This is a genomic window from Polyangiaceae bacterium, assembly GCA_015075635.1.
GTDB lineage: Bacteria > Myxococcota_A > Polyangia > Polyangiales > Polyangiaceae > JADJKB01.
This window is the reverse complement of record JABTUA010000001.1, coordinates 281657-339327: the sequence shown is the minus strand read 5'-3', so window position 1 is coordinate 339327 and position 57671 is coordinate 281657. Positions and strand designations below refer to the sequence as shown.

General features: G+C 70.9%; 49 protein-coding genes (2 of these 49 running past the window's edge). 25 read left to right on the top strand and 24 right to left on the bottom strand.

What is annotated here, in order from left to right; all coding sequences use genetic code 11:
• On the bottom strand, nt 1-972 hold the 5' portion of the coding sequence (locus HS104_01630) for a PQQ-binding-like beta-propeller repeat protein (protein ID MBE7478678.1). 846 nt of this gene lie to the left of the window's left edge; only the first 972 of its 1818 coding nucleotides appear in the window; the start codon lies at nt 970-972; its stop codon lies off the left edge, out of view.
• The gene (locus HS104_01625; protein ID MBE7478677.1) at nt 969-1826 is read right to left on the bottom strand and encodes a HEAT repeat domain-containing protein; all 858 of its coding nucleotides are present in this window, start codon (nt 1824-1826) and stop codon (nt 969-971) included. Before HS104_01625 ends, HS104_01630 begins: the two co-directional genes overlap by 4 nt.
• A gap of 67 nt (nt 1827-1893) precedes the next feature.
• Between HS104_01625 and HS104_01620 the strand changes: the two genes are divergently transcribed.
• The 4 genes from HS104_01620 to HS104_01605 all read left to right on the top strand — a co-directional run bounded on the left by HS104_01620 (nt 1894) and on the right by HS104_01605 (nt 5585).
• Nucleotides 1894-2562, top strand: a complete 669-nt coding sequence (locus tag HS104_01620) for an NUDIX domain-containing protein (protein ID MBE7478676.1) — start codon at nt 1894-1896, stop codon at nt 2560-2562.
• Entirely contained in the window at nt 2559-3467 is a 909-nt protein-coding gene (locus tag HS104_01615) for an NAD(+)/NADH kinase (protein ID MBE7478675.1), read from the top strand. The genes HS104_01620 and HS104_01615 overlap by 4 nt, the downstream gene beginning before the upstream one ends.
• Before the next feature lie 24 nt (nt 3468-3491).
• Nucleotides 3492-4199 (top strand): hypothetical protein, encoded by a 708-nt coding sequence (locus tag HS104_01610; GenBank protein MBE7478674.1) that lies wholly within the window; start codon nt 3492-3494, stop codon nt 4197-4199.
• A 108-nt stretch (nt 4200-4307) separates the two neighbouring features.
• On the top strand, nt 4308-5585 hold the full coding sequence (locus HS104_01605; GenBank protein ID MBE7478673.1) for a wax ester/triacylglycerol synthase family O-acyltransferase: 1278 nt from the start codon (nt 4308-4310) through the stop codon (nt 5583-5585).
• Here the strand turns inward: HS104_01605 and HS104_01600 are convergent.
• The 5 genes from HS104_01600 to HS104_01580 form a co-directional block, all read right to left on the bottom strand.
• Nucleotides 5566-6669 (bottom strand): dienelactone hydrolase family protein, encoded by a 1104-nt coding sequence (locus tag HS104_01600; GenBank protein MBE7478672.1) that lies wholly within the window; start codon nt 6667-6669, stop codon nt 5566-5568. The two genes, HS104_01605 and HS104_01600, sit on opposite strands and share 20 nt — an antisense overlap.
• A 61-nt stretch (nt 6670-6730) precedes the next feature.
• The gene (locus tag HS104_01595; GenBank protein ID MBE7478671.1) at nt 6731-7138 is read right to left on the bottom strand and encodes a hypothetical protein; all 408 of its coding nucleotides are present in this window, start codon (nt 7136-7138) and stop codon (nt 6731-6733) included.
• A complete protein-coding gene (gene eno / locus HS104_01590; GenBank protein ID MBE7478670.1) occupies nt 7135-8406 on the bottom strand; it encodes a phosphopyruvate hydratase in 1272 nt (423 codons plus the stop codon). Before eno ends, HS104_01595 begins: the two co-directional genes overlap by 4 nt.
• A gap of 37 nt (nt 8407-8443) precedes the next feature.
• A complete protein-coding gene (locus HS104_01585; GenBank protein ID MBE7478669.1) occupies nt 8444-9532 on the bottom strand; it encodes a hypothetical protein in 1089 nt (362 codons plus the stop codon).
• Nucleotides 9533-9536: 4 nt separating this feature from the next.
• Entirely contained in the window at nt 9537-12251 is a 2715-nt protein-coding gene (locus HS104_01580) for a hypothetical protein (protein MBE7478668.1), read from the bottom strand.
• A 347-nt stretch (nt 12252-12598) separates the two neighbouring features.
• Between HS104_01580 and HS104_01575 the strand changes: the two genes are divergently transcribed.
• The gene (locus HS104_01575) at nt 12599-14317 is read left to right on the top strand and encodes a hypothetical protein (protein MBE7478667.1); all 1719 of its coding nucleotides are present in this window, start codon (nt 12599-12601) and stop codon (nt 14315-14317) included.
• Between the two features lie 85 nt (nt 14318-14402).
• Here the strand turns inward: HS104_01575 and HS104_01570 are convergent, their stop codons facing one another.
• The gene (locus HS104_01570; protein ID MBE7478666.1) at nt 14403-16406 is read right to left on the bottom strand and encodes a GAF domain-containing protein; all 2004 of its coding nucleotides are present in this window, start codon (nt 16404-16406) and stop codon (nt 14403-14405) included.
• A 44-nt stretch (nt 16407-16450) separates the two neighbouring features.
• Nucleotides 16451-17686 carry a PhoH family protein gene (locus HS104_01565; protein ID MBE7478665.1) on the bottom strand — a complete coding sequence of 412 codons (1236 nt, stop codon included), beginning with the start codon at nt 17684-17686 and terminating at the stop codon, nt 16451-16453.
• On the opposite strand from HS104_01565, the gene HS104_01560 reads away from it, so the two are divergent.
• A complete protein-coding gene (locus HS104_01560) occupies nt 17685-18920 on the top strand; it encodes a penicillin-binding protein (protein ID MBE7478664.1) in 1236 nt (411 codons plus the stop codon). The genes HS104_01565 and HS104_01560 overlap by 2 nt on opposite strands.
• Nucleotides 18921-18977: 57 nt before the next feature.
• A complete protein-coding gene (locus tag HS104_01555; protein ID MBE7478663.1) occupies nt 18978-19229 on the top strand; it encodes a hypothetical protein in 252 nt (83 codons plus the stop codon).
• 332 nt (nt 19230-19561) lie between these two features.
• On the opposite strand, the gene HS104_01550 is transcribed toward HS104_01555, so the two are convergent.
• From HS104_01550 to HS104_01535, 4 genes are all read right to left on the bottom strand, one after another.
• Nucleotides 19562-20038: a hypothetical protein gene (locus tag HS104_01550; protein MBE7478662.1), complete on the bottom strand. Its 477-nt coding sequence runs from the start codon at nt 20036-20038 to the stop codon at nt 19562-19564.
• A gap of 156 nt (nt 20039-20194) precedes the next feature.
• Nucleotides 20195-23161 carry a PD40 domain-containing protein gene (locus HS104_01545; protein ID MBE7478661.1) on the bottom strand — a complete coding sequence of 989 codons (2967 nt, stop codon included), beginning with the start codon at nt 23159-23161 and terminating at the stop codon, nt 20195-20197.
• Nucleotides 23158-24258 (bottom strand): hypothetical protein, encoded by a 1101-nt coding sequence (locus tag HS104_01540; GenBank protein ID MBE7478660.1) that lies wholly within the window; start codon nt 24256-24258, stop codon nt 23158-23160. Before HS104_01540 ends, HS104_01545 begins: the two co-directional genes overlap by 4 nt.
• Nucleotides 24259-24346: 88 nt before the next feature.
• Complete coding sequence (locus tag HS104_01535; GenBank protein ID MBE7478659.1) at nt 24347-25252, bottom strand: hypothetical protein; 906 nt, start codon at nt 25250-25252, stop codon at nt 24347-24349.
• 72 nt (nt 25253-25324) lie between these two features.
• Between HS104_01535 and ftsE the strand changes: the two genes are divergently transcribed.
• The 11 genes from ftsE to HS104_01480 all read left to right on the top strand — a co-directional run bounded on the left by ftsE (nt 25325) and on the right by HS104_01480 (nt 35971).
• On the top strand, nt 25325-26113 hold the full coding sequence (ftsE, locus tag HS104_01530) for a cell division ATP-binding protein FtsE (protein ID MBE7478658.1): 789 nt from the start codon (nt 25325-25327) through the stop codon (nt 26111-26113).
• Nucleotides 26114-26117: 4 nt separating this feature from the next.
• Nucleotides 26118-26987: an ABC transporter permease gene (locus HS104_01525; protein MBE7478657.1), complete on the top strand. Its 870-nt coding sequence runs from the start codon at nt 26118-26120 to the stop codon at nt 26985-26987.
• A gap of 2 nt (nt 26988-26989) precedes the next feature.
• Nucleotides 26990-27970 carry a peptidoglycan DD-metalloendopeptidase family protein gene (locus tag HS104_01520; protein ID MBE7478656.1) on the top strand — a complete coding sequence of 327 codons (981 nt, stop codon included), beginning with the start codon at nt 26990-26992 and terminating at the stop codon, nt 27968-27970.
• Between the two features lie 12 nt (nt 27971-27982).
• The gene (locus HS104_01515; protein ID MBE7478655.1) at nt 27983-28693 is read left to right on the top strand and encodes a hypothetical protein; all 711 of its coding nucleotides are present in this window, start codon (nt 27983-27985) and stop codon (nt 28691-28693) included.
• A gap of 70 nt (nt 28694-28763) precedes the next feature.
• Nucleotides 28764-29216: a hypothetical protein gene (locus HS104_01510; protein MBE7478654.1), complete on the top strand. Its 453-nt coding sequence runs from the start codon at nt 28764-28766 to the stop codon at nt 29214-29216.
• An 11-nt stretch (nt 29217-29227) separates the two neighbouring features.
• Entirely contained in the window at nt 29228-29581 is a 354-nt protein-coding gene (locus tag HS104_01505; GenBank protein ID MBE7478653.1) for a hypothetical protein, read from the top strand.
• A 17-nt stretch (nt 29582-29598) separates the two neighbouring features.
• A complete protein-coding gene (locus tag HS104_01500; GenBank protein MBE7478652.1) occupies nt 29599-32172 on the top strand; it encodes a hypothetical protein in 2574 nt (857 codons plus the stop codon).
• The gene (locus HS104_01495; GenBank protein ID MBE7478651.1) at nt 32169-33062 is read left to right on the top strand and encodes an RluA family pseudouridine synthase; all 894 of its coding nucleotides are present in this window, start codon (nt 32169-32171) and stop codon (nt 33060-33062) included. Before HS104_01500 ends, HS104_01495 begins: the two co-directional genes overlap by 4 nt.
• Nucleotides 33063-33073: 11 nt before the next feature.
• Nucleotides 33074-33754 (top strand): hypothetical protein, encoded by a 681-nt coding sequence (locus HS104_01490; GenBank protein MBE7478650.1) that lies wholly within the window; start codon nt 33074-33076, stop codon nt 33752-33754.
• Between the two features lie 49 nt (nt 33755-33803).
• Nucleotides 33804-35534 (top strand): protein kinase, encoded by a 1731-nt coding sequence (locus tag HS104_01485; protein MBE7478649.1) that lies wholly within the window; start codon nt 33804-33806, stop codon nt 35532-35534.
• A 164-nt stretch (nt 35535-35698) separates the two neighbouring features.
• Nucleotides 35699-35971, top strand: coding sequence for a hypothetical protein (locus tag HS104_01480; GenBank protein ID MBE7478648.1), 273 nt, complete (start codon nt 35699-35701; stop codon nt 35969-35971).
• A 2-nt stretch (nt 35972-35973) separates the two neighbouring features.
• On the opposite strand, the gene HS104_01475 is transcribed toward HS104_01480, so the two are convergent.
• Both HS104_01475 and HS104_01470 read right to left on the bottom strand, forming a co-directional pair.
• A complete protein-coding gene (locus HS104_01475; protein MBE7478647.1) occupies nt 35974-37185 on the bottom strand; it encodes a hypothetical protein in 1212 nt (403 codons plus the stop codon).
• Nucleotides 37186-38223: a hypothetical protein gene (locus HS104_01470; GenBank protein MBE7478646.1), complete on the bottom strand. Its 1038-nt coding sequence runs from the start codon at nt 38221-38223 to the stop codon at nt 37186-37188.
• Between the two features lie 80 nt (nt 38224-38303).
• On the opposite strand from HS104_01470, the gene HS104_01465 reads away from it, so the two are divergent.
• Nucleotides 38304-39686 carry a prolipoprotein diacylglyceryl transferase gene (locus HS104_01465; GenBank protein ID MBE7478645.1) on the top strand — a complete coding sequence of 461 codons (1383 nt, stop codon included), beginning with the start codon at nt 38304-38306 and terminating at the stop codon, nt 39684-39686.
• Nucleotides 39687-39808: 122 nt separating this feature from the next.
• On the opposite strand, the gene HS104_01460 is transcribed toward HS104_01465, so the two are convergent.
• The gene (locus tag HS104_01460; protein ID MBE7478644.1) at nt 39809-40612 is read right to left on the bottom strand and encodes a metallophosphoesterase; all 804 of its coding nucleotides are present in this window, start codon (nt 40610-40612) and stop codon (nt 39809-39811) included.
• A 50-nt stretch (nt 40613-40662) separates the two neighbouring features.
• Here HS104_01460 and HS104_01455 point away from each other — a divergent pair, with 50 nt between their 5' ends.
• Both HS104_01455 and HS104_01450 read left to right on the top strand, forming a co-directional pair.
• Complete coding sequence (locus HS104_01455) at nt 40663-42996, top strand: hypothetical protein (GenBank protein ID MBE7478643.1); 2334 nt, start codon at nt 40663-40665, stop codon at nt 42994-42996.
• Between the two features lie 158 nt (nt 42997-43154).
• The gene (locus tag HS104_01450; protein ID MBE7478642.1) at nt 43155-43835 is read left to right on the top strand and encodes a hypothetical protein; all 681 of its coding nucleotides are present in this window, start codon (nt 43155-43157) and stop codon (nt 43833-43835) included.
• A gap of 94 nt (nt 43836-43929) precedes the next feature.
• On the opposite strand, the gene HS104_01445 is transcribed toward HS104_01450, so the two are convergent.
• Together HS104_01445 and HS104_01440 are read right to left on the bottom strand one after the other, a co-directional pair.
• The gene (locus HS104_01445) at nt 43930-44451 is read right to left on the bottom strand and encodes a hypothetical protein (protein ID MBE7478641.1); all 522 of its coding nucleotides are present in this window, start codon (nt 44449-44451) and stop codon (nt 43930-43932) included.
• A 185-nt stretch (nt 44452-44636) separates the two neighbouring features.
• Complete coding sequence (locus HS104_01440; GenBank protein MBE7478640.1) at nt 44637-45869, bottom strand: beta-lactamase family protein; 1233 nt, start codon at nt 45867-45869, stop codon at nt 44637-44639.
• A 96-nt stretch (nt 45870-45965) separates the two neighbouring features.
• Here HS104_01440 and HS104_01435 point away from each other — a divergent pair, with 96 nt between their 5' ends.
• Together HS104_01435 and HS104_01430 are read left to right on the top strand one after the other, a co-directional pair.
• Nucleotides 45966-46703: a hypothetical protein gene (locus HS104_01435; protein MBE7478639.1), complete on the top strand. Its 738-nt coding sequence runs from the start codon at nt 45966-45968 to the stop codon at nt 46701-46703.
• Nucleotides 46704-46740: 37 nt separating this feature from the next.
• The gene (locus tag HS104_01430; GenBank protein ID MBE7478638.1) at nt 46741-48192 is read left to right on the top strand and encodes a hypothetical protein; all 1452 of its coding nucleotides are present in this window, start codon (nt 46741-46743) and stop codon (nt 48190-48192) included.
• Nucleotides 48193-48282: 90 nt separating this feature from the next.
• Here HS104_01430 and HS104_01425 read toward each other — a convergent pair whose 3' ends face one another.
• The 5 genes from HS104_01425 to HS104_01405 form a co-directional block, all read right to left on the bottom strand.
• The gene (locus HS104_01425; protein MBE7478637.1) at nt 48283-48816 is read right to left on the bottom strand and encodes a hypothetical protein; all 534 of its coding nucleotides are present in this window, start codon (nt 48814-48816) and stop codon (nt 48283-48285) included.
• 117 nt (nt 48817-48933) lie between these two features.
• Nucleotides 48934-49932 (bottom strand): iron ABC transporter permease, encoded by a 999-nt coding sequence (locus HS104_01420; protein ID MBE7478636.1) that lies wholly within the window; start codon nt 49930-49932, stop codon nt 48934-48936.
• A 3-nt stretch (nt 49933-49935) separates the two neighbouring features.
• Nucleotides 49936-50733, bottom strand: coding sequence for a type III pantothenate kinase (locus HS104_01415; protein ID MBE7478635.1), 798 nt, complete (start codon nt 50731-50733; stop codon nt 49936-49938).
• A gap of 145 nt (nt 50734-50878) precedes the next feature.
• Complete coding sequence (locus HS104_01410) at nt 50879-53068, bottom strand: peptidylprolyl isomerase (GenBank protein ID MBE7478634.1); 2190 nt, start codon at nt 53066-53068, stop codon at nt 50879-50881.
• Nucleotides 53065-53547 (bottom strand): YdcF family protein, encoded by a 483-nt coding sequence (locus tag HS104_01405; protein ID MBE7478633.1) that lies wholly within the window; start codon nt 53545-53547, stop codon nt 53065-53067. The genes HS104_01410 and HS104_01405 overlap by 4 nt, the downstream gene beginning before the upstream one ends.
• A gap of 59 nt (nt 53548-53606) precedes the next feature.
• On the opposite strand from HS104_01405, the gene HS104_01400 reads away from it, so the two are divergent.
• Both HS104_01400 and pcnB read left to right on the top strand, forming a co-directional pair.
• The gene (locus HS104_01400; protein MBE7478632.1) at nt 53607-55508 is read left to right on the top strand and encodes a hypothetical protein; all 1902 of its coding nucleotides are present in this window, start codon (nt 53607-53609) and stop codon (nt 55506-55508) included.
• 219 nt (nt 55509-55727) lie between these two features.
• A complete protein-coding gene (gene pcnB, locus HS104_01395; GenBank protein ID MBE7478631.1) occupies nt 55728-56954 on the top strand; it encodes a polynucleotide adenylyltransferase PcnB in 1227 nt (408 codons plus the stop codon).
• A gap of 23 nt (nt 56955-56977) precedes the next feature.
• Here pcnB and HS104_01390 read toward each other — a convergent pair whose 3' ends face one another.
• Nucleotides 56978-57671 carry the 3' portion of an FHA domain-containing protein gene (locus HS104_01390; GenBank protein ID MBE7478630.1) on the bottom strand. The gene runs 389 nt beyond the window's last position, so 694 of the gene's 1083 nt are visible here — the last part of the coding sequence; its start codon lies off the right edge, out of view; it ends in the stop codon at nt 56978-56980.

Sequence of the window (57671 nt, the reverse complement as noted above, 5' to 3'; positions counted from 1 at the left end):
ACCGCCGAGCACGTCTTGCCCGTAGGTCCGGACCCAACGCAACGAGCCGTCCGCGGCGTCGAGGCCCATCACGACGCGGAAGTACGTGGCGGCGTAGCGACCGCCGGCGATGCCGAGCTTGCCCCCGGTGTCCGCGGGCCGCGCGTAGAGGCGGATCTTTTCCCGGGCCGCCGCTGCGGCCGGGGTCGTGTTTGCGCCGTTGGTGAACCACACGGGCTTGCCGGGGAGCTCGCGCTCCGGGAGCTTCACCGCGTTCGCGGCGCCGCTGGCGGAGCCGCCGATCTTGTCGTCGAATCGCACCAGGCCGCGCTCGCCGAAGTGCAGCTTGCCGCCGACGCTGAGCGCATGGCTCACCTGATCGCGCAGCAGGAGCCGGCCGATCTCGTTGCCCGACGAGAGATCGACGGCCGACACGTATTGGCTCGACCAGGGCACGAAGGCGACGTCGCCTTGTGCCCCTGGCACGCCGAGCTCGACCGACTGCGGCTCGATCTTGCGTCGCACGCTGCCGTCGCGGGATACCGCGAGGAGCAGGCTGCCGCCGCCGCCGGGAGCGCCGAGCGTCGCGACGGTGGTCGCGCCGTCGTCGCCCGCGCCGCGCAGCACGCGGCCCTCCGCCGGCACCGACCAGAGCTGCTTGCCGCTCTTGGCGTCGAGCCCGACGAGCTGGCCGCCGCTGGTGTAGGCGACGACGTCGCCGGCGATGGAGGGCTGGGTGTCGGGGCGGCCTGCGGCCTTCCACTTGCCCGAGCCGTCGAGCCCGACGCCGACCAAGCCGTCCCGAGTGACGCCGACGGCGACGGCCGTGCCTGCGGGCAGAGCAGCCCCGGAGACCTTGCCGTAGACCGCCTGGATCGACTTTCCGCCGTCGTTCTGCCAGTCCGGCGAGAACGCCGTGCTGCTGTTGGTGATCGCCGGCGAACAAGCCGGAATCGCCGCGAGCGCCAGCGCGGCAAACGCACGCGTCTTCATTCGTCGTCTCCTCCGCCGCTACCGCCGGTCGCCTTCACGGCGGCGTCGATGGCCTGCTTCACGCGCTTGCTCCAGCCCTCGGGCCAGCGCCCCTTCACGTCGGCCAGGTACTTGCCGGCCTCCTTGGTCCCGAGCTCGCGCAGGCGACCGACGACCTTGATCTTCTGCTCCTCCGGCATCTCTTTCTCGGCGCGGAACAGGATCTGGTCGAAGCCGCTCGACATGATGTCGAACTGGTGCTTGCCAGTGAGGTCGGCGAACTTGTCGCAGTCCTTCGGCTCGCAGAGCTGACCGATGGAGGCCGCGGCCTCCGGCACGCTGTGCGCGAGCGCCTTGAACAGATCGGGCAGCGCATCCTTGGCGCCGAGCGTGCCGAGGCCGGTGGCGGCGATACCGCGGACCTGCGCGTCGCGGTGGCGCAGCGCGTGCTTGAGCGCCTTGACCGCGTCCGGTCCCTTGGTCTTCGACAGCGCCTTGGCCGCGGCGCGTCGCACGTCCTCCGAGCGGTGCCGCACGTAGGGCGCTACGGCCGCGCTCGACGAGCTCTGCTTGAGCGCACCTGCAGCTTCGAGCGCCTTCACCGTCAGCTCCGCGCTCAGGCCCTTCTTGAGCAGCGCCTCCACCGCGGGGGCCGCCGCCGCGCCGGCGTCGCCGGCCTTTGCCAGTGCGTCCAGAGCCGCGCCGATGCGGTCCGCGTCGCCGCTCTCGAGCTCCGCCTTGAGCTTCTGCGCGTCGATCTTGGGTTTGGCCTCCGTCTTGGGCTTGGCCTTGCCTTGCGCCCCAGCCGGGAGCGGCGAAGAGACCAGCGCGCCCGCCACGAGCAGCACTCCGAACCAGATTCTCTGCCTGAGCATTTGGGATCCCTCTCCCCCTTTTGCCCGGCCGATGTAACCTGCGACGCGTTAGCCGGCAAGAGCCCGCATGACCGACATCGACCCGCTCCCGGAGATCGCGCTCGAGCTGGTCGAGGATCTGTCGCCCCCGGACCCCGGTGGATTCCTCAAGTTGGTGCGCCGCCGCTACCGCGCGCGCTACCCGGACGGGAGCGTGAGCGAGCCCTTCGTCTACGACGCGGTGGACCGGCGCGCCATCGACGCCGTGGTGATCGCCGCTCACTACGTGACCCGGGCAGAGCGCTGGGTCTACCTGCGGAGCGCCGTCCGCCCGCCGCTCGCCCTGCGCGATCCGAGCCACTCCCCGGTGCCGGAGCTCGACCGCGGCACCGGTCTCTGGGAGCTCCCCGCGGGGCTGGTCGAGCAGGACGAGCAGACGCCGGAGGGCCTGCGCGTGTGCGCTTCGCGCGAGCTCGCCGAGGAGCTCGGCTTCGAGCAGCCGCCGGATCTGATGCGCGAGCTCGGCCCGAGCACCTACCCGGCGCCGGGCATCATCGGCGAGCGGCACTTCTACTTCGAGGTCGAGGTCGATCCGAAGACGCGCGCCGAGCCCAGGCACGACGGCTCGCCGCTCGAGCACGGCGGCCTGGTGCGGGGCACGCGCCTGGACGCCGCGCTCGCGCTGTGCGCGAAGGGCCAGATCGAGGACGCCAAGACCGAGCTCGCGCTCCGGCGGCTGGCGGAGCGCTTCGCATGAGCAACCGCGTCATCGTCGTGGTGAAGCGCTCGAGCTACTCGCGCTTCGTCGAGGACGAGGGCGATCCGCGCGCGAAGCAGCTCTTGAAGAAGAAGGACCCGAGCGTGGCGCGCTGGGTCGTCTCGCATCGAGAGCACACGCAAACCGTGGCGGCCGTCATCGACGCCCTCGACCGGCTCGGAGCCCGCGCGCTGGTGCTGCGCCGCGCGCACGCCGCCTTCGACGCCGCCGATGCCGCCCTCGTCGTGGCCGTCGGCGGCGACGGCACGTTGCTCGCCGCCTCGCACAATGTAGGCAATACGCCCATCTTGGGAGTGAACAGCGCACCCGCCTTCAGCGTGGGCTTCTTCTGCAGCGCTCAGCGCAAGAACATCCAGCGAACGCTCGGCGACGCGCTCGAGGGGCGCTTGGACTCCCTGACGCTCACGCGCATGAGCGTGGCACTGAACGGACGCGAGCGTTCGCGACGCGTGCTGAACGAGGCGCTCTACTGTCACCTCTCGCCGGCCGCGACGTCGCGCTACCTCTTGAGCCACCGCCGCGTGTGCGAACCGCAGAAATCCAGCGGTTTTTGGCTGGGTCCGGCGGCGGGCTCGACCGCCGCGTTGCACTCGGCGGGAGGTCGAGTGTTGCCCCTGCGCTCGAAGAAGCTCCAGGTCGTGGTGCGCGAGCCCTACGCGCCGGCGGGCACGCGCTACCGCCTGCTGCGCTTCACGGTGTCGCCGGGGGAGAAGCTCGAGGCCCAGAGCATGATGCAGGAGGCCTGTATGTTTCTAGACGGACCATACCGGCAGATCAGCGTGAGCCTGGGTGACGTTGCGACCTTCCGCGTGTCCCCGGAGCCGCTGCGCGTGCTCGGGCTGGGTCGCCACTTCGACGCGCGACGAAGACAGCTCGCGCGTTAGTGCCCCGCCGGGTAGAGTACGCGCATGCGGCTCGGTCGGCTGGGGATCGCTCTGGGGGTGACCCTGCTCTTGGGCTGCGCCACGGCCGAGCAGGTCGACGACGAAGACGGCGCCGGCGGCGCCTCGGCGGGCGGCAGCACGGGCAGCGGCGGCAAGGTGGACAATCCGGGCGGTGGCGGCTCCGGCAACACGGGCTCCGGCGGCGACGCCGGCAGCAGCGGCGCGTCGAGCGGCGGCGCGTCGAGCGGCGGCGCGTCGAGCGGCGGCGCGTCGAGCGGCGGCGCGTCGAGCGGCGGCGCGTCGAGCGGCGGCGCGTCGAGCGGCGGCGCGTCGAGCGGCGGCGCCGGCGGCTCCTGCGCGGCTGGCAAGAAGATGTGTGCCAGCGTGTGCATCGCGCCGAGCCCCGGCGTCGGCTGCTTGCTCCAGGACAACCAGTGCACGCCGTGTCCCAACCCGCCGCCGAACGGCACCAGCACCTGCGCTGGCACGCTGTGCGACTTCACCTGCAACGCCGGCTACACCAAGAGCGGCAACTCGTGCATCGGCTCCGGCGGCGGCGGCGCGCCCGCGGGCGGCGGCGGCTCGACCGGCAGCGGCGGCTCGAGCGGCTGCGCCGCGCCCTGCAATCCTTCGGACATCACCAGCCAGTTCCTGTGCACGTTCTACTGCGCGACGCAGACCGGCAATCCGGGGATCTGCGCGCCGATCATCAACTGCTGCACTTGCCCGTGACGCACGCGCTGCGGTGAGCTGCGCGGAGCGCGCACGCTTTTCGTGACCGACCTGCGGCTCGGCCGGGGCTTTCTCGCTGGCTCGGTCCATGCACCGCATGGGTTCGTCATGTCTCGCCATCCGGATCGCGAGCAGCTGCCCGCCGTGGACGCGGCCTGGCTGCGCATGGACAGCCCGACCAACGCCATGGTCATCAACGCCCTCCTGATGTTCCGCGAGGCCCCGGCCTTCGAGCGCGTGAAGGCCTTGGTCGAAGAGCGCCTGCTCGCTCACCGGCGTTTCCTCCAGCGCGTGGTCGAGCCGGCGCTGGGGCACCCCTACTGGGAGCTGGATCCGCACTTCCACGTGGGCGCGCACCTGCACCGCATCGGCCTGGGATCGCCCGGCGATCAGGCCGCCCTCGAGACGCTGCTCAGCGACCTGGCGAGCACCAAGCTCGACCGCGACAAGCCCCTCTGGCAGTCGCACTTCATCGAGGGTGTGGGCCCTGGCGCCGCGCTCTTCACGCGACTGCACCACTCCATGGGCGACGGCGTGTCGCTGGTGCGCTTCCTGCTCGGCCTGACCGACGAGGGCGCGGTGCTGAGCCCGCCGGAGGTGGGCGTCGAGGCCCCGCACCCGGAGAAGCTCGCCGAGCGCGCCAAGGTGGCGGCGGCCCAGGCGCTGACGCTCGGGCGGCTCTTGCTCTTGCCGCCGGACTCCGCCACGCCGCTGAAGGGCGAGCTCTGCACGGACAAGCGCGTGGCTTGGTCGAGCCCCACGCCGCTCGAGCAGGTGAAAGCGCTGGCGCACCAGCACGGCGCCAAGGTCAACGACGTGCTGGTCGCGGCTCTCACCGGCGCGCTGGCCCGCTACGTCGAGCGGCAGGTCCCGCTCCCGGGGCTGAACCTCCGCGCGCTCGTCCCGGTCTACGTGCGCGAGCCCGGCGCCGGCGACGACCTCGGCAACCACTTCGGGTTGGTCTATGTGCCGCTCCCCATCGGCATCGACGATCGCTTCGCCCGCCTGCGTACGCTCCGCGAGAGCTTCGAGCAGATCAAGCGCGACCCGGACGCGGTGGTGGCGCTCGGTGTGCTCGGCGCCATGGGCGTGACGTCGAGCGAGATCGAGCACATCGGCATCGAGCTCTTCACGCGCAAGGCCACGGTCATGGTCACCAACGTGCCTGGCCCGCCCGTCGAGATCCACCTGGCGGGCAAGCCCCTGTCCGAGATGCTGGTCTGGGCGCCGGTCTCCGGTCACATCGGCGTCGGGCTCACGCTGCTCTCCTACGCGGGGCAGGTGCGGCTCGGCGTGGCGGCGGACGCGCTCCGCGTTCCCGAGCCGCGCGCGCTGGTGCGTGCTTACGAGGAGGAGCTCGCCGCGCTCATTTCGACTGCAAGCTGATCTTGCCGGTGTCGACCCAAGCCTGCTTCGCCAGATCCCCGGTGAGCCAGGCGTCGTAGCCGGCCTCGCCGCGCAGATGGCGCGCGAAGAACGCCACCGTGTACGCGCGCGCGATCCACAGCGCGTCGCTCGAGGACATCGTCGGCTTCTGGCAGAAGGTGCACGCAAAGCCACAGCTCGCGACGTCGTCGATGAAGCTCATGTGGTTGGCGCCGTTCAGCGTGACCTCCAGGCTGGGTGAGCCGGCCTTGGCGTAAAAGGTCTGGAAATTGTCGGAGGTCGGCGCGCAAGCCTGCCCGCCCAGGCCGGCGCTGCCGTCCAGGGTCTCGCCCAGATAGGCCGTGGGGATCCCGAGCGGCTGCGCGTCCGAAGCATCCGGGCACTTCGTCGCATCGCACATCACCGCGGTGTCCACCGGATCGAGGCCGAGCACGGCCTTCAGGCGTACGTCCTTCTTTGCCGCGAGCACGCTCACCTTGCCGCCGAGCGAGTGGCCCATCACGCCAATCTGGTCGATGTTCACCCTGCCCTGGAGCGGGCTGCCGGTGGTGACGGACTGCACCAGCACCCAGTCGAGGGCACCGGAGATGTCCTGCGCGTTGGCCGCGTGGTCGGCACTGAAGCCCGCGGGGAAGTCCGCCGTGCAAGCGATGAAGCCGTGGCTCGCGAGCCGCTCGGCGTAGCCGTAGTACTGCTTCGCCGGCAGCTGGAAGCCGTGGGCGATCAGCACCACCGGCGCCGTCGCGGACGACGGACCCACGGGCAGCACGCAGTGCATGGGCACCTGGTGACCCGTCGCCGCGACGTTCGCCGTGGCGTCGAACGCCGAGCCTCCGTTCGGTCCGGGCGCGCTCGGATCGGCCGCGCCGCCGCCGCTGCCACCGCTGGGCGCGCCCGCCGTTCCGCCGCCGCCGCCAATGCCTGCGCCGCCGCCGCTCGCGGCGCCCGCGCTGCCGCCGGACGCAGCGCCGGCCGCGCCTGCGCTGCCACCGCTGGCGCCCTTCGGCTCGTCGCTCGAGCCGCCGCAGGCGACCGTCGCCAACCAGACCAGTACGAGTCCTCCGGTGCGTGTGAGCGAGCTCATTTCAGTGTCCTCTCCCCCGGCCAAAGTAGCAAGTGTCACTTCCCACTTTGTGGGGCCGGCGTCAATCCGCGGGCGGCGCGAAGGCCTCCTGGGCCCGAGAATCCAGCAGCACCACCAGCATCCAGACGCCGAGGGCCAGGCCCACGGCGCAGCCGCAGCCGGCCACGATGTTCAGCGTCGCCGCCACGAAGCCCGCCGTGCGACCCCAGGGCGCGACACGCCGCAGGCCGAGGCCGGCGGCCAGGTTGGCCACGCCGCTCGCCAGGCAGAGCAGCGAGACCACCGCCGTGCCGGCCACACCGAACAGCCGATCTTCGGCGCTCTCGTGGGGATCCAGGACACCGAGCCCGCCGAGCGTGCCCACCAGGACGAACATGCCGGCGCAGAAGAGCCACAGCGACGACACCACCAGGGCGACGATGCCGAGCACCCGGAGGTTCGAGCGATAGGACTCGAGCTCGGTGCTCACGCCCGCGTGAACGGCGTGCGTCCCGCGTAGACCTGGCCGTCTCCGAGCTCCTCGGCGATGCGCAGGAGCTGGTTGTACTTCGCGACGCGATCGCTTCGGCTGAGACTGCCGGTCTTGATCTGCCCCGCGTTGGTCGCGACGGCGAGGTCGGCGATGAAGGAGTCCTCCGTCTCGCCGGAGCGGTGCGAGATGACCGACGTATAGCCGGCGGTCGTGGCCAAGCGAATGGTGTCCAGCGTCTCGGTGAGCGAGCCGATCTGGTTCAGCTTGATCAAGATGGAGTTGGCGATCTTCTTCTGGATGCCCTGCGCCAGGCGCACCTTGTTGGTCACGAACAGGTCGTCGCCCACCAGCTGGAGCCGATTGCCCAGCTTCTCCGTCATCAGCTTCCAGCCGTCCCAGTCGTCCTCCGCCAGGCCGTCCTCGATGCTGACGATCGGGTACTTCTCGCAGAGCTTCTCGTACAGGCCCACGAGCTCCGCCGGCGTGTGCTGCTTCTTGTCCCAGGTGTATTTGCCGTCGGCGAAGAACTCGCTGGCGGCCGGATCGAGCGCCAGGCCCACCTGATCGCCGGGCTCGTAGCCGGCGGCCTCGATGGCGCCGACGATGCGCTGGAGGGCCGCCTCGTTGCTCTCGAGTCGCGGCGCGAAGCCGCCCTCGTCGCCGACCGCGACCGTGAGCCCGTCATTCTTCAGGTTGGCCCGGAGCGCGTGGAACACCTCGGCGCCGCAGCGCAGCGCCTCCGCGAAGCTGTCGAAGCCGTGCGGCACGATCATGAACTCCTGGGCCTCCAGGCCGTTGTCGGCGTGGGTGCCGCCGTTCAGGATGTTCATCATCGGCGTCGGCAGCACGCGCGCCTGCACTCCGCCCAGATAGCGCCAGAGCGGCAGCCCCACGACGTCCGCGCCGGCCCGGGCCACGGCCATGCTCACCGCCAGGATGGCGTTGGCGCCCAGCTTGCCCTTGTTCTTGGTGCCGTCGAGCTCGAGCATGACCTGATCGATGCCCGGCTGATCGAACGCGGACAGCCCCGTGAGCGCCGGGCCGATCACGTCGTTGACGTTCTTGACCGCGGTCGACACGCCCTTGGCGAGGAAGCGCTTCTTGTCGCCGTCGCGCAGCTCCAGCGCTTCGTGCTCGCCCGTGGACGCGCCGCTCGGCACGGCACCGCGACCGAAGCCGCTCGTGGTGTGGACTTCTGCCTCGACCGTCGGGTTACCGCGCGAGTCGAGGATCTCGCGCGCGACAACGCTGAGGATTTCCGGCATGAGAGGGGCCGGATAACACGGCCCTCCGCGCAAAGCATCAGTTCAGCGAGACGTTCAGCTTGTACGAAAATGTTGCTGGGTTCGCGCCGGGGGCTGCGCTGATCACCAGGTAGTACGTGCCGACGGCGAGGTTGGTCTTGCTGAGCTGCGAGCAGAGGCCGTCGCCCGAGTCGTTGTCTGAGCCGATGGCGTTGTCGTTTTGGTCCCAGAGCTCCATGTAACTGTCGATCTTGTCCTGATCGCAGGCGTTGTCCCCGAAGTCCGTCACTGTCGCGCTGAGCGTGCCGCCGGCTTGGGTCACACTGACCTTCACGACGTCCACGTCGCCGACCGTACCGATGGCCGCGGCGTACGGGCTCGACCAGGTGCTGGCCTGAGCGACCGTGTTGTTCGGCTCGGTCTCCGTGTACTCGATCGTACAGGTGGCGGAGCAGCCGTCACCGTTCGTCTTGTTGCCGTCGTCGCACTCCTCGGTGCCGTCGGTGTGCTTGTCGCCGCACGCGATGGGCCGGCTCTGGACGGACAGACCGAACGGTCCGACATCGCTCGCGCCCGCGCCGTCCACGATCACCCAGAGCTTGGTGCCGGCGGTGACGGGGATCTTCGCCACCTTGCCCTTCGTGCAAGCGAGCTCGGCGCCCGTGCACGACGAGCGCAGCGACAGCGTCAGGTTCGAGAAGCCGCCCAGGATGGCCTCGAAGACGCCTGTCTTGGCGGCGGTCACCTCGTACGCCAGGTCGGGCCCGCTCGTGCTCTCGCTGCACGACGCCTTGAGGCTGTCCTTGTGCGAGGCGGTGTCGCCCTGAGTGGAGCTCGGATCCGCGAGCACCGTCGGCGCTGCGCAGGCCGACGCGCAAGCCGCCGTGCACGCCGCGTCCGCGCAGTCGACCTGCCCGTTCAGGTCGTTGTCGAGGCCGTCGTCGCAGATCTCCGGGCCGCTGGCGCCGCCGGTCCCACCGCCACCGCCCGTGCCGCCGCCGGCGGTCCCGCCGCCGCCGCTGGTTCCGCCGCCGCCAGTGCCCCCCTTGGCGCCGGTGCCGCTGAAGGGCTTGCCTTTTCCGTCGTCGCCGCCGCAGGCCGCGACCGCGAGGCACGCGGCCAAGGAAACCCCTACGCCAATTCTCATGCGATTACTCCGAGGGCGGGCACGAGTACGTCGCGTCGAAGGTGTTCAGCACCGGGGACCCACCGCCAGCCGGGGTCAGCGTCACCTCGAGCTCCAGCCATGCGCGCTTCTGATCAGGGGAGCCCAGAGTAGCGAAGAGGTCAAGCGGGCAGGGGGCGGGACCAGTGAGCGGGCAGACCTGGGTGTCGGTGGGCGTGGACTGGGCTGTCCCCAGGTTCTTCCAGGTCGCGCCCGACAGGAGCGCCTGCGTGTCTGCGGAGCGCACCCGGAAGTCGATGGTGGAGGTGTTCGGCGTCGTCGAGTTGTAGGCGAAGAAGTTCCAGACCGGCTTCGAGCCGGGCGGACACTGGGCCTGATAGGGGATGGTCACGGTCTTCGGTCCACCGCCCTTGGGGCAACCGAGCGCGAGCTCGATGGTGGAGCCGGGGTCGTTCTGCGCGGTGGTGCAGCTCTTCGGGCAGAGCAGCACCTTGGTCGGGGCCGCGTTGTTGTCGTAGTACCAGCCGGTGTTCACGTTGCCGTTACAGGCCGCGAGATCGTTCCGCTTGGGCAGCGCCACCGCCGGGCCGCTGCTCGGCGTGAACGTCAGCGTCACGTCGGCCGGGTCGAACAGGTTCAACGCGGGCAGATCGCTGGAGCAGGTCACGCCATTGCCGGTGATCTGATTGAGCGCAGTGGTCAGCTGCGTAGCCATGTTGGCTGCGGTCACGTCGATGGCCGTGCTGGTCCCGCCCGCCGCGGCGATCGCGTCCAGGAAGGTCGGGTCGGAGCCAGGCAAGGCGATCATGTAGGTCTTGATGCCGAAGTTGTTGAAGGCATTGGCCGCCAGCGCCGCGTTGGCCGCCTGGCTCGTGTTGCAGTCCGTGGGATCGCCGTCCGTGAGCATGATCACGTCGTAGATCTCGGCCGGATTGGAGACGAGCATGTTCTGCGCCCAGAGCAGCGCGCCCTCGAGGGCCGGGTAGATGCGCGTGCCGTAGCCGCTGCCGCCGCTCCCGTTCGGGTGGGCGTTGATCAAGCTCTGCACCAGGGCCTGCTCTTGCGCGTCGGCCGGGGCCGCCGCTGCGGTCAGGGTCCCGAGCGGGATGTACGGTTGCGAGCAAGGCGCCGAGAGGCAGTTTCCCGGCGCACAGCCGTTGCCGAAGGGCGCGGTGGCGGCGAGGCCGAAGTACTCCATCGCGATGCCGAGACCAGCGGCGCCGGCGGACTGGAAGAACGCCGTCATGCCCGTGACCGCCGGGTTCCAGATGCCCGAGTTCACCATGGACTGCGTGCGGTCCATCTGGATGAAGTAGTTGATCTTCTTGAACGTCGCGATCTGCTTGTCGCCGCCGCACACCGGCGGGCCGCAGGTGCCGCCCGAGTAGAGCGACCAGTTGTCCTTGCAGCTGCACTCGGCGACGTGGCCCGCGTAACCGGCGGGGGTGGGCTTGCCCGACTGCACCGCCGGGTTGACCATGATCTCGCGGTTCCCGACCAGCTGGTCGCAGCCGGCGACCCACGCGGAGCCGTTCCAGTACTGGAGCGCGGTGGTGCACTCCCCCGGCGGAATGGGCTGGGTGGTGAAGCACTCGTACATGTTCGGATGCGCCTGGCTGGGATCGCACTTCGGGTACTGGTTCGAGTTCGCCGGGTAGTGGACCAACCGGATCCCCGCCGGCGCGGCCACGGTGCCGTGGTTACAGACCGGGATGTTGTTCGAGCAAGGCACGTCCACGCCAAGATCGATGCCCGCGCAGGTCGGATCGGTCTCGCCGGGCAGCCACTCCTTGCACTTGCCCTCGGCCGGGGGCGGCGAGCCGGTGCCGCAGACCGCGTCGCAGACGGTGCCGACCTTGGCCACACACGCTGCGGTCCAGGTGCCGGCGGGAGGCAACGGGCAGGGCAGCCCGCATTGTGTGTTCACCGCGGCGACGCAGGCGGCATCCCAGTTCTGATTGTTCTGGCAGCAGTAGGCCAGCGCGGGGATGTTGCAAATCTTCGTCGTGCAGTCGTCTGACGCCGAGTCGCAGCCCTTCACCAAACGCGCGCCGGTGGAGCAGATGCTGTGGCTACAGGTGTGGTTGTAGTTGCAGCAGCTCGGATCCGCCTTGCAGATCTCCTTCACGCAGGGATCGCAATTCCAGTTGAGCTTGCCGCCGGCCTCGCACTTGCTGTGATTGCACGTCGCAGCAGTCTTCGGATGCCAGCAGTAAGTGTTGAACTGGCAGTCTGCTCCGCTCGTGCAGGGCTGAATCAGCCCCTTGTTGACCAGGCCGTTCGGCAGCCCGGTGATTTGGCCACCCTGCCACGTGTAGAGCGGTTGCCCGCCGCCGTCGGCATTGATGCCCGCGTCGTCGTTGTAGTTCTGGCAGTACGGATCGCAGGGGTTGCCGGCACAGTTGCCCAGCGCGTTCATCGGGCCCGAGCCCGGGCCCACCCCCGGCGGGGCGGACACGCTCTTCATGTACTGCGATCCATCGCCGCACTCGCCCCAGGTGCCGTTCTGGCAAGTCTGGGTGCCCATGTAGCAGGTCACGATGTCGTCGTGCTGCGCCAGCTTGATGCCGCACTTGCGGCTCGCGCCGTCGTCGCAGGGGCCGGTGGCGACGCCGCCGAAGCCGCCGCCGCCGTCGTTGTCGTAGCCGGCGTTGGGCAGCTTGTCGTCCGAGCACCCCACCGGCAGGGAGGCCATTCCTGCGGCGAGGGCCACGAGCAACCCCGCCTTGATCAGCGACATTCGTTCAGCTCTGCTCCGCATCACGCCTCCAAGGACCGAACATGTCGGTGGGCTCGAGTTGCTCCCGCCGCGCGCCAGGGCGTAGTCATCCGAGAAGGTACTAGCAGGGTTCGTGCCTTCGCGCCGCGGGCGGCAGCCGGCACGATCCCAGGGCTTTCTTGCGAAATACGCGGCTAAGCGCCCGAGCCGGCTACGCAAACAGTGCAGAGCGGGCAAATCATTTCCATGAGCGCCCAGACATCGGCGAACACCTGCGCGCACGCTGTAGGGGCGCTGGCCCCATGCGTCGATCATGTGATTCCCGCGGCGTCCTGTGGCAAACTGACCTCGGCTCGAGGAGGCTCCTGATGCGCAAGGTCTACGCAAGTGCGTTCGTGATTGTGGCGGTGGCATGCGGCTCGAGCGGCGGAGGCGAAACCGGCGGCACCGGCGCGGTCACCGGGACCGGCGCCACCAGCAGCGGCGGCGCCAGCGGAAGCTCCGCCGGTGGTAGCGGCGGCGGCATCAACCTCGGCGGCAGCGGCAACGACGACGGCGGCGTGGATGCGCCCACGGGCTGCACGCCCGGGACCAAGAGCTGCTCGGGCCAGACGCCGCAGTTCTGCGAGGCGGACGGCACCTGGTCGCAGAGCCCGCAGTGTCCGTTCGCGTGCAACAACGGTGACTGCTACGGCTCCTGCCTCCCAGGCACGACTCAGTGCAAGCTCGGCAAGACGCAGACCTGCGGCACTGACGCCGAGTGGGGAGCGAAGACGGACTGCGAGTTCGGCTGCGACAGCGCCACCGGCACCTGCAAGACCTCGTGTACCGCCGGCGAGTTCAACTGTGCCGGCAACACCGTCATGCAGTGCGACCCGGGCCCGCCGGCGAAGTGGGTGCCGAAGGCGCCCTCAACTGTCTGCAACGCGGCCCAGGGCCAGACCTGCGACGCCAAGACCGGCGCCTGCATCGCGTGCCCCGTCATCGGGACCACGACGCCCACCGGCGAGTACTACCAGTACTCCACTTTCCTCACGAGCGGCGGCATCTTCAAGGGCGGCTACGACGTCACGAGCTACGGCGACTACATCTACGTGAACCGCTCGGGCACCAACCTCGACGTCTACAAGGTGACGCTGCTCGACAGCGACGGAGACGGCAAGCTCGAGCCGAACCAGCACCCGAGCAACCCCAACGAGACGGGCCCCATCGAGCAGCGCGTGCTCACGTTCGAGAAGACGATCCTCAAGGCGGCGCCCGACAACGCTCCCTTGGGCTCCGCGAGCGTGACGTCGCTGCGAGCGCTGAGCAACACGGAGATCCACTCGCTCGGGCCGACCAAGAACGGCGGCATCCGGCTCTACGACTTCGCGTCCAAGGCCAGCACGAACGTGCTCACCCCGGCCGCGACGACGCTGACGTTCTCGTTCTTCGGCTACGGCGCGGACTGGAAGATGTGGTACGCCGGCAACGAGTCGGCGCGGCGAGTGTTCTCGTACCACGAGCCGAGCAAGGCCTGGAAGACCGAGTTCTGCTACCCGAACCTGGCCGGCAGCCACATGGACGGCATGGACGTGGTCGTCTCGCCGAAGACGGGCGTCGAGTACGTGTATGTCTCGGACATGACCTCCGACTTCATCGCGCAGTACCGGCGCGACGACGCGCAGGGCTGGGTCCAGGAGGGACTCTTCCAGTACACGGACTCCACGTCCTCGGCGGTCGAGGGCTTCGGCTTCGGAGCGCTGAAGCACTTCTGGGCCACCGGCGGCAGCACGCTGATCGAGATCGGCGGCGGCGACATCCAGGAGGACCTCGAGCCCTGCCCGGCCGGCAAGCAAGCCTGCGGCGGGAACCTGCCGGCCTGCGACAACGGCGGCATCTGCCTGGGCGGCTGCTGTAGCCCGAACCCGTGTCAGAACGGCGAGCAGTACTGCGGCGGCGGCCAGGCGTGCCCGGGCGGGCAGGTCTGCCAGAACAGCTGCTGCGTCAGCCAGTGCCCGTCCGGCAAGACGCCGTGCGGCACCGGCCTGCCGCCGTGCCCGACCGGCAACGCCTGCCAGTCCGGCTGCTGCGTGCAGATCGGCTGAGCGAAGCCAGACCTCGACTCGCGGCTACCCGGAGGCGTAGCCGCGAGGCCGCGAGCGCGGCGCGGTCCCCGAACCCGACCGGCCCCTAGTAGAGCGCACCCATGATCTGCTCCCACACCTTCGCCTCGCGGAAGATGCGGACCAGCTCGGTGTCCACGTGGCCGTCCTTGACCTCGAGCTCCAGGATGTGGAGCGCCTTGTCCACCGGCACCGCGCGCTTGTAGGGGCGGTCGCTCGCCGTCAGCGCGTCGAAGATGTCGCTGATGGTCATGATCTTCGACTGCAGCGGGATCTCCTCGGCGCGCAGGCGGTTCGGGTAGCCGGTGCCGTTCAGGCGCTCGTGGTGCGCGCCGGCGATGATGGCGACGCGCGCGAAGGTCTTGCCCCAGGGGATCTTCGACAAGAAGCGGTAGGTGTGCGTGACGTGGCTGCGGATCTCGTCGAACTCCTCGGCGGTCAGCGAGCCGCGCATAACGGACAGGCTCTTCACCTCCTCCGCGGTCAGGAGCGGGGCCTGGCCGCCGTCCAGGGTGGCGAAGGTCTGGCGGGACAGCTCCTCGATCCTCTTGAAGTCGCCGGCCGCGAGCACGGTCGGCTCGTTGGCGTGGGTCACCGTCTTCCAGGCGGCGTCGAGCTCCTCCAGCCGTTCCCTCATCTCGCGGTCGATGTCCGCCAGATCTTCGGCGGGGCCGCCGCGCTCGATGACGGCGAGCTTCCTCGAGAGCAGGTCCACCTCGACGCTGCGCCGCACGAAGTCGAAGCGCTGCTTCAGCAGCTCGAGCTCGTGGGGGTAGAGCTTCTTGGCTTTGATCAGCACGTGCTCGCGCACGCCGATCTTGCCGAAGTCGTGGAGCAGCGAGGCGTACTCGATCTCGTGGATGTCCTCCTTCTTCCAGGTCACGTCCTTGTAGGGCCCGGTGTCGGTGCGCTCGACGGCGTGGGCCAGCCCGACGGTCAGCTCCGCCACGCGCCGCGAGTGGCCGCTGGTGGTCGGGTCGCGCTGCTCGATCGCGTCCACGCTGGCGCGCACGAAGCCCTCGAAGATGGAGCGGATCTCGTCGTAGAGCATCGCGTTCTCGAGGGCGATGCCGGCCTGCGACGCCAGCGTCTGCATCAGCTGCTCGCTGCGATCGTCGAAGGGCACGACCAGCCGGTCCGTGTCCTCCGGCGAGAGCAACTTCACGCTGGGCTCGCGCTTCTTGTTGATCAGCTGAAGGACGCCGATGACCTCGCCCTCCTTGGTGATGAGGGGCGTGCAGAGCATGCTCTTGGTGCGGTAGCCGACCTTCTGGTCGAACGAGCGGTCGAAGCCGAAGGTGGAGTCCTTCGGCATGTCGTACACGTCGTCGATGCGGATGCTCTTCTTCTCGAGCGCCACCCAGCCCGCCATGCTGCGCGGGCTGATGGGCATGGTGAACTCCCGCGAGTCGAACTTCACCGAGTCGTTTTGGCTGGTCTTGAAGCGGAGCAGGTTCTTGGTGATGTCGTGCTCGGTGCCCTCGACCACGTACATGCTGCCGGCGTCCGCGCCGGTGACGAAGCGGCTCTTCTCCAGGATCAGGCCCAGGAGCTTGCCGATCTCGCGCTCCGTGGTCAGCGCTCGGGCGATCTCGATCAGCTCGCCCAGCTCGTAGCGGTAGCGGTTGAGCCACTTGCCGCGGCTCTCGCTCCGGGCCTTCACGTCCATCAGCTCGAACGCCTGGTGCAGCGCGATGGCCACCTCGGAGGCGCCCGGCTCCGGCGCGACGATGGCGGCCAGCCCCAGGTTCAGGGCCTGGCCCAGGTCCGGATCGGACGGGCGCCCCAGCAGGATCAGGCGCGTCTCGTAGGCGGCGATGCGGTCGGCGTAGGGTCCGAGCAGCTCCCGCCCGCCGTCCCAGACGAGCGCCGGCGACACCAGCACGGTGTGCGGCCCGCGCCGGACCATGAGCAGGAGCGGGTGCGGCCGCGTGATCACGTCGCTCTGCGTCAGCGGGTCACGCCCGAGCGCATCGCCGAGCGCGGTGAGCACGCTGACCGCGGTCTGCGCCCGCGGCGAGAGCGCGCGAAGCGCGCTGCCTTTCGTGTCGTGGTCCGACTGCAGAGTCACTTCGATCCCTCGCGGCGGGAGGCTCGCCCGGGCGGGCGCGCTCGTCAACGCGGCTCGGGGTCGGCGGATTCCTCGGCCGAGCCCGAGGGCTCCTGGGCGGCCTTCGCCAGGCGCTTCTCCTCGCGCAGCCGGGCCTGCTCGGCGTCCTGCGCCTCGTAGGCGACGACGATGCGCTGCACGATCGGGTGACGCACCACGTCCACGTCGGTGAAAGAGCAGAAGGAGATGCCCTCCACGTTCGTGAGCAGGTCGCGGGCCTCGCGCAGGCCGCTCCGGGCGCCACGCGGCAGGTCGGTCTGGGTGATGTCGCCGGTGACCACCGCCTTGGAGCCGAAGCCCAGGCGGGTCAGGAACATGCGCATCTGCTCGCTGGTGGCGTTCTGGGCCTCGTCGAGGATGACGAAGGAGTCATTGAGGGTTCGGCCACGCATGAAGGCCAGCGGCGCGACCTCGATCTGTCCCCGCGTGCGCAGTTGCTCGACCTTCTCGAAATCCAGCATGTCGTGCAGCGCGTCGTAGAGCGGGCGCAGATACGGGTTCACCTTCTCCGCCAGGTCGCCGGGCAAGAAGCCCAGCTTCTCGCCGGCCTCGACGGCAGGGCGCGTCAGGACGATGCGCTTCACGCGCTTCTGCATCAGCGCCGAGGCCGCCATCGCCATGGCGAGGTAGGTCTTGCCGGTGCCGGCGGGGCCGATGCCGAAGGTGAGGTCGTGCTTGCGGATCGCCTCGATGTACGCGCGCTGTGCCGGGCTCTTCGGCATCACCGCGCGACGGCGCGGCGAGACCAGGATGGCCTCGTCGAGCAGATCGACCAGCGAGGTGTCGGGGTCCAACCTGAGCTCACGCAGCGCGCGCCCCACGTCACTGGCGGTGATCTCGTGACCGCGGCTGACCAGCTCGGCGGCGTCGGTGAGGAACCGCTGTGCCACCCGCACGTCGTCCTCTTCACCGGCAACGTAGAGCACGTTGCCCCGCAGGCTGACCTCCGCCCCGCTCTGGCGCGAGACCTCGGCGAGCAGCACGTTCTGCGGTCCGGAGAGGGCCAGGAGCACCGAGGTGCTCTCGACTTCGATGCTCGCGGTGCGGCGCGAGGCGGATTCGTAGGAACGCGACTGGCTCAAGCTCGGGGGAGAACCCTCCTTCGGCAGAGCATAGACCGAGGCGTCCGCCGGCGCACGAGCCGGGCTGACGGCCGCGAAAAGCCCGGTGGCGGCTCGGCGCTCCCAACCGGCGCCCTTTATTTGGCCCTGTCCGCGCTCGCCCGGTACTCCCCGGAGCATGCGCGCCTGGAGGCGATGGGTCGGGATCGGTGCCGCCACGGGCATCGTGATCGCGCTCGTCCCCGTGGTAAGCGGAAATGTCGGCATCGGCGCGCTGCGCAAGGCCGAGCCCCGCGCGCCTGGGGTGACGCTGCCCAGTGAGCACCTGGCGGGCCTGGACCTCCTGCGCATGGACGTACGCCCACGGCGGGTCACGACTCCGCTGCGAGACGGCAAGACCGCCGAGCTGACGGTCGATCCCGTGCTCCAGCGCGCGGCCATGGCGGAGCTCAAGCGCTACAAGGTGCCCGAGGGCGGCGTCGTGGTGATGGAGCCCTCGACCGGGAAGATCCTGACCTGGGCGAGCTACGTGAACGAGGGCGCCAAGTTCGACGTGAACCTGCGCGCCGAGGCGCCGGCAGCCAGCGTCTTCAAGGTGGTGACCGGCGCGGCACTGGTGGAGAAGGGCGGGCTCAACGCCAAGACCGAGCAGTGCTACCACGGTGGCAAGAGCCGTATCGTCGCGGACGAGCTTCTGGACGACGAGCGGCGCGACAAGTGGTGCGCCACGCTCGCCATTGCCATGGGGCGCAGCCTGAACGTCGTGTTCGGGCGCCTGGCGCAGAAGAACCTCACGCCCGAGGACGTGACGGCGATGGGCGGCGCGTTCGGCTTCGGCGCGCCGATCCCGTTCCCCGTTCGGAACGAAGCGCCGAAGATCGACATCCCCGTGGATCCGCTGGAGTTCGCCAGGGCGTCCGCCGGCTTCTGGCACACGACGCTCTCACCCCTCGGCGGCGCGCTGATCGCGCAGACCGTCGCCAACCGCGGGGTCACCCTGGAGCCGCGCATCGTCAAGGCGGTCTACAAGGACAGCGAGAAGGTCTGGGAGGAGACCCGGGGCCCCTCGACCCTGCGCCGGGCGGTCAAGCCCGAGACGGCCGCCGAGCTCGGGACGATGATGCTCGAGACCGTCTCGAACGGATCCGCCTACAAGAGCTTCCACGACAAGCACGGCAAGGCTTACCTGCCGGGCATCGCCGTGGCAGGCAAGACCGGCACGTTGATGCGCCAGAAAGACGGGCGCTTCTACACCTGGTTCGTGGGCTACGCCCCGGCGGACAAGCCCGAGGTCGCCATCTCCGCGCTTGTGGTCAACACTCCCACCTGGGCCATCAAGGGCCCGGAGCTGGCTCGCAACGTCCTGCGCGCTTACTTCGCCAAGAAGGGTGCCAAGGGCGTGACCGCCCCGTGAAACCTGTACATCCGCGGGGGTTGGACCGGGCCCCAATCCGTTGCTAGAGTGTGACTCGTGCAAGTTGTGCTCCGGAAGCTGGGTCGTGGCTCCCGGGCCGTTACAGGTCGGCTCGTCCGAGCTCCACGCAAGGGCTCGGTCGTGGTCATCGAGTTTTCGGATGGCATGCACGAATACGTCACGACGCCGGTGAAGCGCGTGCTGCGCCTCGCGGCCAAGGACGTTTTCTACATCGAGACGGTCAACAGCCGGTACCGCCTCGAGGTCCGCGACCGAGAGCGCGCGCTGGAAGACGCCTCGAGCGGCTGAGCGCGCGCCTGCTCACCTGGCCCACTGCGCGCCGGTCGCGCGGTGGCGCAGGTCCATCGACGCGGGGGGACTAGCGCCCGGCCGGGACCCTGGTGTATGCGAGCGCAGCCCGCCAGAGAAGCGGGCGCCTTCGTTCACGAGAGGACTCCACTGTGGGACGTTTCGACCGCCGGAAATCGATGAAGATGCGACGCCGCAAGGCCCAGACCGCCAAGAAGGCGCGCGTCAAGCGCAAGGCGGAGGCCAAGAAGGTCACCAAGAAGACCACGACCGGCACCAAGAAGAAGAAGAGCGCGGCCGCCAGCGCGGGTTGAGCGCCGTGCCGGAGCGGCTCAGCGAATGATCTTGGTCGCGAACTGAACGTCGCGCTGCCCGGCCTGCTCCGGCGGCGCCGGGAGCGGCTCGCCGAACAGCCCGAGATCGCCGGCCATGCGCAGCTCGCGGACCAGGCGCCAGCCGCCGTCGTCGCGCCAGACCTGCGCCAGGCGCGTGGTGCGCAAGGTGTCGTCGTTCACGCGAACCCAGGAAACATCGACCTGGATCGTCGCGTTCATCTCGTCCTTCATCGACAGCCCCGCCAGCTCCACGTCGACGATGCGGATGCCCTTGCCCCACTCGGTGCGGCGCTCCAGGAAGCTCTGCTGTGCGCCCTTCGCGGCGTGACCGAGCGCCACGTCCATGCGACCGAAGCGCGTGGCGAGGTTCAGCTCGCGCGCCGAGTCGGTGACGCGCTGCGACTGCGACGGCGGAGCGAGGCAACCGCCCAAGGTCGCGAGCGCCACGACGAGCAGCAGGGCTTTTCTGGCCATGGGCCGGCTCGTATCAGGGGGGCCAGGGGAGGGCCAAGATTGGGGGCGCCCGGAGGGCCCGCGGCGGATCCAGTGGCCAGCCTGCGGTCGCGCCGAGAGCCCGCGGAGGTGGGTCGGGAACGACGCTTTTGTCCCAGGGGCGCGAGCGCGCCGTGATCAGAACGCGGACGCCACCACCGCGTAGGTCTGGCCGCCGCTGATGGCCGCGCTGCCGAAGCCGCGGGCGTAGCCCAAGCGCAGCGTGCCGCGGGCGTGGTAGCCGAACACCAGGTCCACCCAGAGCTCGCCGCCAACGCCCAGGTGGTACAGATCGAAGGGATCCTCCAGGTCGAGGCGGTCGAACGCGCCGCCATAGTCGGCGAAGAGCGTGCCGGAGATGGTGCGCAGGAAGATCGGCAGGGTGGCGACGCCGCGGTCGGCGTACACGATGGGGAAGCGGTACTCCGTGTTCAGCAGGTTGTACTGCGAGCCGATGAAGGCCGCCGGCTCGTAGCCGCGCAGCACGAAGCCGCCCTGGCGGATGCCGTCGGTGTAGGCGTCGACCAGCGGCGCGTCGGTGACGAAGCCGCCGGTGTAGTACAGACCGCGGCGCGGGTAGCTGCCGACGGCCGCGGCACCCGAGGCAGCGACGGCCAGCGTGTGGTGGTCGGCCCAGGGCATCGGCAAATAGCCGGTGACGCGGCCGAACACGGCGGCAAGGGTGTCGTCGCTACCGGTCTCGCGCGACGCCAAGTCGATGTTCGCGACGGCCGTGAAGCCGCGCTCGGCGCCGATGGAGTAGAGGGAAGCGTCCGCGTTCGAGTAGCCCCAACCCAGGCTGAGCATGCCCAGGAAGCCGCGGTGTGGATCACGCGTGACGTGCGAGTAGGGATCGGCCGCGGTGCCCACCGGCAGCTTCGAGTCGAACTCGCCGACCGTGTAGTAGAGCGAGATGGTCTGCACGTCGGCTTCGCCGGGCTCGGTGTAGGCGATACCGGTCGAGACACCGGTGAACGTCTCGGTGATGATCGGCTGGCGATCGCCGTAGAGATAGCCGCGACGCGGCGCCACCGAGCGGAAGCCGGAGAGCACGAAGTCCATCGGCAGGCGGCGGTAGGCGTAGACCAGGGAGCCGCTCGGCTCGCCGCTCTCGTAGGGCACGAGCATCGTGGCGCGGAGGGCGTGGTGCCCGACCACGTCGGCGCCGTCCGTCATCACCTTCAGCGTGTTGCCGAAGGCGCCGGGCCCGTGCTCCAGCTCGTAGGAGTGCGGGCGCAGCGTGGGCAGCGGATTGTAGCGCTCGACCCGCCAGCGTTTGTGCGGCGGATCGGGGTGGGGGCGGGCGCGCTGGCCCGGGGGCTCCACCGGCTCGAGGAAGCTCGACGGCTCGAGCGGCATGGAGAACAGATCGAAGCCGTCCGCAGTGTAGCCCAGGTAGGCGAGCGTCTTTCCGTCGGGCGAGACCTCGGGCATGTACGCGCCGGTCACCACGTTGGTGACCTGCCGGAGGCGCGCCGTGGCCATGTCGTAGGCGTACACGTTGGCGATGCCGGTGCGGTCCGAGGTGAAATAGAGGTAGCGATCGTCCGGCGACCAGCTCGGCTGCTGGTCCAGCGCGACGTCGCGGGTCACCTGCCAGAACTTGCCGGTCTTGACGTCGGCTACGCGGATGTCGCGGTAGCCGCCGTAGGTCCAGGAGCTGTATGCGATGCGCTTGCCGTCGTGGGAGAAGCGCGGCGCGAACGCCTGCTCGTAGCGCGCGCTGGGCACCAAGGTGCGCTCGTTCTCGAGGCTGCCCTCCGGCGTGAGGTCCGCGATGCGCAGCGTGGTGGTACCGGCGCGCTGGGTGACGTAGGCGATGCGCCGTCCGTCGGGGCTGACCTCCGGCTCGCGCGCGCGGCGCCCGGTGGTGAGGCGCTCCCGCGAGCCGCGCAGGCCGCGCTCGGAGCGAGTGCCCTTGGGCTGCCGGAACAGGTCGTTGAAGTAGTAGCGCCGCCGGCTCGGCGCCACGGAGTCGAACACGAAGCCGCAGCTCGGCTCGAAGCTCACGTGGTTGCCGGTCGCCTTGGCGACCAGCTCCGCGTCGTCCTCCGCCGCGCGCTCCCGCGACTCGAGCGGCACGCGCCAGAAGCCCACGGGCTCGTGGCCGTCGTCCACGTAGTAGATGAGCTCCTCGCGCTTGCCTCGGCGCGCGCACTCGGGCACCCAGCGCGGCCCTCCGGCGACGCGGCCTCGGTGCGTGAGCCGCACACCCTCACGCAGCCCGCGGCGCTTCACCTCGGCGACCTGCGCCGCGTACTTCTTCTCCAGGTTCAGCTTCCAGCCCTCGAACAGCTCGGTGTACGTCCGTCCCGTGGCGCGGCGGATGGAGCGGTTGATGCCCCAGGGGATGGGGTTCATCCCGTAATCGGTGGCCACCGAGGCGTAGATGTCGGAGCCGTAGACCTCGGCGATCCAGGCGATGAACGCGCCGCCGTACAGGTACCACAGGTTGCCGGTGGGCCAGCGCCGTGCGGGGTGGCTGATCTGATCGAGGCGCGCCAGCCGACCTGAGAGCACGTCGGCGCGCAGGATCATGTCGAAGTGCGACGAGCGCAGGCGTCCGCCGCCGGTGTGCTCGGTCTCCAGGGCGACCGCGAGCCCCTCGAGCACCCAGCGCGGCTGCACCTGGTTCGGCGCGCTGGTCTTGCCGAACACGGAGTTGATCAGCGCGGGGATGCCCGAGATGTTGTCGACGTGGAGCACGTGCGCGTACTCGTGCGTGACGAGCTCGCTCATCCAGTCGTCGTACTCACCGAGCGGGGACATGTCGTCGGGCGCCGAGGCGAAGAGTCGCACCGCGTTGTACGGCAGCGCCGTCGCCGAGCCGTTGGCGCCGTCGGTCATGTCCGTGAGCACGACCTCGGTGACCTCGCTCGGAACCCAGCCGAGCTGCGGCGTGAGTCGCACGTGGATTGCCTCGAGCAACGTCGCCACGCGCTGCGCCGGCTCCTCGAGCCCGCCGTGGTAGCTGACGCGAAAGTGCGGAGTGGGGATCGTGAACCACTCCAGGTACGGGTCGCCTGCTCGGGCGGTGGGTGCAGCCAGAGCGAGCGTCGTCGCGAGCGCGGCGGCGAGGCCGTGAGCGGGGCGGGCGAGCTTCACAGATCGTCGTGGAACAAGGGCTCGCGATTGCGCACGTAGCGGTACACGAGCTGGCGTCCCTCCGGCGTGATCTGCGTGAACTTGGCGCCAAAGCCGGGCGGCGCCTCGACGCCGGCGGTCGAGTTCGGCGCCTCCCGCACCCACTCCACCACCCCGAGCGCCTCGAACTCGTAGCCGCCGGGCAACGCGACCTTGATCACCACGTTGGTGCCGATCTTGGGGATCTTGTAAGTGGCGACGAAGATGCCGCCGGAGTCGATGACGTCGTTGCCGCTCAGACCCTTGTAGAAATTCGACGGGCTGTGGGCGCCGAGGTCGGCGTCGAGACGCGGCACGTTGGGCGGAGCCTGCACGCTCGAGACCTGCGCACCCGCAGCCACGGGTGAAGACGCCGGCACCGGCGCGGCAGCGGGCTGCTGCGGCCACGCGGCAGGCTGCGGCTGCGCTTGCGGCGGCTGCCCCCAAGGCGCGCCCGCGGCGGCCGGTGGCGGCGCGCCATAGCCGCCGCCCTGTGGGTAGGCCTGCTGCGGCGCGGCCTGCGGGTAGGCCGGTTGTGGCGCGGCTTGCGGGTAGGCCTGCTGAGGCGCCGCTTGCGGGTAGGCCTGCTGAGGCGCCGCTTGCGGATACGCCTGCTGCGGGGCTGCTTGCGGATACGCCTGCTGCGGGGCCGCTTGGGGAAACGCCTGCTGCGGGGCCGCCTGCGGGTAGGCGGGTTGCGGCGCCTGCGGTGCGGCGCCTTGCCCCGGCGGCATCACCATCGTTCCGCCCAGCGCGGCGGGCACCGCCGGCGACGTCGCTGGCGGTACGAACGGCTGCGGCGCCGGCGCGGCTGCGGGCGCGGCCGGCTGCATCTTCGACAGCGAGTGGATGAGACCGAGTGAGCTCGCGACGGCCTCCATCGCTTGATCCACCGCGGGGTGTTGGCCCGCGGAGCCCTGCAACAGGGAGAGCCCGCGGCGGACCGCGTCGAGCGCCAGGGGCGCTTGCTCGCCGAGCGCGCCACCCTGGGTGGACTCGATCTTGTGCAGCGCGCCCATCGCTTGGGCGATCGGCTCCGCGACGTCGATGATGGCGGGCGGAACGCCAGGGCTCTGCAAGACGGAGAGGCCACGGGCCAGATTCTCCCTAGCGGTTCGCGCTGCACTCGCGGGGTCGGTCATTCAGTTCCTCCGAGCGGCGGCCAGTCTACACTGCACGCGTACGGGAAGCGACGAGTTGCGCCAGGGCGTCCGGTGCGAGCGGCGCCCCGTCCGCCAGAATCGCGCGAACCACGCGGATCGCGGCGTCGCCCGTGCGAATCACCACGTCCTTTGGGGGGGAGCCGAGCGCCGCCGCCTCGCCCGGGAGCAGCGCCGCCGGGTAGTCGGCGGCGAGCTCGCCGCGCGTGACGAAGAAGGCCTGCCCGCACAGCTCCAGGGCCAGCCCGGGTACGGGTGACAGCGCGCGGATCCGCCTCAGCACGCGCTCGCTCGGCCAGGACCAGTCCACTCGCGAGAGCGCGCCTTCCGGCTCCGGCGCCCAGGTCGCGAGGGTCTCGTCCTGAGGTTCCGCCGCCGGGCGCTCGCCCCGCGCGAACGCCGCCACCACCGCGCGCAAGGCGGCCAGGCTCGGCCGGTCGAGGGCCCGAGCGAGCTGCCAGGCGTCACGCTCGCCGACCGCCAGTCGCTCGGTCGCGAGCACGTCACCCTCGTCGTAGCGCTCGGTGAGCCGGTGCACGCTCACGCCGGTGTCGGCGTCACCGGCGTCGATGGCCCAGAAGAACGGGTTGGGGCCGCGGTGCCGAGGCAAGAGCGAAGGATGGACCCCGATGGCGCCGAGGCGACCGCGCTCGAGCCAGCGCGCCGGGAGCTTACGCGACCAGAACCAGCTCACGATCAGATCGGGGTCGAGCTCGGCGAGCCGGGCGTCCACGGCGGCGTCGAGCCGGCGTCCGAGCGCAGCCGCCTCGAGCACCCGCTCCGGGCCCAGGCGCCGGAGCAAGCGCCGGCGCCCGGGTGCCTCGAAGGGGCTGAGCACCGCGAGATCGATCGCGTGCCCGTCGTGGCCCAGCAGCAGGGCCGCCAGCGGAAGGCCGAAGAAAGCGACCCGCATACCCCCATCATTGCAGGAAATTGCGGCCGAAAAGTTGTTACTGAAATCGCTGCCCTGGTAACCGAGGTTGCCATGGATAGTGGGGCCAAGACCCGCGCCTTCAAGCCGGCCCTGCGTGGCGCGACCCGGTTCGACCCGGCCGCCGCTCGTCGCCCCGTGCTGGTGTTCGAAGACGTCCACAAGGCGTATCGCGCCGACGCACCGGTCCTTCGGGGCCTCTCCCTCGAGATCCAGCGCGGAGAGTTCGTGTTCATCACGGGCCCCTCCGGCGCGGGCAAGAGCACGCTCCTGCGCATGCTCCACGCCGCGGAGCAGGTCGACTCGGGGCGCATCCTGTTCCTGGGTCGCGACGTCAGCCGGCTGGCTGGCGACTCGATCCCGTTCCTCAGGCGCAACATCGGTGTCGTGTTCCAGGACTTCAAGCTGGTTCCGAACTGGTCGGTGCTCGAGAACGTCGCCCTGCCGATGGAGGTGCTCGGAGTCGCCCCGCGCATGATCCGGCAGCGGGTCGGGGAGGTGCTCGAGCGCGTAGGGCTCGGAGGCCGGGGGCCCGATCGAGCCGGCGCGCTCTCCGGCGGCGAGCAGCAGCGCGTGGCGATCGCTCGCGCCATCGTGGGCGAACCGGCGCTGGTCCTCGCGGACGAGCCCACTGGCAACCTGGACCCTCAGCTCGCCATCGACATCCTGGGGTTGTTCGAGGACATCAACGAGACCGGCGTGACCGTGCTGTTCGCGACGCACGATCGAACGCTGCTCGACGTGCGGCCGCGTCGCGTCGTCGTGCTCGACGAGGGCAAGGCCACCGACGTACCCGACGGGCTCGACGATCTCGCGGACGGCTTCGGCCGAAAGGTGGCGTGAGGGCATGACTCCGATCGAACGAGCTTGGCGTGGCAGCCGCAACGACTGGCGCCTGCACCTGCTCAGCATCTTCAGCGTGGCGGTGGCGTTCGTGTGCCTGGCCTCTGCGGTGCTGGTCGTGGTCAACGTCCATGGCATCCGCACGCGCTGGGCCGAGACCGGCCGCGCCAGCGTGTTCTTGAAGCCCGACGCGACGCCGGAGCAAATCGATCAAATCCAGAAGGCGTTGCGCCAGACCCAGGGCGTGACCGACGTGCGCCACGTGACCAGCGAGGAAGCGCGCCGCGAGGTGACCGCGCAGAAGAGCGACGAAGTGCTCGGAGCGCTGCCGGCGGAGGCCTTCCCGGCCTCGCTCGAGGTGCGGGTCGCCGACGAGGCCGCCGTCGAGCGACTGAGCAAGCTGGCCTCGCAGCTCCAGGCGCTGCCCGCCGTCGAGTCGGTCGAGACCTACCAGTCGTGGAGCGAGCGGCTGGGCGCGCTCCTGCGCGGCGGGGTGACGGCCTCCATCGTGCTGGCGTTGGTGGTGCTGGGCGCGGTGGTGAGCGTGGTCTCGTCCACCATCCGGCTGACCTTGCAGCGGCGCCGCATCGAGGTCGAAATCCTCAAGCTGGTGGGCGCCACGGACTCCTACGTACGCCGGCCGTTCGTGCTCGAGGGCGCGGCGCAGGGCGGCATCGGCGCGCTCCTGGCCATCGCGCTCCTGGGCGTGCTCTACGGCATCGTCAGGGGCAACTTCGACGGCGAGCTGGGCTTGCTCTTCGGCATGGCACCGACTTTCCTCCCTTGGTTCGTGTGCACCGGCATGGTCGCGCTGGGCGCGCTGCTCGGTGCGGCCGCAGCCTACGGCAGCCTGCGCCGGCTGCTCCTGGTGTGAACGTGAGAGGTCGAGCCTTCTTCGCCATCCTGCTCGGTGTCTCCGCCGCCGCGGCGCTGCCGGGTGCGGCGAGCGAGCCCATGGAGGAGCCCCCGCTCGCTACGCCGGCCTTGCCGAGCCCGGTGAGCGAGGTCGACCGCGCGCTGGACGAGATCGATCGGCAGGAGCGCGAGCTCAGGAAGGAGCTCAGCGACCTCGGCCGGGAGTCGGAGAGCGCCCACGCTCGCACCATCGCGCGCGGCCGCGCCTACGTGCGGCTGGCACGCGCGGGCCTCCTGCCGGTGGGCAGCGGGTTCCAGGCGCTGGTCGATCACGCCGCCAAGGTCGAGCGCGTGCGGCGCGCCCTGGGTCGAGATCTGGACGGCGAGCGCCGCCTCGCCGAGCGCCGCGTCGAGATCGGCAAGCAACTCGAGAAGCTCAAGCTCAAGCGCGGCCCTCTCGAGGTGCAGCAGCGCGCGCTGGCCTCGGCGCGGGACGCGCTCTTGCAGGCTCAGGATCGCGCGCTGGCGTTCCAGCGCGCGTTCGAGTCGAGCGGCTCGGGCGCGCACACTGCGGTCTACGGCGCCGGCGTGGGTCCGAGTGACCCCTCCGATCTGGCGCGCGGGTTCGCCTCCATGAAGGCGCGGCTGCCCTTCCCGATCCCGGGGCGCGCGGAGCTGAAGAGCGCGCGCCGGCCCGGCACGGACGGACCAGGCATCGAGATGCGCGCGCCGCGGGGCACGCCCGTGCGCGCGGTCTACCCGGGACGCGTGGCCTTCGCGGACGACTACGCCGGCTACGGCAAGACGGTGATCCTGGATCACGGCGAGAGCTACTACACGGTGAACGCCAATCTCTCCGAGTTCGCGGTCAAGGTCGGTGACGACGTCACGACCGGCGCACGGGTCGGCTCCGTCGGCGACATGGGCCAGGGCCCGATGCTCTACTTCGAGATCCGCAAGGGCACCGAGGCCGTCGACCCCGCCGAGTGGTTCGGGATCTGATACTCTCGGCGCATGTTGCGCGCGGCGTGTGGGGTTCTGGCGGCGGCTCTGGTGGCGTTCGCGCCTGTGCTCGCGCGCGCGCAGGAGCCGGCGCCTGGGCCGGCGCCTGCTCCGCCGGCGGCGGCACCGCAGCCGCAGCCGCAGGCACAGCCGCAGCCGCAGCCGCAGCCCTACCCGTATCCGCCGCCGTACCCTTACGCGCAGCCGTATCCATACCCTTACGCGCAGCCGTATCCGTACCCCTACGCCGCGCGCCCGCTTGCGGCCGAGATGCCCTACGACCCCGACAAGCCGATCCCCGATGGCTACAAGGTCGAGGAGCGGGCGCGCAAGGGCGCGGTGATCGCCGGGGCCATCGTCGCGGGCGTGCCTTACGTCATCGGTCTGCACGTCGCGGCAGCCTCCGGCTTCGAGAACAAGAGCTACTGGCTGGTGGTACCGGGCGTCGGACCCTTCCTCACGCTCTCGACGCGCGACGACTCCTGCGACGAGAACGACAACGACCCCAACAACAACGGCGAGAACGCCGCGGAGTGCCTCGGTGACGTGGCCGTGGCCATGCTCCTGGTCACCGACGGCCTGATGCAGACCGCCGGCGGCGTGGTGCTGGCCATCGGGCTGACCGCCCGGAAGAAGGTGCTGGTGCGGGAGCAGACCAGCGTGAAGTTCGGCCCCATGCGCGTGGGCCGGGGCCGGGGGCTGGGCCTCTACGGCACCTTCTGAAGAAAGTTCGCAACCCGCGGCTCGGACCAGCCGAAGCAGTGCTCGGACTCAGCGCCAAAGGAGATCACAGATGAGCACTCGCGTCGAAACCGGCGGTCCCGCCACTTCCGTTGCTTCGAGCCCCACCGCGGCCCGCGTCACGCCGGCCCCCTCCCGCCCCTTCAAGCAGGTGATGGAAGCCGGGGCGAGCGCCGTCGTGGGCGGCGCGGAGGCCGCCGTCCGGCGCCTGCCGGGAGGTCCCATCCTCGCCGCCGCCTTCCGCCCCGGCCCGAACGCCGCGGGTGCCCACAGCGCCGCCAGCCCGGAGGGCTCGGCGGGTACCGCGGGCGGCGGCGTCGGCGGGGTCGAAGGGTCGTCCGCCGGCGGCATGGACGATATGCTGGAGCGGAACGCCGACATGAACCTGTACTATCTGCAGCTTCAGGAGCGCATCAGCGCGGAGAGCCGCGCGTACACCACGCTCTCCAACGTGCTCAAGACCCGTCACGACACGGTCAAGAACGCCATCGGTAACATTCGCTAGCTGAGCATCCCATGGGCATCGACGGCATCGGCAAGCCTCCCGCACCCGGCGGTCCGCAGGGACCCGCCGGTGCGGCGCGCCCGGGGGAGACCTCGCCGGTCCGCGAGGCCTTCAAGGTCGAACGGGCGGAAGGCCCGGAGCGAACCCAAGGCACCGACCCGCTAGCGCGGCTGGAGCGCGGCGAGATCGGCGTCGATCAGTACCTCGACGCCAAGGTCTCGCAAGCCGTCCAGCACCTCGAAGGCCACTTGGGCACGGAGCAGCTCGAGTTCGTCAAGAGTGCGCTGCGCGAGCAGCTCCGCACCGATCCGGTGCTGGTGGAGCTGGTGCGTCGCAGCACGGGCTCGCTGCCGACCGGTGGCTGAGGTATTCCCCGCGGGCAATGAGTCGCCCCGGGAGTCGCCTCTACACGCTGCTCGATGCCGCCGTCGGCGGGGCACGCGTCGAGGACTTCGGCACGGCGGGTGTCGGGCTGGTCGAGGCCGAGCGGCGCGGCCTGCCGGTGGTCGAGAGCTGGCTCTTGTCGGCGAGCCCATTTCGCGAGGCGGTGGTGGCGCTGCCGCCCGGTCACGATCCGGCGTCGCTCTTGCGCGTGATTCACAAGCCCAGCGGCCGGGAGAAGGCGGCGCGTGCCCGCGAGCGGCTGCGACAGACGGCGCTCTCGGCGGAGCTTCGGTCGGAGCTCGCCGCGCTGTGCCAGCGCCTCGCGCCGGATGATTGGGGATTCGCGCTGCGGGCGAGCCCGACGCTCGCCGACCCGAGCATGGCGGAGCTCGCGGGGCTCGACCGAGTCGAGCTCGGCCTCCGGGATCCCGAGGCGCTGGAGCGCGGCATCGCGCTGCTCTGGTCGGCGGCGGTGGACGAGGACGCCCTCGTCGCCCTGCGGGATCAGCGCCTGCGTGACCTGGCGATGGCGGTGGTCATCCAACGCCTCGAGCCGGCGCAGAGCTCCGCCATCCTGCTGAGTCGCGAGGCCCGGGGTCCGGCGGGAGACGAGTCGTTCCTCTTGGCCGCGAGCGTGGGCCTGGGCTCGCCGGTCGTGGACGGCGCGCGTCCGATGGACTTCGTGCGAGTCGCCGCTGACGGCAGCGCGTTGGCGCGGCGGCTGGCTCACAAGCCCGGGGCCCTGGTGGTGGGCGCTGCCGGAGCGGAGGTCGTGGCGGCCGCGGCGCCGGACGAGCCGGCCATCGGGGACCGCGCTCTGCGCAAGGCCAGCGAGCTGTGGAAGAAGCTCGACCGCTCCCGCGTCGAGGAGTTGGAGCTCGCTTTCGCCGCCGACACGCCGCGAGTGCTCTCCGCGCGCGCTTCGCGCGGGGCTGGTTACCCGAAGGGGGGAGCCTCGGACAGCGTGTGGTCGCGCACCGGGCTCGCTGATCTGTTGCCAGGAGTCCCGACGCCACTTTCCGCTTCGCTCGTCGAAGATTTCGTCGAGGAGAGCCTGCGCAAGACTCTGGGCGACCTCGGCGCGGAGGTCGAGCGCGACGCTGCGCTGGTGGCCCGCGTGCACGGCCGTCACTACCTGAACGTGTCGGCGATGGTGCCGGCCCTCTCGGGAGTGCCGGGCATCGAGCCTGCGGTGGTGGTGGACCTCCTGCGCGGCGGCAACAAGGCCGAGGTGGCGCGCACTCTGGACGTGCGCTCGCGGCGGGGGTCTCTGGCAGCGCTCTCGTTCGCTGCCGCGCGCCTTACCCTGCAGGAGCGGCGGCTGACCGACGCTCACCTCAAGTTCGAGCGCGACGCGGATCAACACCGGCGTTGGCTGGCGGAGATGGATCTTGCCATCTTGCCCGACGACGCGCTGGTCACGACGCTGCGCGAGTCCCACGGTTTTCTGGAGGCCACCGGGCGCATGCTGCTCTCGTGCTCGGTGGTGGCGCTGGCGTCGCACCTGGCGTTGCAGGCGGCGCTCGCGCGCGTGCTGCCGGAGGCGGCCTCGCGCCTGGCGTATTCCCTGACCAGCGGTCTGGGTGAGGTCGAGAGCGCGCGCCCCGCGTTGGCCCTGGCCCACGTCGTGGAGCTCTTGCGCGCAGAGGGCGTCACCTCGGTGGAAGAGCTCGGGGACGGCGCCGGCAGGCGCGCGCTCTCGAGCTGGCTCGAGGCGTTCGGCGATCGCGGGCTGTGCGAGGTCGAGGCCATGACGCCGCGCTTCGGCGAGGACCGGGCGCCGGTCTTGCGCATGCTGAGCGCAGGGCTAGCGGCGCAGGCGATCGATCCGGACGCCGTGATGCGCCGAGTGCGAGTGGCCGCCGATCGAGACCTGGCGGTCGTCGAGGCGAACGCCGGGCAGGTGGAGCTGGCGGTGATCCGGCTGCTGCTCTCGCGAGCGCGCGCCCTCTCCAAGCTGCGGGAACGCATGCGCGTGTGGATGGCGCGGACCATAGCCATGACGCGTACGGTGGCGCTGGACGTCGATCACCGGCTGCGACGCCTGGACTCGGCGCTCGGGCCGGACAGCGTGTTCTTCCTGCAGCACGCCGAGCTGGTGAGCGCGACGGGGCGAACTCGTGCGGACCTCGGCGCGCTGGTGCGCATGCGGCGCGACGCCTACACGCGGGGCCTGGCGCGCCCCGACCCGCCGGACACCTTCATCGGCTCTCCGCCGCGGGTGGCGCCGCTGCCGTTCGACGCGCGCAGCGCCTCGGGGGCCGGCGCGAGCGGGGGCGTGGTGACCGGGCGGGTCCGCCTGCTGGGCTCCGACGGGCGCGGCGCGGAGCGCATCGTACCCGGGGACGTTCTGGTGATGCGCACGCCGGACGTGGGGCTCGCGCCGCTGTTCTTCTGGGGCGCGGCGCTGATCGCCGACGCCGGCAGCGCGCTCTCGCACGCCGCCGTGGTGGCGCGGGAGATCGGCATTCCAGCGGTGTTCGGCGTGCTCGGCGCCAGCGTCACGCTGCGGGACGGCGAGCAGGTCAAGGTGGACGGCGACCGCGGGCTGGTCGAGCGCCTGGACGCATGAGTCGAGGCAAGCAGCTCTGGCAGGTGGGGCCGGACGGTCCGCGTACGCTCGGGGAGGTGCTCGAGGCTCTGGGCGTGGACGCGCGGGCGCTCGCCGAAGGCCGGGTGTTCGTCGAGCGGCGGCGCGCGAGCGACGCGACCGAGGAGCTCGACGTCGGCAGTCGCGTCGAGGTCTTCGCTGCGCGCCCCAGCGAGGAGCCGGCCTGGGTGGTCGAGCGTGCGGACGGCTTCGTGATCGCGCACAAGCCCGCGGCTCTTCCCACCGAGGCCGACCGGAGCGGCCACGCCTGCTTGAGCCGAGAGATCGCGGCGCTCATCGGAGCGCGCCAGGTCCACGCGGTGTCTCGGCTCGACGTCGGGGTCAGCGGGCTGGTCCTCTTGTCGGAGAGCCGCACGGCGCACCAGCGCGCCGCACGGCTGCGTGAGCAGGGCGCCATCTCGCGCGCGTACGTCGCCATCGCCGAGCGCGCGCCGGCGCCGGAGCACGGCGGCGTGTCGACTCCGGTCGAAGGTCGCGCGGCGCGCACGCGCTACGCGGTGGTGGCCACCGCACGGCCGCACCAGCTCCCGAGCGGCGAGCGGGTCAGCCCCGCTCTCCTGACGCTCTGGCCGGAGACGGGTCGCAAGCACCAGCTCAGGCTCCACGCCCGCGAGCTCGGCGCGCCGCTGCTCGGCGACCGCGCGCATGGCGGAGCGCGGCGGCTCGGCACCGAGAGCGGCAGCGTGCTCGAGGTCCCGCGCGTCATGCTGCACGCCGCGCGCGTCGAGCTGCCCCGCCCGAGCGGCGAGCCCTGGGTCGTGGTCGCGCCGCCGCCCGCCGACTTCGCCGAGATCTGGCTGGCCTTGGGGGGCGGAGGCGAGGACTTGGAACGCGCGAGCGCGATGCGCTAAAGCTCGGCGCCATGCGCGTCCTCCGAGCCCTGCTCCTCGCCGGTGGCGTCGCGCTGGCGTGCTCGGGAGCGCGCTTCGAAGGCACGGCGCAAGGCCCTGCGCTCTCGATGCCCGCGCGCATCGGCGAAGGCAGCGATCAGGACGCCGGCGCCGTGGACGCGGGGAGCGACGCGCGCCAGCTGATCGGCGCCGCCGAGCGCGATCCGGGCCCCGGCTCGCTGCCCGATCCGGAGGCGCTCAAGGAAGCGCGCCACTTCGAGTACGAGGTCGTCTACGAGGGCGGCAAGGTGCGCGTCCAGAGCGTGCGCGGCGTGCGCTTTCAGCGACCGGTGCCCGCCGTGCGCAAGATGGGACGCTTCGCCATCGAGCTCTGGCTCGGGCGCGAGCTGATCGAGCGCGTGCGCTTCGACTTTCCGCTGGTCGCCGCGGAGGATCCGCGCAAGAAGAAGAAGCACCCGCTGCACGAGCCGCCGAGCTTCGCCGCGGGGGTGGTCGCGACGCTGAAGGTCCTGGTCCCGGCGAGCACCCGCGCGACCCGAGCCGCGTTGATCGACCGCGCGACCGGCACGACGCTGGAGCTGGCGTGGCCGCCGGACGCCCCCCTCGGCCCGCCGATCGCCGCGCTTCCCGCGGACGCGGGGGACGCGAGCGCGGCGGCTGGGCCGGTCGGGGACGCTGCGCCCAATGACTGACTGCTAATGTGGCCAGAGGGGGGCGCTTCGTGCGACGCTAGCGCCCGCCATGAATTGTGAGACCTGCGGCCACGCCAACATCGATGGCGCGCGGTTCTGTGCCAAGTGCGGGGGGGTGCTTCCGACTCACGACGAAGGCGCCGAGGACAAGCTCATCGGCCAGGTCATCGGCGGGCGCTACCGGGTCACCGGCGTGCTCGGCGAGGGCGGCATGGGCATCGTCTACGTGGGCGAGCAGCAGATGGGCTCGACCATCCGCCAGGTCGCCATCAAGACCTTGCACCAGCACCTGTCGAAGGACCCCTCCGTGCTCGCGCGCTTCCACCGCGAGTGCGGCACGGTGGCCCAGCTGGAGCACCCGAACACCATCAAGTTCTACGACTTCGGCTCCACCGCGGACGGCACGCTCTACATCGCGATGGAGTTCGTCAAGGGCAAGCCCTTGAACGAGATCATCGAGCAAGGCGGACCCATGATCCCCGAGCGCGTGCTCAAGATCATGAAGCAGGTCTGCGGCGCGCTCGACGAGGCTCACAAGCAGGGCATCATCCACCGCGATCTGAAGCCCGAGAACATCATCCTCACCGACCGGGCCGGCGAGGTGGACTTCGTGAAGGTGCTCGACTTCGGCATCGCCGCCCGTAGCGAGTCGGCGGACGCCCAGAAGGAGGCGAAGCTGACCCAGCAGGGCATGGTGCTCGGCACCCCGCCCTACATGAGCCCGGAGCAGTTCACGGGCAAGGCCCTCGATTCGCGCAGCGACATCTACTCGCTGGGCGTGATGACCTACGAGATGCTGACGGGAAAGCTGCCCTTCGAGGCGGACACGCCGTGGCAGTGGGCGACGCAGCACATGACCGCGCAGCCGCTGCCCTTCGAGGTCACCGCGCCCGCGAGCTCCATCTCCGACCACATGCGCAAGGCCATCTTGCGCGCGCTCTCCAAGGACCGCGAGCAACGCCAGGAGACCGCGAAGGACTTCTACGCGGAGCTGTCCCACGGCGGCGGCATCACCGTGGTCGAGGAGCCGCCGCGCGAGAAGCTGCAAGTCCAGGGCACCGCGGCCATGGCGGCAGCGCCCGACTTCGGCTCCTTCGGCTCGGCGCCCGCGGTGACTCCGGTCCCACAATCGCCCGCGCCGATGATGGCGCCCGCGCCGATGATGGCGCCCGCGCCGATGGTGCCGCCGGCACCCATGCCCAGCCGCGGCGGAGGAGGAGGCAAGGGCCTGATCTTCGGGCTGGCGGGCCTGCTCGCGCTGCTCGGGGTGATCATCGTCGTCGTCTTCGTGATGCAGCGGAAGAAGGACGACGGCACCGATCAGCCGCTGACCAACCCGTTCGGCACCTCCACCGGGGCGACCACGGTCGGGCCGGTGGACACCGGCACGGGAACCGGCACGCCCACGGGGACGGGGGACACGACCGCAGCCCCGCCGACGGAAGACGCGGGCACGACCCCGCAGCCCACGGCCAAGCCGACCACGACCGGGACCAGCACCGCGCCAAAGGTCGATCCGGCCAAGGCCTGCGACGCCTGCATCAGCGCTGCGTCCGGCGGGAACATTGGCGGGGCCTCCGCCGCCTACTCGAAGTGCACCGACGGGGCGAAGAAGGCGCAGTGCTCGCAAATTGCCCGGGGAAAGGCGCCCGGTGCCGCGAAGTCGGCCGCGCTGAACGGCAAGTGCGCGCAGGCGAAGGGGACCATCGCCGCGGCGAAGGCCATGGGCGCCGACAGTCCAGCCCTGAACAACGCCCTGGCCGGCTCGAGCTGCAAGTAGGCGAAGCTTCGGCAATTGTCGGCGAAAGGGTGCTCGGGTGTATACCTTTTGCCACACCCATCTCTTGACGACCCGAGAAGAGCGGGTCTAGATCTCTCCTCATCGCTTCTGACTCGAGCTGGGGGCTCCTCAGAAATTCTCACCCAAGCAAAGCAATCAGTGCGATGTCGACCAGAATGACCTGGCCCGAGCTGTGTCGCTCGGGAGAGTTCAAAGGACTATGGGTAGCGCTGGACAACTGCCGCTACGACCAGGCCACGCTGCAGCCCGTGGAGGGCGACGTGGTGGACTCGGATGAAGAGCTGGCCGAGCTCTGCGGGCGCCTCCAAGAGGGAGGCCGTAGCTCCTGCGCCATTCTTTTCTGCGAGGACGAGCCCCTGGTCGAGACCCGGCGCCCCTCCGTGCCTCCGTCCGAGCGCCAGCGCCTGGCCCGCTGAGCTCACTTCACGATGGGTTTCACGACGGCCTTGCCGTCCTTGATCACCACGTCGAAGTCGATCTTGCGGTTCCCGTGCTGCTGCCGGAGCTTGTCTTCGGTGGCCTTGAGCTGCTTGCTCAGGCCGTCCAGCGAGACTGACTTGGCATCGTTGGTTTGACGCTTCGCGTCGAGGAGACGCGAGTGGATTTCCTTCAGGCGATCGTCGCTCAGGCTCCCCGCTGGCGCGGCCGGGCGCGCGGGCGCGGCGGGCCGGACTGATGGGGGCGGCGCAACCGGGGGTCGCGCGCGCGGAGCGGCCGGCGCGGGCGCAGCGGGCGGCACCGAGCGGGCGGGGATCGGCGGCGGTGCCGGCTTGGCTCGAGCCGGGACGGGCGGAGGCCTCGGCTTCTGCGGGTCCGCCGCGGGCGGGGGCTGAACGGCCGCGGGAGGCGGCTCGGCGGGCGGAGCGATGCCCTTCGGCAGCCGGGGCCGCGCGCCGACCATCGGCCCGACGGGTGGCGGCGCCTTGCCGCCACCCGGTCGGCTGACGGGGGGCCCCGAGAGCGGCGGCGGCTCGATCGACGGCGGCGGAGCGGCAGCCGCCGGCTTGGCGCGCACCGGCCCCACCGGACCCTGGGGGCGCTTCGAGATGGGCGCGGCGCCACCGCCGATGATGTCGTCGATGTCGAGGTCGAGCTTCTCGAGCTGGAAGCGCCCTGGTCGGGTGGGGGCTTCCCTCTTTGCGAAGGGCCCGGGCGTGAGGCCTGGCGCGGTGGGCACCTTCGTGGGCTTGAGGCCGAGCATCGTGTCGAGGCTGTCCACCGGCGGCTCCATCGAGGGCTCGATGGGTGGCGCTTCCTCCTCCTTCTTCTTGGAGAAGTCGCCCTTGCGGCGCTTCGCGGCAATGGTGAGCGGCTCACCGAAGGTCTTCTCCGCCTTGATCAGGTGGCGCTTGTAGGTGCCGTTCTCGATCTCGCGGCAGATGCGCGCCCAGTACTGCGCGAAGGTGTTGAAGCGCTGCGTGAGCACGTTGAACTTGAAGCGCTTGCCGGTGTTCTTGAACTTCACCCGGCGCAAGACCCAGATGCGGCGCTCCACGTCCTTGCGTGGAACCGACGGCTCGAGCTTCTCGATGCCCAGGAAGTACTGCTCGTAGAGCGCACGCAGGCGTTCGAGCCGGTTCTCCAGCTCGTCGAGCTCTTCATCGAGGTTGAGCTCGGCTTCTTCGGCCACTCAGCCTCCGGGCAAGGCAGAGATCACGAGGTTGTCGAAGCAGACTTGGACTTCCCAGTCGTTGAAGCCGAGGTGCTCGTGGCCATCGCCGCGCAGGGGGGCCGGGTCCGTGAACGCGATGATCTCGATGTCGTCCACGAACCAGCGCACCGTCTTGCCGTCGCTGCGCTCGACCTTGAAGTGGTAGACGGTGTTCGGCACCACCGGGCGCGCCTTGTAGTCGCCACCCGCCGAGACCTTCACCTCCGGCCGGCCCGGCGCGTGCTCATCGAGGCGTGCCAGGACGTGGAACTGGTTCTTCCAGCCGCCGTAGATGGCGAGGTAGCTGGTGGCGTCGTTGTACGAGACACCTTTGGCAAAGCCCTTGCCGTCGCCCCAGATCTCGACCTTCAGGTCGCCGTCCGCCGACGTCGAGACGGCGTCGAATTCGATGCGGGCGTTGGTCGGGAGCTTGCGCTTCAGCCACACCGGGTGGTTGCGCGCCTTCGAGCCGCAAAGTCGGCCCCCGATGATGCGCCACTCCGGGCTGGTCGGGTTCCACTCCGCGCCGAGCTCCCCGCGCTCGAAGGTGTCCCAGTAGACGCCGGTGATCGGGCTGTCGGGGGCCGCGGCGGGTGGCTTGGGGGCGGCTGCGGCGGCGACCGGTTGTGCGGCGACGCTGGGCTGCTCCAGAACCGGCGGCGGCGGCGGCTCGGGCGGAGCCGCCGGGGGCTGCGCCAGCTGCGCGGGGTCGCGGCCCTTGTCCCTCAGCGCTGGCGAAACCAGCCGTCGCTGCTCGCGCGCCGAGACGCTGCGCGCGCCCGGCTTGGGCGCGGCGTCGCCGAGCACGAAGGGGTTGGCCGAGGCCATGGGCCGATTGGGGTCGAGCCGGCCGGAGCCCTGCGGCTGCGCCACCGGTGGCGGGGGCGCTGGTGCCGGCTGCGGCTGCGGCTGGGGGGCGGGGTTCGCCGGCGCCGAGCTGCTCTGGGGCTGGTCATCGGTGGGGACGCAGGCCGAGGCCAGCGTCACGAGCCCGAGGTACGAGAAGAAACGCTGCACGGGCCGCATGCTAGCACGCCAGAAGCGGGCTTTCGCACCGGCTTTGTGGCGCGGCGTTTTGCGCGGTATGCGGGGAAGCGATGTTCCCCGTGCTGTTCCGCCTGCCGCTGCCGGCGTGGACCATTCCTCTGTTTCCGGCGTTGCTCGTGCTCGCCGCGCTCGGCGCGGTGCTCGCGCTGTTCGGGTACAAGAAGCGCGCCGGCGATCTGCTGGTGATCGGTGCAGTGCTCGCCGCTGCAGCGGGCCTGTCTGCGTTCAGCTACCAGGGCCAGGTCTACACGCTCTCACCGCTGCCCATCTACAGCTACGGCGCGATGCTCTGCGTGGCCATCGTCGTCGGCTGGTTCCTGACGCTCGGGCTCGCGGAGAGAGTCGGGCTGCCGCGCGACAAGATGGCGAACTGCTACTTCGTCACCGCGCTGGCGGCCCTGGCGGGCGCGCGCCTGATGTACGTCGCGACGAACCCCCACGAGTTCGAGAGCTTCCGGGATCTGTTCGCGCTCCGGCGCGGCGGGCTGGTGGCCTACGGCGGGTTCCTGGGCGGCTTCATCGGCTCGTTCCTGTACCTGCGCGCGCAGAAGATCCGGCTCCTCGCCTGGGGAGACGCCGCGGCGCCCGGCCTGGCCCTCGGTGTGCTGATCACGCGCGTCGGCTGCTACATGTTCGGCTGCGATTTCGGCAAGCCGCTCGGCGAGACGGCGCCGGCCTGGCTGAAGAAGCTCGGCACCTTCCCGCGCTGGGCCGAGGGCACGTTGCTCGAAGGCTCGGGGTCGCCGGCCTGGATCCAACACGTGAACCAGCGCGGGCTCGCGCCGGACGTCGAGGCGTCCTTGCCCGTGCACCCGACGCAGCTCTACGAAGTGTTGGCCGGCGCGCTGCTCTTCGTCGTCGTGGTGCTGGTGCGCAAGCACGTCCGCTTCCGCGGGCAGGCCTTCCTGGCGCTCACGCTCGGCTACGGCTACCTGCGCTTCATCATCGAGATCCTGCGCGACGACGCGGAGCGCGGCGAGCTCGGGCCGTACATCGCCACCCACGTCTACCTCCCTGCGGCGCTCCTGATCTTCGCCGCCGCGTACGTGTACGGCCCGTCGCGCAGCTTCTCGAATCCCCGGCTCCGTTACGCCACCGACGCGCTGGCCATCGTGCCGCCGGTCGCGCTCTACTTCGTGCTCAAGCCGGCGAGCTTCGCCGACGCCTCGTCGCTTCAGCTCTCGACCTCGCAGTGGGTCGGGCTCCTGACCGGCGTCGCCGCCGGGGTCGTCTGGTACACGCTGGACGAAGGGGCGAGGAAGCACCCCGAGGCGGCGATGAGCCTCGGGCCCGGAGCGGAGGAGAGTGACGAGGAAGCGGAGGAGGAGAAACCCGCTGCCGACGAGCCCGCCGAGGAAGAGGCGTCTCCGCCGCCGCCGTCGGCGAACAAGAAGAAGAAGAAGAAGAGGAAGACGGCCGCGCCGTCCGCCTAGCGCGCTGGCTAAAGCCCATCCCGCGGACATCCGGAGCGCCGCAGCGGGCTCCGATGCGCGAAACGTCCATCCCGCGGACATCCGGTGCGTCGCAAGGGTTGCGCTGCGCGGAACGCGGGCGGTCAGCCCAGCTCGACCTGATACCGGGCTGTCTCCGCGCCCTCGATTCGCACGCTGAGGCGCTTCGGTTCGAGATCCACGACCGCGAAGCTCGAGGCCGGGCGGCCCGGCGCGTCGTCGTCCAGGTTCTCGATCAGGCTCTGCAGCGTGACGTAGGGGATGCCTCGGATCACGTCCAGGTGGTTCCAGTGCACGTGGCCGTTGAACACGGCCACGACCTTGCCGCTCTGCTCGATGATCCGGCGGAGCTCCCGGCGCTCCGCCACCCGGCAGATGTGCGGCGCCTTCTCGAACCAGCGGTTGCCGGTGAGATCCTGGTCGCTCGCCGGGTGGTGCGTCAGCACCACGACGGGCGCGTGGGCGGCGGCGAGGTCCTGCTCCAGCCAGCTGAGCTGCGCCATCGGCAGGCGCACGCACACGTCTTTGGTCTCCAGCGTGTTCAGCACCGCGAAGTGCACGCCGCCCACGTCGCGGCTGTAGTGGAGCGGGCCGCTGTGGCCCCAGAGACTGCGCAGGTCGTCTTCGCTCAGGTGGATCTGGTCGTGGTTGCCCGCCACGTGCAGCACCGGCGCCTGGAGCTCGGAGAAGACGTGCAAGAACTCGCGGTAGCGCTCGAGGTCCTGCTGGTGGCTCTCGTCCTCGATCACGTCGCCCAGGTTCACGACCAGCTCGGGGCGCTCGATCTGGTTCATGCGCTCGACGAAGGCGCGGGTCAGGTTGCCGGCCTCGTGGCTCAGCTTGCGCAGCTTGCCGGCGAAGTAGGCCTTGGGCCCGAAGTGCTGGTCGGTAATCAGCGCGAAGCGCACGGCTCGAAGCTAGCGCTGCCCCGCGCCCGGTTCCACGCTAAGCTCGGCTCGTGGTGCGCTACGGGTTCTCGGGCGGAGCGCTGGCGCTCCTGGTGGGTCTCGCCTTCGCCGCCTGCGGCAGCGACGACGGGGGTGGCAAGTCGAGCAGCGGCGGCAGCGGCGGCAGCGCCGGAGACGCCGGCGGCGCGGGCGGCGACAGCGGCGACGCCGGCGACTCGGGGCCGTCGCTGGCGGCGATCTGCGTCAAGTCGCCGGTGGCCGCGGCTCCGGCCGGCGACGCGACCTGTCCGGCGAACAAGCCCGGCGTGGCCGACGCGCTCGACGAGGCGCTGACGAAGGCCGGCATCGACCGCTGCAAGTACGGCTTCTCCGACGCGACGATGGCGATCTGGAAGCCCATCTTCGCCGACGACGAGTACCAGCTGCCGAGCTTTCGCCCCCTGCACCTGGGCCTCTTGCGCGCGCCGGCGTTCGTGAAGGAGACGGAGAGCTGGCTCGACGCCGCGCTCGACGGCGAGCAGGCGGTGTCGAGCGCCGTGCTCGCCGCTTCGGTGCGCAAGGGCCACGACATCGACGCCTGCGCGAAGCTCGACGACTTCGCGCCCGCGAGCGTGGACGCGGCCCCGCTCGCGGCGGCACTGGTCAAACTCATCGAGCTCCACGGGGGCAGCGCGAACCTGGGTGACCTCACCGCTCAGACCAAGAACGTGCCCCTCGCGCTGCAGCAGGCGCTGGTGCCCGTGCTCGGAGCCGTGTCCTTCGCCGCCAAGGAATTCCAGGCCGCGCTCGGCACCACGGTCAGCGAAGAGCTCGACTTCCTGAGCCTCGCGCACAGCTTCGTGATCTTCCCGACCGAGCCTTTCACGGTTGACGCCGCCAACGTCGGTTATCTCGCCAAGGTGGACGAGAAACGCATCGCCGCAGCGGCGGCGCTGGTCGCGCGCGCGGTCGAAGACGCGAAGCTCGCGGCGTTCGCCGACAAGCAGGTCCCCGACCTGGCCATCGACACGCCGATCGGCGCGCTGGTGCTCGGTGGCGCCGGCGCGAGCGAGTACTTCGAAGGCTCGTTGTCCGAGCGCGCCGCGCTCTTGCTCGACGTCGGCGGTGACGACACCTACGAGGTGCCGGTGGGCGCGGGCCGGCGTGACGTGCCGGTGAGCCTCGCCATCGACCTGGGAGGCAAGGACAACTACGGCTACCCCGTCTACCCGGACGCCGCGGACCTGCCGACGCGCCCGCCCTCGGACGCGGCGGGGCGCGCCGTGCAGTTCGGTGTGCAAGGACAGACCTTGTCGCGCAAGGGGCGGCAGGGCAGCGGCGTGCTCGGCATCGGCCTGCTCTGGGACCTCGGCGGCAAGGACGACAAATACGCGTCCCTGGCGCTGTCGCAGGGCGCCGGCTCCGTGGGCGTGGGCGTCTTGTTCGACGACGGCGGCAACGACGAATACGTCGCGGAGAGCACCAGCCAGGGCTCGGCGATGTGGGGCATCGGCGCCTTGCTCGATCGCGCGGGCAACGACGCGCGCCGCAGCTTCTACGCCTCGCAGGGCTTTGGCTACGTGCACGGTGTGGGTTTCGCCGCCGACGGCGGCGGCGACGACGAGTGGTTCGCCGATCCGGGCGATCCCAAGATCGGCGGCGATCCGCTCTACGCCTCGGCGCAGCTGCCGGGTGAAGGCAACACCAGCATGTGCCAGGGCGCCGGCTTCGGTCGCCGCGACGACGCCAAGAAGCTCTACATGGGCGGCGGGCACGGCGTGCTCTACGACCGCGCTGGCACCGACAAGTACACCGCCAGCGTGTTCGCTCAGGGCTCGGGCTACTGGCTCGGCTTCGGCGTGCTGGCGGACAAAGCTGGCAACGACACCTACGACGGCCTCTGGTACGTGCAGGGCGCGAGCGCGCACTTCGCGCTCGGCTTCCACTTCGACCACGGTGGCGACGACGTCTACAATAAGGGCTTTCCCATCCGCGCCACCAGCATTGGCGTCGGGCACGACTTCTCCGGCGCGCTGCACGTGGATGAAAGCGGCAACGACTACTACACCGCTCCGGGCCTCTCGCTGGGTTGCGGCAACTCGCAAGGCGCCGGCGGTCTGATCAACATCGGCGGAACCGACACCTACGCGCCGGCGGGCAGCAACACCTACGGCTGCGCGTCCCTCGGGCACGGCGGGCCCTTCACCGCCCGCGACGACATGCCGACCTACGGCATCTTCGTGGACGCCGACGGCGCAGACACCTACGCCCTGCCGAGCGGCGCGCCCGCCGCGGGGGACGGCCAGACCTGGAGCTTCGCGGTCATGGCGAGCACCGCCGGCGCGCCTCAGACCGAGCGGAGCGGGGGCGTGGACCGGAGCCCCGGCGCCGTCTCCATCCCCTGACTCGCGGCGATTTCCCGCGTTTTTCCCCCGAGTTGACCGGTCTCGTGACGAGCTTTACCGCGCCGCCCGTCTAATTGTAGCCTTCCGCGGCCGAATGTCGCCGCGCGTGCGGACCGTACGAGAGGCGCGAGCGAGGAGTTGTCATGCGAAACGCGATCATGCTTGGTGTTGTGGGCGTAGTGGTGGTGGCCGGCGTCGTGGCCTGCAAGAAGAAGGATCAGGACGCTCAGAGCGCGGGCTATCAGCAGCAGCCGGGCTACGGCCAGCAGCAGCCGGGCTACGGTCAGCCGCAGCCGGGCCAGCCGGGCTACGGCCAGCAGCAGCCGGGCTACGGCCAGCCGCAACCGGGTTACGGCCAGCAGCCGACCGCGCAGCCGACCGCGCAGCCGACCGCAGCTCCGACCGCGGCGCCCGCTGCCGGCGGCCAAGCGCAGCCCATCGATCCCACGCTCGCCGGCGCGGCTACGCAGGTCTTGAACCAGATGGCGACGCAGCAGGCCGTGGCGGGCAGCAAGCCCGTCGGCTCGGCGCTCGCAGGCCAGTTCCAGCAAGGTCAGACGCTGGAGTCGCAGATCCAGCTCCAGCCCGGCAAGTGCTACACGGTCGTCGCCTCCGGCCTGCCGCCGGTGAGCGAGGTGAACGTGAAGTTCGTTGCGGTCACGCCGATCCCGGGCTCCGCCATGGTGCTCGCCAACGATCAGGACACCGGCACCCAGGCCGTGCTCGGCAAGAAGCCGAACTGCTACAAGAACGCCTTCCCGATGGCCGTGCCCGTCAAGATGGTGCTCGAGGTCGCGGGCGGCTCGGGCATCGCGGCGGCGCAGCTCTACGAGAAGTGAGCTGCCCCCCCTCGTCGCCGCTTCGCGGCGCCGGTCCCCCCCAAATTCGCGCTGACGCGCGAATGGGGGGGACACGTGCTTCCGGGCTCACAGCCTAGTAGTACTTCGTGAGCGGGGCTGCGATCGCGAACCCGAGGCCGCCAAGTCCCGCCGTCCCCAGCATCGTCCACTGGCAGTTGCAGGTGCCGCCGCCTGGGTCGGATGGCGAGCGAGAATCCAGCCAGGAGCCCAGGACGGCGCCCGCGAGTGCCCCAGCGCTTCCGATCAGCAAGACCACGAGGGTCCGACCGCCGTCGCGCTGTACGATCTCGACTCGACTCACGTCCGCCGCTTCCACCGTGTGCCAGTCGTAGCGCAGCAGGCCATCCTGCAGTGACGCACGAAACGGTGGTCGCAGCCTCACGGTGCGCTCGTACCCGTCGCCGCCGACGACGACTCGAGCTTCCCTGAACTTGCCGCTGATCGCCACCGCGCGCCCGCTCTGGGTACGGACTTCGACGGGCGGCTTGCCCGGCCCGTGCTCACTCAGCCGCGGCAGCTCGGTTGCCGGCACTTCGGCAACTCGAACGCAGCCAGTCACGATCGAGAGGCCCAACCAAGACAGCACGCCCCGCATGGCTCCACCCTCACCAGAGCTGCGTCACGTCGAGGTCGAGGGAGCCAGCGCGGAGCGCGCCCCAACCCTCGTGAACAGCGCACGCGACACGATCGCGCCGGAGTCGCCTTCGGTCAACTCCGTTCGGGTCCAGTTGGGCTCCCCCCCCCAAATTCGCGCTGACGCGCGAATGGGGGGGGACGCCGTCACGACCCACACAGCGGCTCGCACTCGTACAGGCTGCGGCACAGCGCCAGGGCGCGGGGCGAGCGGACGCGCCCGTCCATGCGGTTCATGACGTAGCCGATGCAGAGCTCGGCGGTCGGGTCGCACCAGCCGAGGGCGCCGCCCATGCCGGCGTGACCGAACGACTCTGGATTCGGGCTGAAGGTCTGGCGTTCTTCCTTGAGGAAGCCCTGGGACCAACCGAGGGGCTTCTTCAGCAACAGATCGCGAGGCGACCAGCTTTGTCGCCGGTACACGGGCGCGAGCGAGCCTCGGGAGAAGAGCTGCGCGTCCCCGAAACGGCCGTCGGAGGCGAAGGGCAGGTAGGCGCGCGCGATGCCGTCGGCGCTGGCGGTCGCCGAGGCCCAGGCGAGCGCAGCGCGGCGGACCTCGACGTCGGCGTAGGCCTGCAACCCGCGCGGTCCCGGCGACGGGTTCGTGAACGCGCGGCGCACCAGCGACTTTCGCGAGAAGGCGTCGCGCATGATGCGCATCTCGGGCGAACTCCCGGCGAGAAGCGCGTCGCGTGCGAGCTCGAGTAGCCGCTCCCGCGTGCTCGGCACGTAGAGCGTGGCCTGGCGCGAGTCCTCCGAGGCCGGCGTGCCGAGCCGCGCGTCCGAGCCCACGACCTGGAACAGCTCGCGCTCGAGGAATGGTCCGAGGGGCTCGCCGGCGAGCCGCGCGAACAGCTCGCTCAGGTAGAGGCCGTAGGTGAGCGCGTGGTAGCCCTGCTCCTCGCCCGGTCGCCACGCGGGGGCCTGCCGCTCGAGCGCGCCGAGCACGTGGCCGGCGCGCGCGGGATCGATGCAGTCCCGGAGCGACAGCGGCACGTCCAGGTAGGGCAGCCCGGCGCGATGGTTGAGCAGGGTGCGCACGCTGATCGCGTGCTTGCCCCGCTGGCCGAGCTCGGGCCAGTACGTCGCGACGGGCTCGTCCCAGTCGAAGACCCCGCGGTCCGCCAGGAGGTGCATGCCCATCGCTGCGAGCCCCTTGGTCACCGAGAAGACGACGATGCGGGTGTCGCGCTCCCACGCGCGGCCCGTGGTCGTGTCGGCGAGCCCGCCCCAGAGATCGACCACCTGCACGCCGCGCTGGTACACGCTGAGCGCGGCGCCGATCTCCGCGCCCCGCGCGAGCGCTTCGGCGAAGGTGCGGGCGACGGGCTCGAAGCCGTCGGCGTAGGACCCGCGGGCTGGAAACGGTGCGTGCTGCATCGCGGTGGCGAGCCTACCAAGCTGGAGCCGCCCGGCCGCAGGCTGGCACCGTTTGGCACAGATTCGCCGGCACGCGGGTTGCTGTAGGGTTGGGCGATGGCCCAGAAGCGACCACGCCCCCGAGCTCCCTTCGTCGTCACCGTCGCGCTCGCGACCGCCGCGGCCGCGTGCGGCGGATCGACGAGCCAGGAGTCTGGCGCCGGAGGCGCGGGCGGCACCGGCGCCGGCGGCACCGGGGGCAGCGTCGGCGGCAGCGGAGGCGGCGGGACCGGCGGCGTCGGCGCCAACCCAGGGGGCGGCGGGTGCGGAGCCAACCCTCCGGCGATTCCCTGTCCCGCCACACCTCCTCCCGAGGGCAGCGCCTGCCCGACCAACCCAAGCTCGTGCTTCGGCGGCTGGTGGGGAACGACCTGCTACTACCCGGACCCCTGTGGAGGAACCGCCGATCTGGTCATGGACTGCGGTGGAGCGACCTGGACAGTCACCAGCGGAGCGCTGACCTGCGCGACGTGTCCCGCGAGCGCGCCCGCGGTCGGCGCGCCCTGCGCCGTGCCTGCGACCGAGACCTGCTCGTACTCGAAGGGCTGCTGTCCCGACGTGTACCAATGCGACCAAGGCAAGTGGACCCAAGTGCCGGTGAGCTGCAACCCGCCGCCGCTGATCTGCCCCGCGACTCCGCCGCAGTCGGGCGCCCCCTGCGACCCCTGCGCGATGCCCGGCGAGTGCAGCTACGACACCTGCTCGGCGCTCGGCAAGCTGACGAAGGCGAGCTGCGTGAACGGCGCCTGGTTGTTGGGCAGCACGCCGTGTCTGCTCGACGCCGGGACGGACTGAGCCTCGCGTTTTTCTCCGGTTCCTCTAACCTGGCGGAATGCGCGCCTCGCTACTGCTCCTGGCTCTCGGTTTCGTGGCTCTGGCCTGCGGCTCGGATGACGGCGGCGGCGGTAGCGGCGGCAGCGGCGGCGCGGCCACCGGCGGGAGCAGCAGCGGCGGCGGTTCCGGCGTCGGCGGCGGCGGGGCGGGCGGCACGAGTGGCGGAGGCGGCAGCAGCGCGAGCGGCGGTGGTGGCGGCGCGAGCGGCAGCGGCGGCTCGGGGACCGGCGGGGACGCCGGCAGCGGCGGCAGTGGTGGTGGCACGAGCTTGGCTTGTCCGCCCCTGCCCGCGCCGACTGGCGCGGTGGTGAACGCGAAGCCGAGCGACGCCGCGAGCCTGCACTCCATCGTGATGGGCGCTGCGGCGGGCTCGACCATCTTGCTCGCGGACGGGACCTACGACATCACCTCGACCCTGCAGCTGGCCAAGGCCGGCGTGTCGCTGCGTTCGGCGTCCAACGACGCGAGCAAGGTGATCATCGACGGCAAGTACGCGGTGAACGAGCTCGTGGCGGTGAGCGCCAGCAACGTGACCATCGCTCACGTGACGCTCACCCACGCGGTGGACCACGCGATCCACGCCTACCCGCCGGGCGCGAACCAGGACGTGAAGAACCTGGTGATCTACGGCGTGAAGCTCGTCGATCACGGCGAGCAGTTCGTCAAGGTGAACCCGATCGGCTCGACCCCCGGCTACGTCGACGAGGGGCGCGTGGAGTGCTCCGAGTTCCTGATGACGGCGGCGGGCCGGCCGAAGGTCGAGAGCTGCTGCGGCGGCTGCTACACCGGCGGCATCGACGTGCACGCGGCCTGGAAGTGGGTGGTGCGGAACAACCGCTTCGAGGGCATCTACTGCGAGAACGGCGGGCTGGCCGAGCACGCCGTCCACTTCTGGAAGGGCGCGCGGGACACCCTGGTCGAGAACAACACCATCATCGACTGCGCGCGGGGCATCGGCTTCGGGCTCGGCGGCGGGACGGGTGACCGGGTCTACCCCGACAACCCCTATGGCGGCGCCAAGCTCGCCCACTACGACGGCATCATCCGCAACAACGTGGTCTGGGCGAACCACGCCTTCTACGACACCGGCATCGAGCTCGACATCGCCAAGCAACCGCTGGTCTTCCACAACACCGTGATGCACGGCAGCGGGGCGACCAAAGCCTTCAGCTCCATCGACTATCGCTTCGCCGAGACCTTCGCCGTGATCCAGAACAACCTGACCAACAAGATCACCGTGCGGGACGGCGCTCAGGGCACCGTGGACCACAACCTTCAAAACACGCCGCTGGCGTATTTCGTGGCCGCAGGCAGCGACTTCCACCTGCAGAGCGGCGCCGCGAACGCCATCGACCAGGGCGTGAGCGTGGCGCAAGCCGGCGTGGACATGGACGGGCAAGCGCACGACCAGGGCGCGCCGGATCTCGGGGCGGACGAGCGGAAACCGTGACTGGACTCGGGCTGCGGTGCTTTGCGCGCGCGCCCTGATTCCGTCGGGTTGCTGTCGAGATGCACCCGCGGGGGGACTGCGCAAGTCGAGTCAGCCTCGCTCCGCCAGCAGGCGAGCCAGCTCGGTCACGGTGCTCACCCCGAGCTTCTGCATCCCGCGCTTCGCGCGACGCGACGCGGTGGCCTCGCTGACGCCGAGGTCTTGGGCGATGCTGACGAGGCTGGCTCCCTTCGCGCGCAGCGCGAGCGCCCGGAGCTCGCTCGGCTCGAGGCGCGCCGCGCTCGGACGGGCGATGGCCCAACGCTGCTCGCCGGAGTCGGCGCGCTCGACCAGGGTCCAGGCTCCGCTGAGCAGCTCACTGCGCTGCTCCGTCGGCTCGCAGAGCTTGTGCGCGAGCGCACCGCGGGAGCGCACGCCGAGCTTTTTGTAGGCGCTCGACAGCTGATTGGCGATGGTGCGGGTCGAGGTCGCGCGGGCCCGTGCGATGTCCGCGTTGGACAGTCCCGCCAGGGCGGCCTCCACGACCGCGCGCTCGGCGGGGGTCAGGCCCCGAGCCGGCAGCGCCGGCGGCGGCAGGCGAACGAGCAGGTGATGGGCGCCAGCGAGCTCGAGCAGGCGGGTCATGTGGTTCAACCAGTTGCACAAACCATGCCCAGCTGATGAGGCATGATCCCGCAGGAGAACCTTCTACTGGCTCAACCACTTCGCAGCGGGGGCTTTCGCAGCTGCGAAGCGACGCGCTCACTCGAAGGCCTGGCGGCGGCCCCGGTACAGGATCAGCAGGAACAGGGGACCGCCGATCAGGGCGGTCACCGCGCCGACCGGCGGCTCCGTCTCGAGCCAGCGAAACAGCGCGCGTGTCGCGAGATCACAGGCCGTGAGCGTGATGGCGCCGAGCAAGAGCGACGCCGGCACCACCACGCGGTGGTCGGGACCGAGCAAGCGGCGCACCGCGTGCGGTACGACGAGACCCACGAAGCCGATCAGGCCGGTCAGGCTGACCACGGCGCCGGCGATGGCGGAGGCAGCGAAGAACACCCGGCGCTCGAGCCGCGGCACGTCCACGCCCAGGTGCGCGGCGGGCTCGCGTCCGAGCGAGAGCAGGTTCAGTCGCCCCGAGTCGTAGACGATGACCGAGACTCCGAGCGTGACCCAGATGGCGCACGCCACGAGCTGTGGCGTGGAGGGCACGTCCAGGAAGCCCATCAACCAGAACAGCAGCTCCTGCGCCTTCGCCGCCGACACCAGCGTCTTCACGAAGGTGATCACGCTGGCGGCGATGGCGTTGACGATGACCCCGGCGAGCACGATGGTGGTGCCGCTGACCTCGCCGCCGGCGCGAGCGATGGCGAAGACCACCAGCGTGGCGACCAGACCACCGGCGAGCGCGGCTACCGGGACGACGGCGGCGCCGATCAGCGAGAAGGCGCTGGTCCCCGCCACGATGGCCAAGGTTGCGCCCGCCGCGGCGCCGCCCGACACGCCGAGCACGTACGGGTCGGCGAGCGGGTTGCGCAACAGGGCCTGGAACGCGACGCCCACCACCGACAGCGCACCGCCCGCGAGGCAGGCCAGCGCGACGCGGGGCAAGCGCGCAGACCAGAGGATGGTCGAGTCGAGGCTCTCCGGCTCGCGCAAGGCTCGCCCGAGGTCGATGGGCTCGGCGCCGAAGCGCACCGCGACCAGCACCGTCAGGACGAGGAGGACCGAGAGCGCACCGAGCGCGACGCCGCGGGACATCGCCTACCCGGCGGCGCGCCCGCGCTGCCCCTCGGCCCGGCTGTTGCGCTCGTGCAAGATGCGCAGTCCTTCGAGGGTCAGGTTGTCGTCCACGCCCTCGACCGTGTCGCAGTGCTTGACGATCAGCGTGGCCAGGCCGCCGGTGGCGATCACCCGGCACGGGAAGCCGAGCTCCGCCTGGAGCTTCTTCACCAGGCCGTCCACCAGCGCGGCATAGCCGTGCACGATGCCGGACTGGAGCGCGTGGGTGGTGTTCTGGCCCACCACCTGCGGCGGCTCGGCGATCTCGATGCGCGAGAGCTTGGCCGCCTTGCCGAGCAGGGCATCGAGGCTGACCCGCACGCCCGGCACGATGACGCCGCCCAGGTACTCGGCCTTGGGCGAGACGCAGTCGAAGGTGGTGGCGGTGCCGAAGTCCACGATGATGGCGCCGCTCTTGAAGCGCTCGAAGGCGGCCACCGCGTTCACGATGCGGTCGGCGCCGACGTCGCGCGGGTGGTCGTAGACCACGCTGATACCGGTCTTGGTGCCGGGGCCGACCACGAGCGGCACGCGCGCCACGGCGTGGCTGATCGCCTCGGACATCACGTCCGTCAGCGGCGGCACCACGCTGGCGATGATCGACGCCTCGACCCGGCGGTGATCCGGGGCGCGCAGTGCCAGGAGCTGCTGGAGCAGCACGCCGTACTCGTCGGCCGTTCGGGTGTGAACGGTCGCGATGCGAAAGGTCTGCACGAGCTCGGAGCCTGCGTACAAGCCGAACACGATGTTCGTGTTCCCGATGTCCACGGCGAGCAGCACGGCGCGCGGAGCGTACCATAATGGCCCGCCCACCCACCCCAGCGTAATCCTCCGCCGGGGGCACGCCCCCGGACCCCCGACGCGACTCGCTTTGCTCGTCGCGGGCTCGCTTCGCTCGCGGATTTCGAGCCGCGCCGATCAGCACCTACTGGCCCACGCGTACCTTCTGAACCACGTCTCCCTGCGCGAGCTTGTCCCAGCCCGGTTCTGCGCGCCCGATCAGCGCGTAGTCGCCGTCCAGGTGGGGGAAGCTCGCGAGGGTGACGAAGAGCTGGCTCGAGCCCGTGTCCCGCCCGGCCAAGGCCACTCCGACGCTGAGCGGAGCGAAGGTAATGGGGCTGGTCTCGCAGGCGAGCGGCAGCTTGCCGGCGCCGCCGTAGCCGTCGCCGCCGGGATCTCCGAGCTGGACCACGAAGCCGGGCACGACGCGATGGATGCGCATGTTCTCGAAGAAGCCCGTCCGCGCGAGCTCCGCGAAGCGGGTCACCGTCACCGGCGCGAGCGCCGGATCCAAGCTGAGGGTGACCTCACCCGCGTCGGTCTCGAACACCAGCGTGACCTTCTCGCGGGCCAGGTGCTCGAGCTCGGGCGGCGTCGCGGCGTTCGACTCGGCCTTGCACACGCGCTTCTGCTCGCCCATCACGCGCAGCGCCTTCTCGGCGTGCTCGCGCAGCGTGGGGTTCGGGCCCTTGCAGAAGGCGTCGAGCTTCGGCTTGAAGCTCAAGACCTGGAGCGCGCCCGCTGCATCGGTGAGGGCAGCCCACACCTCCAACGAGTCCGGCGGGCGCTGCAACGTGAAGGCCGTGGTCAGCGCGTCGACCACCGCGGGGTGCGGCTTGATCGGCGCCGGGGTGGGGGGTACGCCCGCGTCTTCGCCCTCTTCTACCGGCGCCTTTCGCTCCTGCTTCTCGGCGGCGCGGTCGGGGTAGGAGGCGATGAGCTGCGCCGCCGCAGCCACGGTGCCCGCGTCCGGCGCGCGCAGCGCCTTGGCGAGCAGGTGCTGGGGCGCTTCGATCTCGGGGTGGCCCGCCATCATCTCCAGGGCCTTCTGACGGACCAGCGCCGATTTCGCCTCCGAGAGCGCACGCCAGCGCTTCTGGCGCGTGCCGGTGAGCTTGCCGCGGTCGAGCACCTCGAGCACGGCGAGCTGGCCGGTGGCGCCGTCGGGATCCGGATCGCAGGCCGCGAGCTTGGGCTGGCCGAAGGCGTCGCCGGCGAGCAACGACGCAGCACGGCAGCGCAGCACCGTCAGCCGGCGTGCCAGCGCGGGCTGGTCCTTCGGCAGCTCCAGGCTCGCGAGCTGTTCGAGCACGGGCTTGGCGTCGCGCACGGGCAAGGTCAGCGACTCGAGCACCACCGAGAGCGGCGCGATCCCGGCGCCCGCCAGGGCGTCGAGGCCCTCGGGCTTCGGTGCGACGAGCCCGAGGCTCTTGCGCAGGGCGACCTGACCTTCTTCGCCCAGGCGCGCGAGCTCGCGCGCCGCATCCGAGCGCTCGGCGACCGAGAACGCCGGATCGGCGAGCAGCTTGCTCAGCGTCTCCACCGCCTTGGGTCCGGAGCGACCGAGCGCGCGCACGGCATAGGAGCGGCGTGGGCCCGCCGGACCCGCCAACGCCTCGCTAGCGACCTCGTACAGGCGCGTGCGGATCGCCTCGCTTCCGGCGTTGATGCGCGTGAACGCGAGCAGCGCCGAGGCGACGGGTTTGTCGGGGCGACTGGCGGCGTCGAGCAGCGCGACCACCGAGGCGTCGTCCAGGCGCTTCTTCCGGGAGGCCAGGCGGCCGAGGGCCAGCGCCGCGCCCTCGCTCTTGTCCTCCACGTCCAGCCAGGCGCGCAGCGTGGCCTCGGCCTCCGGGGTGGCGCAGCGCCCGAGCGCGTCAGCCAGGGTGGCGTTCGCATCGAAGGCGCCGGAGGGTTTGTCGCCGGAAGCGGCGAGCGTCGCGGCGCGCGAGACCAAGGCGCGCACGGTCGCGGCTTCGTTGCCCTTGCAGGCGTAGCCCAGGCCGTAGGCAGCCCAGCTCACGACCTCGCGATCTTCGTCCGCCAGGGTCTTCGTCAGCCGCTCCGCCGCGGCCACGTCCGCGATGCGCGCCAGCGCGCGCGCCGCCGCACGGCGCACCACGATGTCGCGACTGGAGAGATCCTCGTCGCGGATCTCGCCCTGCGCGCGCCGGTGCTCGGCGCTCAGGATGCGCGTCAGGGCGGCGTCGCGGTTCGGTGCCGGCGCGGGAGCGGCGCTGGCGCTCGGGCCCGCGTCTGCCGGCGCCGGAGGGGGTGGCTTCTTGCAGGCGTGCGCTCCGAGCAGCGGCCCGATCAGCAACCAGCCGAGCCTCACAGCGCTCCCCAGGTGGCGAAGCGATCGACCCAGAAGCTCACCCGCTCACGGCCCGCGCGCACGAGGCGCGCGGGGATCGGCAGCGCGGGCGTGAGCGCGGGGATCGGGCGCGCCAAGACGCCGGCTCGCTCGAACGCGGCGAGCGCCCGGCGCATGTGCCAGTCGCAAGTGACCACGCCCAGCTCACGTGCGCCCATCTCCCGCGCGAGCTCGACGCTGTAGCGCGCGTTCTCGCAGGTCGACAGGCTGAGTAGCTCGAGCACCAGCGCGTGCTCGGGGACGCCGCGCGCGAGCAGCGCCTCGGCGAGGACCTCCGCCTCCGCGTGGCCGTCCCAGCGACGCCCGCCGCTCACGATCACGCTGGGTCCGAGGCCGGCCGCGAAGGCGCGGGCCGCGGCTTCGACGCGCCGCTCGGCCGTCGCCGAGAGGGCTCGGCCGGGGCCGATGCGACAGCCGAGGAGCACCAGCGCGTCGTACACGGCCCGCACATTAGGACATTTTTCCGCCCTCGGGGCCGGGGTAGATTCCCGGCTCCAGCATGCGACGGCGCGCTCTCACGGCACTCGCGATCGGCTCGGGGCTCGCGCTCGCGCTCGGTGCGTTCTCGAACGAGCCGCCGGCGCCGCCCGCGATCGCCAACGCGAGCGCGACCGCGGCTCCGCCCCCGAGCCCGGACTCGGCCGATCCGAGCCAGGACCCCGCGGCGTGCGAGTCGCGCCCGCTGAAGCTGCCGTCCGGCAGGGCGGCGGTGCTGAGCTGCGTCGAGGCCCGGCGCATCGTGGCGCAGGTCAAGAGCAAGCTCGCCACCCCGGTCGCGTCGCCGGCGGCGCTCGAGCTCGCCCAGCACACCGCCGGCTGGCTCGATCCCCACGGGCTCTGGTCGGCGGCCCCGGACAGCCCGATCAAGGCGGCGCTGACCAAGCACGCCGCGCGGCTCTTGGCGGAGCTCGAGGCCGCGCCGAACGCGGAGTCCCGCTGCGAGGCTGCCGAAGAGATCGGGCGGGTGGCGCGGGACTGGGCCGTGGAGGTCCGGCGAGAGCTCGAGGCCGCGCGGCGAAGCGCGCCGCGGCTCGGCGCCGAGCGCACGCGGCTCTTGGCGGAACAGAGCGTGTTTCAGGACGACCCGGTGACGCGGCCGGCGCGGCTCCTTGCGCGGGATCTGGGCGCCCGCATCGGCAGCTTCGAGGCCGAGTTCGGGGACGCCGCGGGCGCGGTGCCCGCAGCGCTGGCGCGGCTGGCACCGGAGCAATCCCTGGAGAGCTGGACCAAGGCCGTGCTGGCCGCGGCCATCCGGGCCTACGTGCCGGCGGTGGATCCCCACGGTCAGTGGGTCCCGCTCGACGAAGAGTGGTCGCTGTACTCGGCGGATCCAGCGCTGGATGCCGAGCCGCGGCTGTGGGGGCGCATGGTGCGGACGGCGCTCGGCGTGCGCGTGTCGGACGAGGCCACACCGCCGCTGTCCGACGGCGACCTGGTGCTCGCCGTCGGCGGCGTCGCCACCGCGGGCCTGAGCGTGGAGCAGGTGGAGCAGCTGGCGCACCTGGAGTCGATCGGCGGTGAGTCCACGCGCGACGTCGTCGTGCTCCGGCGCGGCGAGCGTGCGCCGCGAACGCTGAGCGTCGAGCTGGAGCAGGACGCCGAGGGCGCAGCGCCTGGCCTCTCGGTGCGCCGCGTCGGTTTCGGCTCTCGGCAAGTCGCCGTCGTGAGCGTGCCCGACGTTCCAGACGAGCTGGGCGAAGATCTGGAGCGCGTGGTGGTCGAGCTCGGCGAAGAACGTGACTCCGTCGCCGGGGTCGTGCTCGATCTGCGCGGCAACGGCGGGGGCTCGATCGACGGCGCCGCGCGCGCCATCGGCGTCTTCCTGCCGGGAGCGCCGATCTTCCCGCTCAAGCGCCGCGACGGCGCGATCGAGCTTCAGCACGCGACGGCGCCAGCGGACGCGCATGTGTGGCGTGGTCCGGTCGCCGCGCTGGTGGACGGCTACACCGCGAGCGCCGCCGAGATGATCGCAGGCGCCCTCTTGGCCTACCGTCGCGGTCCGGTCCTGGGCTCGCGCACCTTCGGCAAGGGCTGCGTGCAGGAGTACTTCGACGACCCCGCCGGTGCCGGCGTGGTCCGGCTCACCACGATGCTGTTCGCGCTGCCGGACGGGTCGCCGCTGCAGGGGGTCGGGCTCTCGCCGAGCCTGTCGGTCGCCCTGCCGCGTGTGGCGGAGCGCGAGCGCAGCATCGCGGGGAGCATGCCCCCCTGGCAGGGGCCGGACATCCGCTCTCGGGCCGCGATGGGTGGTCCCGATTGGCCCGCCCACCGCGGGGTCATCGGCGTTTCGGACGATCCTTCGCTCCGAGCGGCCCTCGCGCGTCTGGGCGCAGCAGCGCCGCCGCGTCGGTCGGCGGCCGTGCTGGGCGGCCGCGCCGCGCGCCGGGCCGGGCCGGAATGACCCCGCGGGCTGGCTTTGGCCGGCGGAGCCTGCTACACGGCTAGCGCATCGGGGCGCGCCGAAGCCGCCCGTCGATCGAGGAGCCCCTCCCTGCCCGCAGACGAACGTCCCGCTCGGCACGCGGAAGAAAAAAGACCCAGGCGTGCCGCCGCCGATGCGGCGTCCGACCGCACGACCCGCCGCACCGAGTCGAAGTCCCCGCCCCGGGACGGCGCCCGGGTGTCCTCGGCGGAGCCCGACTCGGACGAGCGCCCCCGGCCCGCCGGCCCGTCGCGCCACCCCGTGGATCTCGGTGATCGCCGGCTGGACGCCGACGCGGTCAAGGTCGTGCGCCGCCTGGTGCGCAACGGGTACGAGGCCTACGTGGTGGGCGGCGGCGTTCGAGATCTGCTGCTCGACCGCAGCCCGAAGGACTTCGACATCGCGACCAGCGCGCGCCCGGACGACGTGCGCACCTTGTTCCGCAACTCGCGCATCATCGGCCGCCGCTTCCGGCTGGTCCACGTGCTCTTTTCCGGCGGCAAGGTCATCGAGACCGCGACGTTCCGCCGAGCGCCGGACACCAGCGAGCGAGAGGGCGACGACCTCTTGATCCGAAATGACAACGTCTTCGGAGACGCGCACGAGGACGCCGCGCGGCGCGACTTCACCATCAATGCGCTCTTCTACGACGTCGAGAACAAGGAAGTCATCGATTGGGTCGGCGGCATGCCGCACATCGAGGGGCGGATCGTCCACACCATCGGCGACCCGGTGGTGCGCTTCCAGGAAGATCCGGTGCGCATCCTGCGCGCCATCAAGTTCAGCGCGCGCCTGGATCTGGGCATCACACCCGAGGTGTACGACGCCATCGTGCAATGCCGTGGCTCGCTGGCGATGGCGGCCCGTCCGCGCCTGTTCGAGGAGCTCTTGCGGCTCCTGCGCGAAGGCGCCGCGCACCGCTCCTTCTGGCTCGCCTGGGAGACGGGCGTGCTCGACGTGCTCTTGCCGGAGCTCTCCGCGTACCTATCCGACGCCGAGGAGGAAGACGGAGTCGTCTGGCGCATCCTGCGCGAGCTCGATCGCCGCACCAACGAGCGCGGTGAGCCTTTCGACGACGTCGTGCTCTGGACGCTGCTCCTGCTCGAGCCGCTCAGGGAGATCACCGCCGGGGAGAAGGACCGCGTCGAGGCCGCCTACGACTTCCTGGAGCCCGTGATCGACCGACTGAACGTACCGCGACGCATCGCGGACGCCGTGCGTCGCATCGTCGCCATCTACCCGCGCCTCGAGGCCGGCCGCGCCGGGCGGTTCTCCAAGACGCCGCTCTTCGCCCTGGCCGCCGAGGTACACGACATCCACCGCGGCGCCATGGGACACGAGACCCGCGACTCGGCCACGACCGAGCGGGCGGACTCCTCGCTTCTAGCGCCCCCCAAGCGCCGGCGGCGGCGCCGGCGACGCTGATCTCCGGTCCTGCTCTGGCCGCGTCAGTTGCTGTTCATCTCGACGCGGACGAGCTTCTTGCCGAGGAACAAGTAGTCGCCGTGAGCGAGCGGCTTCTCGCTCTTGATGCGGATGTACGTGCCGTTGCGGCTGCCGTGGTCCGTCAGGACGAATTTCCCGTCCTTCTCCTCGACCGTGCAGTGTTTGGCGGACATGAAGACGTCGCCGGGGAAGTTCAGGTCCCCGTCCTCCCGGCCGATGTCCAGGCTGTTGCCGCGGGCGCACACCGTCATGCCGACGGCGCCACCCTCGAGCACCTGATTGATGCGGAAGGCGCTCGGGTACTTCGGCGACGAGTAGAAGAAGGTGCCTTCCGCGTCGTTGCCGTCGGAGGCCTTCGGCGTCGGGTCGAGGCGGAACAGCTGCTCGCCCGCCAGGAAGCTGTCTCCGGGGGCGATCTCGACGCTGCCGCGGATGCGGAAGAAGACGCCGTTCAGCGAGCCTTCGTCGCGCACCACCAGGCTGCCGCCGCGGTAGAAGAAGTTCGCGTGCTTCGGCGACACATAGGTGTCGTCGGAGAAGTCCAGGTCCAGGCCGTGACCGGCTAGGTGCTGGTCGGCCTTGAGGTGGTACGACAGGCCCTCCTGTTCACCACCGTGCTTGTCCTGGCCGCGGATGACGACGATGCGCGCCTTCTCCGGGTCCTGCATGTCACTGAAGAAGTTCGCCTGCAGGTGG

Excerpts from the sequence above, each read along its gene's own strand:
- HS104_01625 (MBE7478677.1), bottom strand. The coding sequence starts at position 1,826 with ATGCTCAGGCAGAGAATCTGGTTCGGAGTGCTGCTCGTGGCGGGCGCG.
- HS104_01620 (MBE7478676.1), top strand. The coding sequence starts at position 1,894 with ATGACCGACATCGACCCGCTCCCGGAGATCGCGCTCGAGCTGGTCGAG.
- HS104_01615 (MBE7478675.1), top strand. The coding sequence starts at position 2,559 with ATGAGCAACCGCGTCATCGTCGTGGTGAAGCGCTCGAGCTACTCGCGC.
- HS104_01610 (MBE7478674.1), top strand. The coding sequence starts at position 3,492 with ATGCGGCTCGGTCGGCTGGGGATCGCTCTGGGGGTGACCCTGCTCTTG.
- HS104_01605 (MBE7478673.1), top strand. The coding sequence starts at position 4,308 with ATGTCTCGCCATCCGGATCGCGAGCAGCTGCCCGCCGTGGACGCGGCC.
- HS104_01600 (MBE7478672.1), bottom strand. The coding sequence starts at position 6,669 with ATGAGCTCGCTCACACGCACCGGAGGACTCGTACTGGTCTGGTTGGCG.
- eno (MBE7478670.1), bottom strand. The coding sequence starts at position 8,406 with ATGCCGGAAATCCTCAGCGTTGTCGCGCGCGAGATCCTCGACTCGCGC.
- HS104_01585 (MBE7478669.1), bottom strand. The coding sequence starts at position 9,532 with ATGAGAATTGGCGTAGGGGTTTCCTTGGCCGCGTGCCTCGCGGTCGCG.
- HS104_01580 (MBE7478668.1), bottom strand. The coding sequence starts at position 12,251 with ATGTCGCTGATCAAGGCGGGGTTGCTCGTGGCCCTCGCCGCAGGAATG.
- HS104_01575 (MBE7478667.1), top strand. The coding sequence starts at position 12,599 with ATGCGCAAGGTCTACGCAAGTGCGTTCGTGATTGTGGCGGTGGCATGC.
- HS104_01560 (MBE7478664.1), top strand. The coding sequence starts at position 17,685 with ATGCGCGCCTGGAGGCGATGGGTCGGGATCGGTGCCGCCACGGGCATC.
- HS104_01565 (MBE7478665.1), bottom strand. The coding sequence starts at position 17,686 with ATGCTCCGGGGAGTACCGGGCGAGCGCGGACAGGGCCAAATAAAGGGC.
- HS104_01550 (MBE7478662.1), bottom strand. The coding sequence starts at position 20,038 with ATGGCCAGAAAAGCCCTGCTGCTCGTCGTGGCGCTCGCGACCTTGGGC.
- HS104_01535 (MBE7478659.1), bottom strand. The coding sequence starts at position 25,252 with ATGCGGGTCGCTTTCTTCGGCCTTCCGCTGGCGGCCCTGCTGCTGGGC.
- ftsE (MBE7478658.1), top strand. The coding sequence starts at position 25,325 with ATGGATAGTGGGGCCAAGACCCGCGCCTTCAAGCCGGCCCTGCGTGGC.
- HS104_01525 (MBE7478657.1), top strand. The coding sequence starts at position 26,118 with ATGACTCCGATCGAACGAGCTTGGCGTGGCAGCCGCAACGACTGGCGC.
- HS104_01515 (MBE7478655.1), top strand. The coding sequence starts at position 27,983 with ATGTTGCGCGCGGCGTGTGGGGTTCTGGCGGCGGCTCTGGTGGCGTTC.
- HS104_01510 (MBE7478654.1), top strand. The coding sequence starts at position 28,764 with ATGAGCACTCGCGTCGAAACCGGCGGTCCCGCCACTTCCGTTGCTTCG.
- HS104_01505 (MBE7478653.1), top strand. The coding sequence starts at position 29,228 with ATGGGCATCGACGGCATCGGCAAGCCTCCCGCACCCGGCGGTCCGCAG.
- HS104_01500 (MBE7478652.1), top strand. The coding sequence starts at position 29,599 with ATGAGTCGCCCCGGGAGTCGCCTCTACACGCTGCTCGATGCCGCCGTC.
- HS104_01495 (MBE7478651.1), top strand. The coding sequence starts at position 32,169 with ATGAGTCGAGGCAAGCAGCTCTGGCAGGTGGGGCCGGACGGTCCGCGT.
- HS104_01490 (MBE7478650.1), top strand. The coding sequence starts at position 33,074 with ATGCGCGTCCTCCGAGCCCTGCTCCTCGCCGGTGGCGTCGCGCTGGCG.
- HS104_01485 (MBE7478649.1), top strand. The coding sequence starts at position 33,804 with ATGAATTGTGAGACCTGCGGCCACGCCAACATCGATGGCGCGCGGTTC.
- HS104_01480 (MBE7478648.1), top strand. The coding sequence starts at position 35,699 with ATGTCGACCAGAATGACCTGGCCCGAGCTGTGTCGCTCGGGAGAGTTC.
- HS104_01465 (MBE7478645.1), top strand. The coding sequence starts at position 38,304 with ATGTTCCCCGTGCTGTTCCGCCTGCCGCTGCCGGCGTGGACCATTCCT.
- HS104_01450 (MBE7478642.1), top strand. The coding sequence starts at position 43,155 with ATGCTTGGTGTTGTGGGCGTAGTGGTGGTGGCCGGCGTCGTGGCCTGC.
- HS104_01445 (MBE7478641.1), bottom strand. The coding sequence starts at position 44,451 with ATGCGGGGCGTGCTGTCTTGGTTGGGCCTCTCGATCGTGACTGGCTGC.
- HS104_01440 (MBE7478640.1), bottom strand. The coding sequence starts at position 45,869 with ATGCAGCACGCACCGTTTCCAGCCCGCGGGTCCTACGCCGACGGCTTC.
- HS104_01435 (MBE7478639.1), top strand. The coding sequence starts at position 45,966 with ATGGCCCAGAAGCGACCACGCCCCCGAGCTCCCTTCGTCGTCACCGTC.
- HS104_01430 (MBE7478638.1), top strand. The coding sequence starts at position 46,741 with ATGCGCGCCTCGCTACTGCTCCTGGCTCTCGGTTTCGTGGCTCTGGCC.
- HS104_01425 (MBE7478637.1), bottom strand. The coding sequence starts at position 48,816 with ATGACCCGCCTGCTCGAGCTCGCTGGCGCCCATCACCTGCTCGTTCGC.
- HS104_01420 (MBE7478636.1), bottom strand. The coding sequence starts at position 49,932 with ATGTCCCGCGGCGTCGCGCTCGGTGCGCTCTCGGTCCTCCTCGTCCTG.
- HS104_01400 (MBE7478632.1), top strand. The coding sequence starts at position 53,607 with ATGCGACGGCGCGCTCTCACGGCACTCGCGATCGGCTCGGGGCTCGCG.